Here is a 57,671-nt window from a genome sequence, read left to right as displayed (position 1 = left end):
CGAGCACGGTCCGCTGGGCCAGGGCCGGGCGATCGGGCTCGGGGTGTCGGACTGCCAGGGCGCGGTGCTGCGCCAGGACCTCGCCCCGGACACCCGCCGGCTGCTGCGGGCCTGCTCCCTGTCGAGCTTCGCCTTCGACAACCTGGAGGCGGAGCAGACACTGTTCGTACCGCACGCCGCCGAGGAGCACACCACCTACGTCATCGACGTGGAGAAGGGGTACGAGGCGTACGAGAACGAGCTGCGCGACCGGTCGCCGAAGTTCCTGAAGACCACCCTCGCCAAGGAGCGCAGGCTCGGCCGCCAGGTCGGTGACGTGCGCTTCGTGTTCGACGAGCGTGATCCGGCCGCGCTGCGCACGCTCATGGAGTGGAAGTCGGCGCAGTACCGCAGGACGGGGCGCCGCGACCGGTTCGCGCAGGAGTGGATCAGCCGGCTCGTGGCACGGCTGGCCGAGACCCGGGCGCCCGAGTGCACCGGCACCCTCTCCGTGCTCTACGCGGACGGCCGGCCGGTCGCCGCCCACTTCGGACTGCGCTCCGCGACGGTCCTGGCCTGCTGGTTCCCGGCGTACGACCCGGAGTTCGCCAAGTACTCGCCGGGGCTGGTGCTGCATCTGCGGATGGCCGAGGCCGCCGCCGCCGTCGGCATCGGGATGCTCGACATGGGGCGGGGCCCGGCGGAGTACAAGGACGCGCTGAAGACGGGCGAACTGCCCGTGTACGAGGGGGCGGCGACGCGTGTGGGCGCGGGCGCCGCGCTGCACTGGCTCGGCCGCGAACCGGCCCGCCGCGCACACGGTTTCGTGCGCGACCGGCCCCGGCTGGCGTCGCTGGCGGTACGGACGTTGAGGGGCGCGGCCCGGCTTCGCCGGTGATGACCGAGGGCAACCACGAGGGGGTGGGCGTATGGCCGGCGTGTGGCGTGCGCGGCAGGAGACACGGCGGGAGATAGAGGGGTTCCTGAGCATCGGCCCGGTGCAGGTCGCCGAGCTGGACCTCGCCGCCGAGGGGGCGCAGGAGACCGAGGGGCCGGAGCAGGCCGAGGGGGCACGGGAGGCCCGGCGGGCACGGAAGGCCGAGCTGACACGGAAGGCCGGAGATGCTCGCGAGGCCGGAGACGCTCGCGAGGCCGGAGACGCCCAGGAGGCCGGAGATACGCAGGACGCCGGAGGTCCGGGAAGGGCGCGGGGTGCGGAGCTGAGACCGGGGCCGGGCAGCGCGCCGGTGACGTCCGGGACGGTGTTCGTCCTGGTCAGGCGAGCGGGGCTGCCCATCGGCACCGTGCTCGGGCAGGTGCCCGAAGGCGCGGATCCCACCGAGGTGCTGGCCGGGCTCGCCCGGAAGCTGCCGGGTGGGGAGCCGCGCGAGCCCTTGCCCCGGCCGCCGTCCGCCAGTGTCGTGGTCGCCACCCGGGAACGGGCGGACCAGCTCGCCCGCGCGCTGGACTCGCTGCTCGCGCAGGACCACCCGGACTTCGAGATCGTCGTCGTCGACAACGCGCCCGTCACCGGCGAGACCCGGGAGCTGGTCGAGCGGAAGTACGGCGAGCGGGTGCGGTACGTGTGCGAACCGGTCCCCGGACTCGCGATCGCGCACAACCGGGGGCTCGCGGCCGTACGGGGCGAGGTGATCGCCTTCACCGACGACGACGTGGTCGCCGACCCGCGCTGGCTCACCGAGCTGACCGCGCCCTTCGCCGCCGATCCGCGCCTGGGCTGCGCCACGGGACTGATCCTGCCCGCGCGGCTGCGCACCCCGGCCCAGGTATTGCTGGAGAGCCACGGCGGCTTCGCGAAGGGCTTCACCCCGCGGACGTACGACCCGGCGGAACCGCCCGCCGACGAGCCGCTGTTCCCGTTCACCGCGGGCCGGTTCGGCTCGGGCGCCAACATGGCCTTCCGTACGTCGGTGCTGCGGGCGGCCGGCGGCTTCGACCCGGCGACGGGTGCGGGTACGCCCGCGCGGGGCGGCGACGACCTCTACGGGTTCGTCCGCGTCCTCGCCCAGGGACAGCGGCTGCGCTACACCCCGCACGCGCTGGTCTGGCACCACCACCGGGAGACCTGGCGGGACCTGGAGACCCAGGCGTACGGCTACGGCGCGGGCCTCACCGCCTACCTCACGGCGATCCTGGTGAACCGGCCGGCGCTGCTGCCGGCCTTCCTCGTCCGGCTGCCGGGCGGACTGGCGCACGCGCGCGGGCTGACCGCCGTACGCGCCACCGCCGTACGCGCCACCGCCGCAGACGGCGGTGCCACCGACGGCACGGGACCGGCGGTGGGCGTGCCGGGCGGGCACGACTCGCGCACCCATCCCTGGCCGCGGCGCCTGTCCCGGCTGCAACGCCGGGGCATGCTCTACGGCCCCGTCGGCTACCTGCGCGCCCGCCGCGCCCTGCGTACGGTCGGACTGGAGGCGCGATGAGCGAGGCCCACGCATCGGAGGCATCCGGGGACGGGACGGGGAGCGGGCCGGGGACCGGGAGCAGGACGGGGACCGGGAGCAGGACGGGGACCGGGAGCAGGACGGGGACCGGGAGCAGGACGGGGACCGGGAGCAGGACGGGGACCGCGAGCGGAAACGGGGCCGGGAACAGGGCCGGGGCCGGGACCGGGGCTTCGCGAGCGATCAACGCTCCAGGAGGGACCGGGGCTCGGGAGGGGGTCCCGGCGGCGGGCGGGCACATACCCGTCTTCCTCTACCACGCGGTGATGGACGATCCGCCCGCGTGGATCGCCGAGTTCACCGTCGCGCCGAGGGAGTTCGCCGCCCATCTCGACGCGATCGTCGACAGCGGGATGACACCGGTCACGATCAGCGTGCTCGCCGACCATCTCGCCGGCCGGGCGGCGCTGCCGCCCCGGCCCGTGCTGCTCACCTTCGACGACGGCTTCGCCGACCTGCCCGGCCCCACGGCCGAGGCGCTGGCCGTGCGCTCGCTGCCCGCCACCGCCTACCTCACCACCGGGGCCATCGCTCCGGGCGGGCGCAGTCTGCTGCCGCCCGCCCCGATGATGACCCTGGACGAGGCGGCGGAGCTGGAACGTTCCGGCATGGAGATCGGCAGCCACACCGTCACCCATGCCCAGCTCGACACCCTGTCCGCCAGGGGCCTGGCGTACGAACTGCGCACGTCCAAGGCCGTACTGGAGGACGCCCTCGGGCATCCGGTCCGCCACCTCGCCTACCCGCACGGCTACAACAGCGCGAAGGTGCGGTCGCTGTCGGCCCGCGCCGGGTACGAGACGGCGACCGCCGTGCGGCACGCGCTCAGCTCGGACCGCGACGAGCGGTACCGCATCGCCCGGCTCATCGTGCGGCGCGGCCACACGGTCGCCGACGTCGAGGCGTGGCTGGCGGGCGGGGGCGCCCGGATCGCCCCCTACCGCGACGGTCCGAAGACCGTGGCGTGGCGGTGGTACCGGCGGGGGCGGGCCATGGTCCGGGGGCCCGAGTTCGCCGGGTAGCCGGCCGGGCGGCCCCGGTCACTTCAGCGGCTGGTTGAGGTGGGGGTCGGCGGCCACCTCGCGCAGATTGGCCCACGCCCGCTCGCCCGCCACGGCCAGGTTGCAGTGCGGTCCCGGGTCGCGGTAGTTCCACTGGAGGGCGGCCTTGACGCCCTCCAGGTCCTTGAGCACCCCGGGCACCTGCGCGTACCAGTCCGCCTGCCGGTCGGGCCGCTTCGGGTCGGAGGCGCTGCCGAACTCCGACAGCATCAGGGGCTTGTCGTCGGAGAGGTTGGCGCGGATCCAGTCGTGGGTGGCGTGCTGGGTCTGGGCGAAGGTGAGCCAGTCCGTCTTGTGGCAGAGGTAGTAGTTGTACTGGTTGTAGCCGATCCAGTCGACGTACTCGTCCCCCGGATACATGCTCTCGAACAGGTCGGCGTGGTCCAGGTAGCCGGTGATGATCCACGTCCACACGACGTTGTCGACGCCCAGCTCGCGGAACCGGTCGTGGACGTGCCGGTAGGCCCGGACGTAGTCGGCCGGGGTGCCGTTGTCCGGCGTACGGGTGTCCATCTCCAGGTCGAAGGAGAGGAACACCTTCTTCCCGGTGCGCTGCCCGTACTCCTTGATGCGCTGTGCCTGGACGTCGATCACGGAGTCGTCCAGGTCACCGGCGGCTATCTGCTTCCAGGTGGGCTGCTGCTGCTTGGTCCCGCCCCACCACTTGCTCTCCCAGGAGAGCAGCAGCATGCGGTCCTCGCCGACGAGCTGTTCCTGCTCGGTGAGCAGCTGGCCCTCCAGGCGGGTCTCCGTGACCGCCGACATGTCGTGGTACGTGTACACGATGTCCAGCCTGCGCTCGACGTTCTTCTCGTACGCGCGCACCTTCTCGGCCAGGTCGGACTTGTCGTGCGGCACGAAGGCGCCGAACCACGCGCCGCAGGGCGGTTCGAGGAGCTCGGTCGGGCGGCACTTCTCGTCGTCGGCCGGGTCGGCCGGCCCGGAGGCGTCGCGCAGGGCGAGCACCGCGACCAGGACCGCGCAGGTGGCCGTGACGGAGGTGATCAGCAGACGGCGCCGGCCCGGGTGCCTGGTCCCCCTGGGCTCCTTGGGCCTTCGGTGCTGTCCGGTAGTCGTCGAGTCCCCGGTCGTGCGGCGTGCGGGACGGGCGAACTTCACAGAGTGGAACCCTTCCGTGTCCTCGGCGCCGCCCCCGGCGCCGTCCTGGCCTTCGGGGAGGCACGCAGGCGCGGGCAGAACGCGGCGAGCGTGGTCAGCAGGGTGAGCGTCAGCAGGACCCGGTCCCCGCTGAAGGCGTGCGTGGCTATCAGCACCGTGGCGACGAGCATCGCGGCGCTCACGCTCAGCAGGACGGCCAGCATCAGCCGTTCCAGCAGGTCGGAGTGGCGTTCGAAGTCCGCCTCGCGACGCCCGACGGGGGCCTGTGCACGGCGGGCCCGCAGCGCGGGGCCGCAGATTCTCACCAGGGCGGCGCCCGGGCCGACGGCCAGGAAGACGGCGACCGCCGCGCCACGCAACGGTGAGCCGCCGGGCAGGGCGAGCGCGGCGAGCGCCAGCCAGCCGCCGAACGGCGGCAGCATCCGGATCACGAGGTCCTGGGGTGTCATGGCGTCCAGCGGTGCGGTGACGCCCGGCGATGTACTGGCGTCCGGCGATGTCCGGGGGCCCGGTGATGTCCGGGGGTCCGGTGATGTCCGGGGGTCCGGTGATGTCCGGGGGTCCGGTGATGCCTTGGCGTCCTGCGGTTTCATGGTCCGACCCACTCCCCTTCTCAGCTCGCCGGTTTCAGGACGTAGAGCACGCCCGCGCTGTTCTGAGCCACGCGCTCGAACAGCGGTGAGGTCGTGACGGACTCCCGCACGCGTCTCAACTGGGCCGTGTCGAGCTGGCCGTTCATCTCCGAGTTGGCCACCTGCCCCTGGGTGAGCAGGAAGTAGGCACGGGCCGGAGCTTCCACGCCGGCCATGTCACGGGCGAGGACGGCTGCCGGGTCGCGGACGATCTCGTCGACGTGGCGCCGGTCGTCGTCGAGGAACCAGTAGTGGTCGACCCTCCAGTACTGCTCGTAGGCGAGCGGGTAGTTCCGGTTGGCCGCGACGACCAGTGAGTCGTCGGGTGCCTGGTCGAAGAGCTGCTGTACCAGGGCCACTTCCGAGGACGGAAAGTGGTTGACGCGGTCCTTGCCCGAGTAGCTCGGCACGAACGCGAGGGTCCCGGCGAGCAGCACGAGCGGCGGCACCCACGCCCCGTACCGCAGCGGGGGCAACGAGGGCAGGGGGAAGCGTCGGCGCCGGGCGGAGGCGGTGGTGGCCGGGGAATGTCCGTCCTTCTCCCACGCGGCGTCGGCGTCGGCGGCCAGCGTGCGGACCCTCGGCAGCAGCGCGGCGGCGGCGAAGAAGGCCGCACCCGGCAGCGTGAACATCAGGACCCGGAAGATCATCTCGCTGCCGTAGCTGCTCGCCACGAACATCGGCAGCGGCGCCGCCGCGACCAGCAGCAGCGGCAGTGCCCGGTGCCTCAGCACCCGCTGGCGCAGTACGCCGGCCAGCGCGAGCAGCAGTACGGAACCCGAGAGCAGCCGGGCCGCCCAGGAGGTCATCACCGCGCCGGTGCCGGTCGGGGTGGCCCCGTACCCGGTCTCGACGTTGGCGCCGACGTCACCGACGGAGCGGATCATGTCCGGCATGGCGACGGAGAGGAAGGGCAGCGCGGCCGTGAGGCACCAGGCCAGGAAGATCACGACCGTCGTGACCGCCGGGACCCAGTGACGGTAGCGGCGCGTGAAGGCCAGCGCGACGAGTGTGACGACGAGCATGCCCGGGGTCAGCTGGTGCGAGACGACTATGGCGGTGACCAGCACGCTGAGCAGTACGGTCCACACCGCCTGCCCCTGCCGTCCGCGCCGCCCGCCGGAACGGCCGTAGCGGCGCAGTACGACCGCGATGACGCCCAGATGCAGGGCGAAGGCGACGGACTGCGGGGAGAAGTAGTCCTGGCCCACCCAGTTGGCGACGTAGAACAGCCACACGGCGGTCCAGATCAGCCGCCGGTCCTCGGTGAAGGTCCGGTAGATCAGCAGCAGCGGGAGCAGCAGCATCAGACTGGAGGCCAACGGCCACCAGGCCATGTACATCGCGGCGTTGTCCACGCCCAGCAGCCGTACCAGCGCGGCCTGGGCGGCGAAGAAGCCGGGCCACTGGTCGTAGACGGCCATGTCGCCGAGCTGGTTGGCGGTCTGGAGCCCACCGGACGTCAGGAGGTGGTCGATGACCGCGTCGTGCTTCCACGCCCACGCGTAGAGCGGGGTCGCGTAGAGGACGGCCTGGGTGGCCCGCTCCATCACCAGCAGGCCCAGGACGTAAGCGAGTGACCAGGCGCTCCGGCGGCGCGGGTTGCGCACCGTGAACCAGAAGCCCGCGGTGAGCACGGCGAGGCCGGCCCAGAAGGTGGGATGCAGCGCGCTGACCAGGCCGAAGTCGTCCAGGTCGGTCACGTCGGTGTAGCGCATCGCGTAGGCCCACAGGGCGAGCGCGACGAGCAGGGGCACGGTCGGCCAGGCGGCGGCGGCGCGGGCCGGCCAGGCGGCTGGGGTGAGGTCGGACAGATCCGTCACGGGCGGCTCGGCGGCGGAGCCACGGGGCTCCGGGTCGGGGGGCTGGTGGGCGTGTGCGGTGGCCTCCCGGACCGGCCGGGCGGACGCTTCCTCCGAGGTCGTGGTGGCCGACTCCTGCGACGTGCGGGGGGCCGGCTCCTGCGAGGCCCGGGGGGCGCGATCTCCTCCTGCGTGTGGGCGCGCTCGTGGCCGGGTTCGTGGTCACGCTCGTAGTCAGGTTCGTGGCCGGGTTCATGGCCGCGCTCGTGGCCGGGTTCGTGGCCGCCGTCGGCGTCGTGACCGGGACCGGGCCCGGCTCCGGCATCGGGTCGGGCTCCGGCTTCGGGTCCGGCTCCAGCTCCGGGTCCGGCTCCAGCTCCGGCGTCGTGTTCGGGACCGCGCGCGAGGGTGTCCCCGGTGTCCGGCGCGTCCGAGGGCTTAGGTGCGTCCGGGTTCGAGGCGTCCGGGGTCTCCTGCCCGGGTGCGGGCTCTGGTGCGGATCTCTCCCGTGGAGTTACTGGCGGACGCACGACGGTTCCCCCCTGGCGATTCGGCTCCGTGCTTGATCAGTCCCTGGACATGCCGTTCGGTCTGGCGCGGTACGGGGGCTCCGTCAGGTCCGTCTTGAAAGCCGGGCGGCGCAGTGACAGGAGCAGGACTACGAGAACGAGCAGCAGGAGGAGAGGCGGCGCGACCGGCGCGAGCTCCTGACGCCAGACCCAGCCCCCCACCGCGGCGAGATACAGCACCCCCCACCGTCCCTGCCACGCCAGCCGGCCGCCCGCCTTCTCGAGCAGCAGCCACAGCGGCACGAGACACAGCAACTGCAGAACGAGCGGCGTCCAGCGCAGCAGTGGGCCGGGCCCGTCGAGCCCCACCGCTTCCGCGAGAAATCCGGCCGTCTCGGTATATAACGTCCCACCTACCGCCTCCGGTTCCCGGCCGAGGGCGACGGGTGCCGCGTGCAGGGCGAGGACGGCGGCACCCAGCGCGGTACCGGGCAGCCAGGGGTCGGGCGAGGCGCACAAGGTCACGGCCGCCACGAACACCACGAGCAGCAGGCCCCCCGCCACCAGTGCGGGCAGGGGCACCCCCCGCAGCAGCTCCTGACCGGTGAGGTCGGCCCCCACCTCGGACACGCCGCCCAGCCACGGCAGTTCACGCGTCGCCACCAGGAAGACCACGGTGGCGACGCCGAGCAACAGCCACAGGGCGGGCCTCAGACGCCGCTCGGGAACCGTCCCGATCGCGTAGTCGTCCTCGACGAACCTGCCGTCGGCCCGGGGACCGGCATCGTCGTCCCGGCCGCCGGCCCCGGGCCCCGGACCGGAGGCGGCACCTGAGTCGGAGTCACGGCCCGGGCTCACGTCGTAGACGTCGGTCACGTGGGATTTCGCGTCGGCGTTGACGTCGGATCCCGCGTCGCGATTCACGTCGGCTTCCACCTCGGCTTCCGCACCCCAATCCGCGTCGCGATTCGCGTCGGAACTCACGTCCGATCTCGCGTCCGGTCTCGCGTCCGGGCCGGATGCGGAACCGGGCCCGGCGTCGGGGTGCCGGGTCCGCCGGACGATCACCGCGAGGGTGTCCGCCTCCAGGGCTTCCCGCTCGTACCCCGGGCGCCCGATGAACAGGGCGACCGTGTCGTCCCGCGACGCCGCCTCGGACTGCCCGTTCTCGTACGCCGCCCGCCGCGCCCAGTTCGTGCCGTATCCCGCGGTGGCGTTCAACCGTGCCCAGTGGGTGCCGTAGGAGTTGCCGGGGCCGGATTTCCGACCGCCCAGCGGTCCGGTGCCACCGGACGGGCCCGAGGCCCCGGGCCCGCGCGAACCACCGGCTTCGTCGATGCCGCGCAGGGCGGCGCGCAGGCCGGGCGCGCAGCCGAGGGCGACCACCGTCATGCTTCCCAGCACGGCCCACCCGGCGCCCGCGATCCCGGCCGGGGTGAACAGCATCGCCGCGCTGCCCAGCACCAGGACGCACATGCTGCCCTGCACGGCGGCGAGCACGCCCGTACGCCCCTGGACGCGCAGCACGCCGATGTACAGCTCGACCACGATTCTCGGCAGCGCGCCGACGGCCAGCAGCCGCAGCACCGTGGAGCCGTGCTCGGCGTAGTCCGCGTCGAAGGGCGCGAGGATCTGCGGGGCGAAGACGACCAGGAAGAGCACCACCGGCACCAGCAGCAGCGTCATTCGGCGCAGCGCTCCGCGGACGCCGTCGGCGAGGCGGCGCGGGTCGTGCGAGGCGTGTGCGGTGAGGGAGGAGGCCATGTTGATGGCCATGAACTCCATCGTGCCGCCGACGGTGTAGGCCACGTAGAAGTAGCCGTTCTCCGCCGCGCTGAAGTTGACCGCGACCATCACCGGGAGCAGGTTGATCATCGCCAGGCTGAACACCGCGCCCAGCGAGTCCCCGGCGAGGAACCGGCCCATCTCCCGGACCTTGGGCGGCTCCACGTCACGGTCGGCGGCGGCCTGGCGCGGGATGAGTCTGCGGAAGATCAGCCAGCCGAGGGGCAGGGTGGAGAAGGCGATGGCCACGGCCCAGGAAACGAAGATGCCGAGCACCGGCATCGTGGTGGCGAAGAAGGCCAGCATGATCAGTTTCCCGACCGAGAACACCGCGTTCCCTGCGGGCACCCACTCCGCCTTGCGCAACCCGGTCAGCACGCCGTCCTGGAGGGTGAGCAGTGCCCAGGCCACGCACGCCGCGACGAACAGCGCCCCCGCCTCCGCGGTCCCCAGTGGAGCGTACGACGAGCCCCACAGGTCGAGGGTGAGCAGGAAGACGACGGCGGCGACGGCTACGACCACCGAACTGGCCGCGTACGCACGCCACACCAGCCACCCGGTCGCACGGCCGGCCCGCGGCACGAAACGGACCACGGCGCCGATCATCGTGGTCGCCGTGATGCTGGCGAGCAGCCGCATCGCGGCGATGGCGGCGGAGCCCTGCCCGACGGCCTCCTCCGAGTAGTAGCGGGCGGCGACGAGCCAGAAACCGAGGCCGAGCACGGCGGAGACTCCGGTGCTGAGCATCAGGAAGTAGGCGTTCTTGAAGAGCGAGTCGCCGCCGTGCCCGCTGTCGGGCGGCGTCGGGCCGCCGCCCGCCGGTGCCGCCGCGGTCTCGTGCACCTGAGTCTCAGCCACCGATCGGGCCCAGCCCTTCGGGTGCCTCGGCCGGCCGTACTCCGGACTCCTCCAGCGCGGCGACGGCCGCACGGGCGCGCAGCGGGTCCACGGGCAGCGCGTGCCGCGCGAACCAGCGCGCCCCCTCAGGAGAGGGTGACGGGTCGGTGAAGGCGGCACCCGCGTAGTCGTCCAGCGGCGGGTCGTAGAGATAGCCGACGACGATGCCGCGCCGGGCCAGGGCACGGGCCGCCGCGTCCCGGTCCGCCACGAGCAACGGCACACGGAACAACGGCTGCGCCGCGCCCGGTGACCGGTTCCTCGCGCCCTCCCACCCGGCCGGTTTCGCCCACCGCGTCGACAGCAGCAGCTCCGTCCCCGCACGGCAGTCGGCGAGTACGCCGTCCAGCCCGTCGAGTTTTCGCCCGATGCGCCCGAGCCGGAACCGGCCGGCCCGCAGCCGGTAGTCGTGCATGTCGACGCGGACCCAGGGGTCGTGGGCGTCGAGGGAGCCACGGGCATCCGGGGAGCCGTGGGCATCGAGGCCGGAGGCCGAGGCGGCCGCGCGGGCCAGCTCCCCGGGACGCAGCGGCATCCGGATGTCCTCCCGCTCCGTCAGCTTCAGCAGCCGCATCGTGGCCCAGGCGGCCCGCCGGAGCCTCAGCCCGCGTACGACGGCCTCCGCGTACGGCCTTACGGCATAGGCGAGTTCGGCCGTCGTACGGCGCGGCAGCAGCAGGTCGTCGCAGGTCTTCTCCAACGCGTCCCGCAGCCCCGGGTCGGCGAGCGCGAGGATGCCTCCCGCCTTGGCGCCCACATGCTTGGACAGGCTGAAAACGGAGGCGTCGCCCCAGGCGCCGACCGGCCGTCCGCCCACCTCGCTGCCGATGGCGTGCGCCGCGTCCTCGAACAGTGGGATGCCCAACGCGTCGCAGCGGGCCCGCAGTCCGGGTGCCGGGTCGGGGTTGCCGTACAAGTTCGTCGTCAGTACGGCGGACAGCGATCCCCACACCTCCTCGGGCACGGCATCGATGTCGATGGACGCGTCCGACGGGTTCAACGGCGCCTGCACCGGCCGCAGCCCGGCCGCCAGCACGACGAAGAAGATGACATCGTCGTTGACCGGCGACATCAGCACCCGGCCGCCCGGCGGGCACCAGTGACGCAGTGCCGCGTACAGCCCGAAACGGCATGACGGTACGTACACGCATTCCCGGCCGAGACGGCTGCGCATGGCCTCTTCCAGCCGCTTCCTCGGCTGCGAACCATCCCGCACCGAACCCGGACCGGCCTCCCCTGTGGCCATCCGCCCCCCTGGTGTGCCATCGAAGGCCCCCTCCCCGAGGCCTTCCAGCACCCGCCCAGAGTCACCCCGTTCGCACCGCTCCGTCAAGATTGCGTACCGGCCTGTGGACGACTTCCCGTACTCAAGCGGAAGCGGAGCGCCACATCCCCGGCCGTTCACGCGGGCGTACGCCGACGGTGCGGGGGCCGCCCCACCGGTCGCTCTCCCCGTCTCCCGCACCGGCGCCCGGACCACTCCACGCACGTCAGCCCGCCCGAGCGCCCCCTTCCCCGCCACGCGCCGTCACCTCCCGACGCACTGCCCAAGACCGGTATGTCACCCGTAACGTGTGGCCCGGCCACGAACCACGTGGCGCACACGGCGCGCACGGCGCATGGCGAGCACGAAAGCGAGGCAGCACCCGATGCCCCCCTTCGATGTCCCCGAGGGCGACCCCTTCGGCCCGCACAACCTTCCGTACGGCGTGTTCTCGGTCCCCGGCACGCAGGAACGGACGGTGGGCGTCCGGCTCGGCGACCACGTCCTGGACGCCGGCGCGGCGGCCCACGCGCTCGGTTCGCCGTACGCCTCCCTGCTCGCACGGCCCACCCTGAACCCGCTGCTGGCGGCCGGCCGCACCGCCTGGTCCGACGTCCGGCGCGCGCTCACGGCCTGGGTGACCGTCCCCTCCCACCGCGAGACCCTGGAACCCCTGTTCCATCCGCTGACGTCGGTGACCCTGCACCTGCCCTTCGAGGTCGCGGACTACGTCGACTTCTACGCCTCCGAGAACCACGCCCGGAACGTCGGTCAGATCTTCCGCCCCGACGCGGCCGACTCCCTCACCCCGAACTGGAAGCACCTCCCGATCGGCTACCACGGCCGCTCCGGCACGGTCGTCGTGTCGGGCACGGACGTCGTACGGCCGTCCGGGCAGCGCAAGGCCCCGGCCGACGCCGCTCCCGTCTTCGGCCCGTCGGTCCGCCTCGACATCGAGGCGGAGGTCGGCTTCGTGGTGGGCGTGCCGTCCGACATGGGCAGCCCGGTGGCGCTCGGCGACTTCCGCGAGCACGTCTTCGGACTCTGCCTGCTCAACGACTGGTCCGCCCGGGACGTCCAGGCCTGGGAGTACGTTCCCCTCGGCCCGTTCCTGGGCAAGTCCTTCGCCACGTCCGTGTCGGCCTGGATCACGCCGCTGGACGCCCTGGAGGAGGCGCGGGTCGCACCGCCGGAGCGCACGCACGAGCTGCTGCCCTACCTCGACGACACGGCCGGGGAGCGGGACGAACCCGGAGGCTACGACCTGCGGATCTCCGTCGCCGTCAACGGCCACGTCGTCTCCGAGCCGCCGTTCTCCACCATGTACTGGACGGCCGCCCAGCAGCTGGCCCACATGACCGTCAACGGCGCCTCGCTGCGCACCGGCGACCTCTACGGCTCGGGCACGGTGAGCGGACCGACCGAGCGGGAGCGCGGGTCCCTGCTGGAACTGACCTGGAACGGACGCGAGCCGCTGGAACTCCCCGACGGCAAGCGGACGTTCCTGGAGGACGGGGACGTGGTGACCCTGTCGGCCTGGGCGCCGGGTCCGGACGGCGTCCGGGTGGGGCTGGGCGAGGTGACCGGACGGGTCACCGGCCCGCGGACCGGGCAGTAGCGCCCCCGGGGCTCCCTGGCTCCCTGGCTCCCTGGCTCCCTGGCTCCCGCACGAACTCCCGGGGCTTTCAGGGCCCCCGCGCGCCGGATCCCGGATCCTTTCCCTTCGGGGCCTGACTCACACCGCCCGTCACCGTCATACTGACGGCGGGCGGTGTGCGCGGCACCACCCCACCGCCGCCCCAGCAGAACCGCACCCCAGCCAGAGCCGCCCTTCCGACCAGGATCCGGAGCCCGTGGCATGACCGTCTGCCTGCTCCTGCTGTTCGTCGTCGCCGTGACCGCCGCGGTGCCGGTACCGCGCGCGCTGACCCGGTCCGCGTGGCCGGAACGGGACCCGGTCGTCGCCCTGTGGGTGTGGCAGTGTCTGGTCGCCACCGTCCTGCTGTGCTGCCTGACGTCTCTGGTCCTCGGCGCCGCCGCCGTCTTCGGCACCGTCCGCGCCCAGCTCTTCGCGCCGGCACCGCCCGCGGTGACCGCGGCCTACAACCTCTCCGCAGGCCCGCCCTGGGCGGCCGCCCTCACCCTGCTGCTGGCCGGCGGCGCCGCCTGGACGACCGCCATGCTCGCCCGCGAGCTCGTCGAGGCCCGCCGGCGGCGCGCCCAGTCACGCGCCCACCTGCGCGAACGCGCCCCGGACCTGCCCGCCGGACTCCCCGCCGCCCGCGGCCCCCTGCTGGTCCTGGAGGACGAGTACCCGGACGCCTACTGGATGCCCGGCAACCCGCCCCAGCTGATCGTCACCACCGGCGCCCTCCAGCGCCTCACCGACCATCAGGTCGACGCCGTCCTCACCCACGAGCGCGGTCACGCCCGGGCCCGCCACGACTGGCTGCTGCACCTGTCCAGCGCCCTGGCCACCGGCTTCCCTCGGGTCCCTCTCTTCGCCCATTTCTGCGACCAGACCCACCGCCTGGTCGAACTCGCCGCCGACGACACCGCCTCCCGGCGCTGCGGCCACCTGACCACGGCGCTGGCCCTGATCGAGCTGAACCAGCACCGCGGCGTCCTGTCCTGCTCCTCCAGCCACCGCCTGCTCGGCGAACGGGTCGACCGCCTCCTGGAACCCCCGCCCCGTCTGCTCCCCCGGCACCGGGCCCTGACCACGGCGACAGCCGCCCTGGTCCCCCTCCTGCCCCTGCTGATCACCTTCGCGCCGGGCCTCACGGCGCTGGCGTAGGCAGCCGCGCCGCGCAGGACGCCCGCCCGACGCCCGCCACCGACTCCCCGGCAAGCCTCTACATCCAGTCGTCGGGCTCCGGCTCGGGCTCATGCTCCGGCCAGTCGTCCGCGGGGTCCTCGCCAGGGGCGGGGACGGAGCCAGGGCCGGAACCGGCCGGCGGACGGCCCGGTGCGGGCGCCGTGGCAGCGGCCGGCCCGTCCAGTCCCGCCAGCACCGCGAGCACGCCCTCGCCATAGGTCGCCAGCTTCTTCTCGCCGACCCCGCTGATGCCGCCGAGCTGCCCGACCGAGGTGGGCCAGGCGGTCGCGATCTCCCGGAGTGTGGCGTCGTGGAAGATGACGTACGCCGGGACGCCGTTCTCGCGGGCCTGCTCCGCGCGCCAGGCACGCAGCGCCTCGAAGGCGGGCAGCAGTTCCTCGGGCAGTTCGGCCGCGGCGGCCTTGGGCTTGCGGTCCGCGCGCCCGCCGCCCGCCGACCGTGCCGTGGCCGGTTTCTTGGGCTCCTTGCGCAGCGGCACGTCCCGCTCCCGCCGCAGCACCGCCCCACTGGTCTCGGTGAGCACCAGCGTGCCGTACTCGCCCTCGACCGCGAGCAGCCCCTGGGCCAGCATCTGCCGGGCGACGCCCCGCCACTCGCCCTCGGTCAGCTCCTCGCCGATGCCGAACACGGAGAGCTGGTCGTGGTCGAACTGGATCACCTTGGCGGTGCGCTTGCCCAGCAGGATGTCGATGATCTGCCCCGCGCCGAATTTCTGGCCGCGCTCCCGCTTCAGCCGCACCACCGTCGACAGCACCTTCTGGGCCGGGACCGTGCCGTCCCAGGTCTCCGGCGGGGTGACGCAGGTGTCGCAGTTGCCGCAACCGGCCGGGTCCGGGTCCTGCCCGAAGTAGGCGAGGAGCTGGCTACGGCGGCACTGCGCGGTCTCGCACAGCGCGAGCATCGCGTCCAGGTGGGACTGGGCCCTGCGACGGAACGCCTCGTCGCCCTCGCCGGACTGGATCAGCTTCCGCTGCTGTATGACGTCGTTGAGTCCGTACGCCATCCAGGCGGTCGACGGCAGCCCGTCCCGCCCGGCGCGGCCGGTCTCCTGGTAGTAGCCCTCGACCGACTTGGGCAGGTCGAGGTGGGCGACGAACCGCACGTCCGGCTTGTCGATGCCCATGCCGAAGGCGATGGTCGCCACCACGACCAGGCCGTCCTCCCGCAGGAACCGGGACTGGTGCGCCGCGCGGGTGCCCGCGTCCAGGCCGGCGTGGTACGGCACCGCCTCGACTCCGTTGCGCGACAGGAACTCGGCGGTCTTGTCGACGGAGTTGCGCGAGAGGCAGTACACGATGCCCGCGTCCCCGGGGTGCTCCTCGCGCAGGAAGCCCAGCAGCTGCTTCTTGGGGTCGGACTTCGGCACGATCCGGTACTGGATGTTGGGCCGGTCGAAGCTCGCCACGAAGTGCCGCGCCGTCGGCATGTTCAGCCGCTCGGTGATCTCGCGGTGCGTCGCGTGCGTGGCGGTCGCGGTGAGCGCGAGCCGGGGCACGTCCGGCCAGCGCTCGCCGAGCAGGGACAGGGCGAGGTAGTCGGGGCGGAAGTCGTGACCCCACTGGGAGACGCAGTGCGCCTCGTCGATCGCGAAGAGGGAGATCTTGCCCCGGGAGAGCAGGTCGAGGGTGCCCTCCAGGCGCAGCCGCTCGGGCGCCAGGTACAGCAGGTCCAGCTCACCGGCGAGGAACTCGGCCTCCACCACGCGCCGCTCGTCGAAGTCCTGCGTGGAGTTCATGAACCCGGCGCGCACACCGAGCGCCCGCAGCGCGTCCACCTGGTCCTGCATCAGCGCGATCAGCGGGGAGACCACGATGCCCGTGCCGGGCCGGACCAGGGACGGGATCTGGTAGCACAGCGACTTGCCGCCACCGGTCGGCATGAGCACGACGGCGTCGCCGCCCGCCACCACGTGGTCGACGACCGCCTCCTGCTCGCCGCGGAAGGCCTCGTACCCGAAGACCCGGTGCAGCGTGGCCAGCGCCTCGCTGTCCACGTCCCTCACCCGTGCCGCCTGTGCAGCCTCTGTCATCTCGCCGATCACGCCCGTCCCGCCCATCGTCCCGTCCCCCGTACGTCCTGCCTCGCCCGTCCGGGCCATGCCGTCCCGTCCGGTCTGTCTGACCCGTCTGGTCCGTCCTGTCCCGACCACTGCCTCAACGATAGGGGCCCGCGCCGACAGCGCCGGAGTTATCCACAGGCTCCCCCCTTGCGGGCCGTGATCAGACGGTAGCCAGAAGCGATATCGGAGCTCCTGCCACGGAGATCTGCAAGACTGGCATTCGAGAACGCTCCTTTCGACCGGCCGCCCCCTGACGAAGACCGGACCGCTGACGATCCGGCCCCCGGCCTGCCACCGCATACCCGGCTGGTCGACGCCGCGACTGCCTTCACCTGCCCGCAGCCGGTCTTTCACGAGCTTCTTCACGAGCGGACCATGAGCTTCCCAAGCTGAGAGCGCGCGTTCGATTCTCGTCACCCGCTCCATGAAAAGCCCCAGGTCTCCGGCCGGGGCATCTTTGTTGCCGAGCCGCTTGAGGCGTTCCGTGCGCCTTGACCGGCCTGGCCCTCAAGATCGCCCCTCAATCACCGCCCTTGCCGGCGCGGGTACAGCCGTCGCTTCTCTGACCGACAAGCGGCTCCAGGTCGTGCCCGTTGCGTGCCCGACCATGCGCAGTCCGACGGACGGAACGGGCGGCGAGACGGGCGAGGGCCGCAGGGGCGACCTGTGGCGGTCGCGCCTGCCGCGTCTCCCGCCAAGCCCACCGAGACCGCGCCTGGAGGCGCTCAGTTGCGAGGTGGCATAGCGTTTCCCCTGACGGGCCGGGGCCGGCAGCGGTGATACGGGACGGCGGATCAGCGGTGGAGCAGCACGAGGACAGGGCTTCACGTCAGGCGGATGACGGATGGTGGTCAGGCCGTCTGCATGAGCTCTGGCACGTCGCCGAAACGGCGCAGGACGTGACGGGGCTGGCCGAGTCCCTCTACGACATGCTGCTCCGCATTCCCGGCGTACTCGCCGTCGTGGGTACCCGCTGGAGCGGCGGGCTGCTGCACTATCTGCGTAGTGTCACCGTGGCGGAGCCGACAGCATCCCTCATGGAAATCGAACGGAATTACGGCGAATCCGGCGCCGCCGGGGCTCCGGACGGTGATCCGACTGTCACGGTTCGCCAAGTGTCGGAACTCGACGGCACCATGCCCCACGTCCAGGTACTGGTGGCGGCCGGCGCGCGGAGTCTGGCCGAGTGTGCCGTGCCGCTGGGGCAGGGCGGCTGGGCCTCGTTCATGGTCGGTACCGCGGACAGGGACGCCATCGATGTGACGCTGCGGACCCGGTTGCGGCAGGTGGCCGAGGTCGCCATGGTCTCGGACCGGCGCATCACGGCGCGGCGCGCCGACGAGGTGCGTCAGGTGAGTGACGCCTTTCTGGCGGAGGCGTCGTTGCAAATGGATTCGAGCCTTGACGTGAGAAGCACCGTGCAGCGGGTGGCTCGCACGGCCGTTCCCGCCATCGCCGAGGGGTGCGTTCTGCATTTGTGTCTTCCCGAAGGACTGAAATCCGTGTCCTTCGCGCACATGGACGCCGGTGAGCAGCAGTGGCTCGCCAAGGTTGCCGCCGAGGACGCCTGGCTGGCAGAGGCGTTGCAGCAGGTACTGGGCAGCGGGCAGGCACTGGCTCTGACGGGTGAGGAGCTGCGGGGAGGGCCCTTCGGGCCCGCGTCGTCCGGGCCGGGCCGGGCCGTGCGGGCGATCAGTGTGAACCCGCTCAAGGCCCGGGGCCGGGTCCTGGGCACGCTGACGTTTCTCTACCATCGCGCGGTCGTGGCCGAGGGGGCCTCACAGTTCCTTGCCGGTCTGGCCGACCGGGCGGCGTTGGCAATCGACAGCAGCACCCTGTACGAACAGCGGCGCCGCCACGTGGTCTCCCTCCAACGGCATCTGCTCCCGAGAGAGCTGCCGTTGATTCCCGGGATCACGCTGAGTTCCGCGTACGAAGTGGGTGACGTCTCGCTCGACGTGGGCGGTGACTTCTACGACGCCGTCCCGAGGGCGAAGGGTGGAGTGACCCTCCTCCTCGGTGACGTCTGCGGGCGAGGGGCTGAGGCCGCGGCGCTGACAGGTCTGGCCCGCCACACCCTGCGCACCCTTCTCGAGGACGGCAGTACGCCCGAGCACGCGCTGCAACGGCTGAACCAGGCCCTGGTCAGGGAGAGCACGTCCCGCTTCGTGACGGCGCTCGTAGCGCTACTGGTACCGGACGGAGAGGGGTTTCGTGCGCGCTACTGGAGTGCTGGGCATCCGGCGCCTCTGCTGCGGCGGGCGGACGGCACCGTGGAGGAACTCGTCGCCCACGGGGATCTGCTGGGCGTGCTGGAAAACATCGAGTACGGATCCGGGTCGGTGCGCCTGGCGCCGGGGGACGCGCTGGTGATGTTCACCGACGGAGTGACCGAGGCGAGAGCGGCCGACGGGATGTTCTTCGAATCACGTCTGCGCGACGAGGTCGCGCGGCAGGGTGCCGGTGGGGCCCAGGGGTTCGCCGAGCGGCTGGCAGAGGCTGTTGTGGAATTCCGGGCGACGGGTGCCGACGACATCGCCGTGCTCGTCGCACGGGCGGAGTCCACCGGATGACCGGGCCTGCCGAGGAGCACAGGATCGATCACGACCTCGTCTGGGTGGTCGAGGATTCGGCGGAGGACGCCGAGGCCATTGCGCGGGCGCTCCGTCGCACCCATCCGTGGCTGGCACTGGACTTCACCGACCGGGGTACGGGATTCGTCGAGCGGTTGCTGGAGGCCGCCCGTCGGCCGGGGCTCGTCCTTCTGGATCTGAACCTGCCCGGTCCCAGTGGAGCCGAGGTGCTGCGGTCGATCCGCTCCCGGCCCGAACTGGACGGCGTGGCCGTCGTCGCCTTCACCTCGTCCACCGGGCCGGACGAGGTGGACACGACCTATGCGGCAGGCGCGGACAGTTACATCTACAAGCCGGTCAACTTCGAGCTCTTCAGAGCGGTGCTGAAGGGGGCTGTCGACTACTGGCAGAGAAAGGCGAACGGCGGGGACGAGGGCCCTGCCGCTCAGCCGCCCTCTTGACCCAGGGTGAAGAAGAATGCGGTCCCGCGGCCTGGTGCGCTGTCGAGCCACAGCTCGCCACCGTGGCGCTCGACGATCCGCCTGACGATCGCGAGCCCCACGCCGGTGCCGCCCCCGCGCTCGCCCTGCCCGTGCAGTCTGCGGAAGAGCTCGAACACCTCGTGCTGCTGGTCGGGCGGAATGCCGATGCCGTTGTCCCGGACCACGACGGTCTGCTGTGGAGGACCGCCGACCGGGGGGCGGAGCGTGGCGACCAGGACTTCGACCGTGCGATCGTCCTGGTCGGAGGCGTACTTGGCCGCATTCACCAGGAGGTTGACCAGCACTTCGTAGAGCCGGTTCTCATCGGCGTACACCATGGGCAGGTCATGTCGGACGACCCGCACGCGGGCTTCGGCCAGGCGTTCGCCGGCCACGTCGAGCGCGGAATCCAGTACGCGGTCCAGTGGGACACGGGTGCGGTGCAGCCCGCCTCGGCCCAGTCGGGCGAAGTGCAGCAGCGAGTCGAGCAGGTCGTCCATCCGGCCGGCCAGCCGTCGTACGGTGTGCATCCGGCGGACGGTAGTCGCGTCGAGCGCCGCACCGGCGTCCTCGATGACGAAGGTCGCGGCGTTGGAGATGCCTCGTAGTGGTTCCTTCAGGTCGTGAGCTGTCACGTGAGCGAATGAGTCGAGGTCGGAGTTGCTGATGCGCAGCTGTTCGTTCAGCTCTGCCAGCTCCGCCTCGTGCCGCAGCACGAGTCCTGTCAGCGTGCGCCAGAGTTCCTGTGCGGTGGCACGGTCGGTGGGCGTCCAGGGCAGGCACTGTCCATGTACCACCGCGCGGAAGACCGCACCCGAGCCGCGAGGGGTGAGCCGTTCGCCTCGCGGTCCGACCTGCACGGGCCTGGAAGGGTCGGTGGCCCATTGGCGGGCGGTCGGACGGGCCCCACGGAACCAGGCGAGGTAGTCGCCCGAACGGCTCAGCGTCACCATCAGGACCCCTGCCGGGCCGTCTTCCGTCAAGTCGTCCGGAGCGTCCGGCTCCTCCGACAGGCGGTCCGTACTCCAGGCCGTGCCGGGTGCCAGCCCTGCCGCGCGGGCCCGAAGGGCCTCCAGCACGGCGGGAGGAACGCTCATCCCGCTGGTGGTGCTGCGGCCACCGCGGCAGAGCACCGCGCCGTCGGCGTGCAGCAGGTATCTGAGGGCGTCGTCACCTGCCAGGAGTGAGTCCTCCAAGTCCGACGTGACCCGGGAGATGATCCGGTCGAGGCGCTCGCGGGATGCGGTGAGCGCCTCGGCCTGCTCGCGTTCCTCGATGGCCGCGAGCTGGAGGGAGAAGGCCACGCCGAAGAACTCACACGCCGCCCGCATGTCCGGGGGGATGGTGACAGCAGCGTATCCGTGACAGGCGATGAGCCCCCAGAGCTCGCCTTCGCGGAGGACGCTCACCGACATCGACGACTTCACACCGATGTTCCGCAGGTACTCCAGATGGAAGCCGGACACCGTACGCAGCACGGAGTTCGACAGGTCCAGTGGCAGGCCCGAATCGGCTCGGAGCGGAGGGTGCAGACCCACGCTGGTGTCGTCCACGTCGGCGATCACCCGGATCCAGTTGTCGCGGTAGAGCCGCCTGGCCTGGGGCGGGATGTCACTGGCGGGGAACCAGAGCCCGAGCCAGGGCTCGCGACCCCCGGTGATGTCCTCGGCGACCACCTCTCCTGGCCCGTTCTCGCCGTCGAAGCGGTAGGCGACCACGCGGTCGAAGCCGGTCAGAGCCCGGATCTCACGGGTGGCCGCCTGGCAGCATTCGACTGCTGTCGTCGAGGACCGCAGACGCGTCAGAGCTCGCCGGACCGCCTGGTAGAAGTGCGGGAAGCGTGGCGCCGCGACGGCGCGCGACTCGTACTCCAGGACGACCAGAGGCCCCTGCCGGTGCGCGGTCACCTCGAACATCCGGTGGGTGCCCGCCACATCGACGGAGACGGGGAGAACCAGGCCGGCCGCATCGTGCTGAGCGCAGACCTGGAGCGCCTCGGCCCAGTGTTCGGGGGACAGCACCCGCGTGATGGGCCCTCCGACCAGCTCCTCGGCAGCAATCCCCAGCAGGCTGAGCGTGTTCAGTGCCGCGGTGTCCACGGTGCCGGTATCGGCCTCCACCGCGAGCAGGGTGCCGTGGGACTGGATCATGCCCAGCCGGTGAATGGGCTCCCGGACGCATTCGCCGAGGTCGAAGCCGATGGCCGCCGCCGCTTCGGCCTCGCGTTCCGGTTCCGGTAGGGACATCTCTTCTCCCCGCACAGAGTTCTCGGCCCGGCCTGACAGGCGTCCGTTTTGTCGCCATCCTTCCATGGTGCCCTGCGGCGGAGGAGCTGCTGCGCGTATGTGTCGTCGCTCCCGGAGCGCGCCCTTCCCGCTGGATCTGGACCTGACCGCCATCAAGGCCCGCCCCAACGGCGAGTAGCCCCCAGGCACAAACGGCGGCGGCCCGGCATCCCCGAGAGGATGCCGGGCCGCCGTCACAGAGGCGCGAGCGCCGCGTCAGCGCACGAACACCCCCGCCTGTCCCGCCAGGTCCAGGAAGTACTGCGGTGCCACGCCGAGCACCACCGTGACCGCCACGCCGACGCCGATCGCCGTCATCGTCAGCGGGGACGGCACCGCGACGGTCGGGCCCTCCGGCCGCGGCTCGCTGAAGAACATCAGGACGATCACGCGGATGTAGAAGAACGCCGCGATCGCCGACGAGATCACACCGATCACGACCAGCGGGGCCGCGCCGCCCTCCGCCGCCGCCTTGAAGACGGCGAACTTGCCCGAGAAGCCGGAGGTGAGCGGGATGCCCGCGAAGGCCAGCAGGAACACCGCGAACACGGCCGCCACCAGCGGTGACCTGCGGCCGAGCCCGGCCCACTTCGACAGGTGCGTCGCCTCACCGCCCGCGTCGCGCACCAGTGTCACGACCGCGAAGGCGCCGATCGTCACGAAGGAGTACGCGGCCAGGTAGAAGAGGACGGACGAGACGCCGTCCGGCGTGGTGGCGATGACACCGGCGAGGATGAAGCCCGCGTGCGCGATCGACGAGTACGCCAGCAGCCGCTTGATGTCGGTCTGCGTGATCGCGACGATCGCGCCGGCCAGCATGGTGACGATCGCCACGCCCCACATCACCGGCCGCCAGTCCCAGCGCAGGCCGGGCAGGACGACGTAGAGGATGCGGAGCAGCGCGCCGAAGGCCGCCACCTTGGTCGCCGCCGCCATGAACCCGGTCACCGGTGTCGGTGCGCCCTGGTACACGTCCGGCGTCCACATGTGGAACGGCACGGCGCCCACCTTGAAGAGCAGGCCCATGACGATCAGCGCGGAGCCGACGAGCAGCAGCGCGTCGTTGCCCATGGTGTCGGCGAGCGCAGGGGTGACGTTCTGCACGGTGCCGTCGACGACCTGCGCGATCGTGCCGTACGACATCGAGCCCGCGTAGCCGTAGAGCAGGGCGATGCCGAACAGGGTGAAGGCGGAGGCGAAGGCGCCGAGCAGGAAGTACTTGACGGCCGCCTCCTGCGACAGCAGCCGCTTGCGGCGGGCCAGCGCGCACAGCAGGTAGAGGGGAAGGGAGAAGACTTCCAGGGCCACGAAGAGCGTCAGCAGGTCGTTGGCCGCCGGGAAGACCAGCATGCCGGCGACGGCGAAGAGGAGGAGCGGGAAGACCTCGGTGGTGGTGAACCCGGCCTTCACCGCCTTCTGCTCGCTCTCGCTGCCCGGTACGGACGCGGCCTGCGCGGCGAAGGAGTCGACGCGGTTGCCGTGCGCCTCCGGGTCGAGTCGCCGTTCGGCGAACGTGAACAGGCCGACCAGGCTCGCCAGCAGGATGGTGCCCTGAAGGAAGAGGGCCGGTCCGTCGACGGCGATGGCGCCCATCGCCGCGATGCCCGCCTTGGTCGTGCCGTATCCGCCCGCCGCGAGCGCGACGACCGCGGCGAAGGCGGCGACGAGCGCGACGGCGGACACGAAGGTCTGCACGTAGTAGCGGGACCTGCGCGGCACGAAGGCCTCGATCAGGATTCCGATGATCGCCGCGCCGAGGACGATGAGGACGGGCGACAGCTGCCCGTACTCGATCTTCGGCGCGTCGATCTTCGAGATCGGATCGGCCGCCGCCGTTGTCCACAGGCTGTGGACGGCTGTTGCGCTCACTTGGCCGCCTCCACCTCAGGCTCGGGGTCCTTCTTCTGTACGTCGGACATGGTCTGCTCCACGGCGGGGTTGACGATGTCCGTGAGGGGCTTCGGGTAGACGCCCAGGAGGATCAGCAGCGCCACCAGCGGCGCCACGACCACCAGCTCACGCACCCGCAGGTCCGGCATCGCGGACACCTCCGGTTTCACCGGGCCCGTCATCGTCCGCTGGTAGAGGACGAGGGTGTAGAGCGCGGCGAGGACGATGCCGAAGGTGGCGATGATGCCGATCACCGGGTAGCGCGTGAAGGTGCCGACCAGGACCAGGAACTCACTGACGAAGGGCGCGAGGCCCGGCAGCGAGAGGGTCGCCAGGCCGCCGATCAGGAAGGTGCCGGCGAGCACGGGGGCGACTTTCTGCACTCCGCCGTAGTCGGCGATGAGCCGTGAGCCGCGCCGCGAGATCAGGAAACCGGCGATCAGCATCAGGACGGCGGTCGAGATCCCGTGGTTGACCATGTACAGCGTCGCGCCGGACTGGCCCTGGCTGGTCATCGCGAAGATGCCCATGACGATGAAGCCGAAGTGGGAGATCGACGCGTAGGCGATCAGCCGCTTGATGTCGCGCTGGCCGACCGCGAGCAGCGCCCCGTAGATGATGCTGATGACCGCCAGGACGAGGACGACCGGCGTCGCCCACTTGCTCGCCTCCGGGAACAGGCCGAGGCAGAAGCGGAGCATCGCGAAGGTGCCGACCTTGTCGACGACCGCCGTGATGAGCACGGCGGTCGGGGCGGTGGACTCCTGCATGGCGTTGGGCAGCCAGGTGTGCAGCGGCCACAGCGGCGCCTTCACCGCGAAGGCGATGAAGAAGCCGAGGAACAGCCAGCGTTCCGTGCTGGTCGCCATGTTCAGCTCGCCGCTCGCCCGGGCCTCGGCGATCTCGGTGAGCGAGAAGTTCCCGGCGACCACGTAGAGCCCGATCACCGCGGCCAGCATGATCAGGCCGCCGGCCAGGTTGTAGAGGAGGAACTTCACGGCGGCGTACGACCGCTGGGTGGCGGCCGTCTTCTCGCCGTGCTCGTGGGCCCGGTCCCCGAATCCGCCGATCAGGAAGTACAGCGGGATCAGCATGGCTTCGAAGAAGATGTAGAAGAGGAAGACGTCGGTGGCCTCGAAGGAGATGATCACCATCGCCTCGACGGCCAGGATCAGGGCGAAGAAGCCCTGCGTGGGCCGCCACCGGCTGCTGCCGGTCTCCAGCGGGTCGGCGTCGTGCCAGCCCGCGAGGATGATGAACGGGATCAGCAGGGCGGTCAGCGCGATCAGTGCCACCGCGATGCCGTCCACGCCCAGCTCGTACCGGACGCCGAACTCCGCGATCCAGGAGTGGGACTCGGTGAGCTGGTAGCGGTCGCCGTCGGGGTCGAAGCGGACCAGGACCGTGACCGCCAGCGCGAGCGTGGCCAGCGAGACCAGCAGCGCCAGCCATTTGGCCACGGTGCGTTTCGCGGCCGGCACGGCCGCCGTGGCGATCGCCCCGACGGCCGGCAGCGCCGCCGTGACTGTCAGCAGGGGAAAGGACATCGGTATCAGACCGCCCTCATCAGCAGGGTCGCGGCGACGAGGACCGCCGCACCGCCGAACATCGAGACCGCGTACGAGCGCGCGAAGCCGTTCTGCAGCTTGCGCATCCGCCCGGACAGGCCGCCGACCGAGGCCGCCGTGCCGTTGACGACCCCGTCGACCAGGGTGTGGTCGACGTAGACCAGGGAGCGCGTGAGGTGCTCGCCGCCGCGGACCAGGACGACGTGGTTGAAGTCGTCCTGGAGCAGGTCGCGCCGGGCGGCCCGGGTGAGCAGCGATCCGCGCGGGGCGACGGCCGGCACCGGACGGCGCCCGTACTGCGCCCAGGCGGCCGCGACACCGATCACCATGACGGCGACCGTGGAGAGGGTGACCGTCAGGGCGCTGATCGGCGCGTGGCCGTGGTCGTGCCCCGTGATGGGCTCCAGCCAGTGCAGGAAGCGGTCGCCTACGCCGAAGAAGGCGCCCGCGAACACCGAGCCGAAGGCGAGCACGATCATCGGGATCGTCATGAGCCCCGGCGACTCGTGCGGGTGCGGCGGGCCCGCCGCGGCAGCGGCACGTCCGGAATCGGTCTCGCCGCGTGTCGCGGCCGCGGGCTCCACGTCGGGTTTCGCGGGCGACGGCGTCGGGGCGTGGCGCCAGCGTTCCTCGCCGAAGAACGTCATCAGCATCACGCGCGTCATGTAGTACGCCGTGAGGGCCGCGCCCAGCAGGGCGCAGGCGCCGAGGATCCAGCCCTCGGTGCCGCCCTTGGCGAACGCCGCCTCGATGATCTTGTCCTTGGAGAAGAAGCCGGACAGCCCCGGGAAGCCGATGATCGCGAGGTAGCCGAGGCCGAAGGTGACGAACGTGACCGGCATGTACTTGCGCAGTCCGCCGTAGCGGCGCATGTCGACCTCGTCGTTCATGCCGTGCATGACCGAACCGGCGCCGAGGAACAGCCCGGCCTTGAAGAAGCCGTGCGTCACCAGGTGCATGATCGCGAAGACGTAGCCGATGGGGCCGAGTCCGGCGGCCAGCACCATGTAGCCGATCTGCGACATGGTCGAGCCGGCCAGTGCCTTCTTGATGTCGTCCTTGGCACAACCGACGATCGCACCGAACAGCAGCGTGACCGCGCCGACGATGGTGACCACCAGCTGCGCGTCGGGCGCGCCGTTGAAGATGGCGCCGGAGCGGACGATCAGGTACACGCCCGCCGTCACCATGGTCGCGGCGTGGATGAGGGCGGAGACCGGGGTCGGGCCCTCCATCGCGTCCCCGAGCCAGGACTGCAGCGGTACCTGGGCGGACTTGCCGCAGGCGGCGAGCAGCAGCATCAGCGCGATCGCGGTGAGCTTGCCCTCGTCGGCTCCGCCTGCGAGTCCGGCCTCTCCGTGGTCGCCGAGCACCGGCCCGAAGGCGAAGGTGCCGAACCACAGGAACATCAGCATGATCGCGATGGACAGGCCCATGTCGCCGACGCGGTTGACCAGGAAGGCCTTCTTCGCGGCGGTGGCGGCGCTGGGCTTGTGCTGCCAGAAGCCGATCAGCAGGTAGGAGGCGAGACCGACGCCCTCCCAGCCGACGTACAGCAGCAGGTAGTTGTCGGCGAGGACGAGCAGCAGCATCGCCGCAAGGAACAGGTTCAGATAGCCGAAGAAGCGGCGGCGGCGCTCGTCGTGCTCCATGTACGCGATCGAGTACAGGTGGATGAGCGAGCCGACGCCGGTGATCAGCAGGACGAACGTCATCGACAGCTGGTCGAGCCGGAAGGCGACGTCGGCCTGGAATCCCTCCACCGGGATCCAGCTGAACAGGTGCTGCGTCAGGCTGCGGTCCTCGGCGCCGCTGCCGAGCATGTCGGTGAAGAGGACGACACCGATCACGAAGGACGCGGCGGCCAGCAGCGTGCCGATCCAGTGGCCGACGGCGTCCAGCCGTCGTCCGCCGCACAGCAGGACCGCCGCTCCGAGCAGGGGCGCCGCCACCAGCAGCGCAATGAGATTCTCCACGATTCAGCGACCCCTCACAGCTTCATCAGGCTGGCGTCGTCGACCGAGGCCGAGTGGCGGGAACGGAACAGGGACACGATGATCGCGAGCCCGACCACGACCTCCGCGGCGGCGACGACCATCGTGAAGAAGGCGATGATCTGGCCGTCCAGGTTGCCGTGCATCCGGGAGAAGGCGACGAACGCGAGGTTGCAGGCGTTGAGCATGAGCTCGACGCACATGAAGACCACGATCGCGTTACGCCTGATCAGCACACCGGTGGCGCCGATCGTGAACAACAGGGCCGCGAGGTAGAGGTAGTTGACGGGGTTCACTTCGACGCCTCCTCGGACCGCTCGGAATCGGCCGGATCGACCGCCTTGCGCTCCAGACGCTCCTCGGCCCGCTGCTCCAGCGCCTTCAGATCGCCCAGCGCCTCCATCGAGACGTCACGGATCTGGCCCCGCTCGCGCAGCGTCCGGCTGACGGTGAGCTCGGACGGGGTGCCGTCGGGCAGCAGGCCCGCGATGTCGACCGCGTTGTGCCGGGCGTACACGCCGGGGGCGGGCAGCGGCGGCAGGTGCTTGCCCTCGCGGACGCGCCGCTCGGCCAGCTCGCGCTGGGTCGCCGCCCGTTCGGTGCGCTCGCGGTGGGTGAGCACCATGGCGCCGACGGCGGCCGTGATGAGCAGGGCGCCGGTGATCTCGAAGGCGAAGACGTACTTGGTGAAGATGAGGGAGGCGAGGCCCTCCACGTTGCCGTTCGCGTTCGCCTGGGCCAGGCCGGTGAACTCCGTGACGGAGGCGTTGCCGATGCCGGCGACCAGCAGGATGCCGAAGCCGAGCCCGGACAGCAGGGCCAGCCAGCGCTGGCCCTTGATGGTCTCCTTCAGGGAGTCCGCCGCGGTGACACCGACGAGCATCACCACGAACAGGAACAGCATCATGATCGCGCCGGTGTAGACGATGATCTGCACCACGCCGAGGAAGTACGCGCCGTTGGCGAGGTAGAACACCGCCAGGATGATCATGGTTCCGGCGAGGCAGAGCGCGCTGTGCACGGCCCTGCGCATGAAGACGGTGCACAGGGCGCCGATCACCGCGACCGTGCCGAGGATCCAGAACTGGACGGCCTCTCCGGTGGAGGTGCCTGCGGAGAGAGTCGCTGCGGCGGCGAGCTGCCCGGTCATCGGCGGATCACCTCCTCGGACGCCGGTTCGGTCCCGCCGAACGTCGAGTCGCCCTCCTGGACGACCTCGCCCTCGGAGTGGGCCACCTGCTGGACCGTGCCGGGCGCGGCCTCGGTGACCAGGCCCCGGTAGTAGTCCTGCTCGTCCGTCCCGGGATAGATGGAGTGGGGCGAGTCGACCATGCCCTCCTCCAGGCCGGCGAGCAGCTGCTCCTTGGTGAAGATGAGGTTGGCGCGGCTGGAGTCGGCCAGCTCGAACTCGTTGGTCATCGTCAGCGCGCGCGTGGGACACGCCTCGATGCACAGGCCGCACAGGATGCAGCGGGCGTAGTTGATCTGGTAGACGCGGCCGTACCGCTCGCCCGGCGAGTAGCGCTCCTCGTCGGTGTTCTCCGCGCCCTCCACGTAGATGGCGTCGGCCGGGCACGCCCAGGCACAGAGCTCGCAGCCGACGCACTTCTCCAGGCCGTCCGGATGGCGGTTGAGCTGGTGCCGTCCGTGGAAGCGCGGTGCGGTGGTCTTCTGCTGCTCCGGATACTGCTCGGTCAGCCGCTTCTTGAACATGGCCTTGAAGGTCACGCCGAAGCCGGCCACGGGGTTCATGAAACCGGGGTCGGTCTCCTTGGGTTCCTCAGCCATCGGACGCCTCCTTTCCATCCGTAGATCCGCCCAGAGGTTCGTCACTCCGAGTATCGGGTCCACCACTGACAATGAGCTCCCGCTCCCGGCGCGGACGGCGCCTGGGCACCGGCGGCAACTCCTGTCCGGGCATCGGCGGTACGGGGAACCCGCCGGCCATCGGGTCGAAGGCGGCCGGTTCCTCGGCGGGCGGTTCGGCCTGCTTGCCCTTCTCGCGGTACATGTCCACGACGAAGGACAGCACCAGCAGGGCCAGGACGCCGCCGGCGATGTAGAGGGCGATGTCGGTGAAGTCGTAGCCCTCGTTCCTGAGGGCCCGCACGGTCGCGACCATCATCAGCCAGACCAGGGAGACCGGGATGAGGACCTTCCAGCCGAGCTTCATCAGCTGGTCGTAGCGGACCCGGGGAAGGGTGCCGCGCAGCCAGATGAAGAAGAACAGCAGCAACTGGACCTTGACCACGAACCAGAGCAGCGGCCACCAGCCGTGGTTGGCGCCCTCCCAGAAGGTGCTGATGGGCCAGGGGGCCCGCCAGCCGCCGAGGAACAGCGTGGTGGCGACGGCCGAGACGGTCACCATGTTCACGTACTCGGCGAGCATGAACATCGCGAACTTGATCGACGAGTACTCGGTGTTGAAGCCGCCCACCAGGTCGCCCTCGGACTCGGGCATGTCGAAGGGGGCACGGTTGGTCTCGCCGACCATCGTGACGATGTAGATGATGAAGGAGACCGGCAGCAGCACGATGTACCAGCGGTCGTTCTGCTGGGCGACGATCTCCGAGGTCGACATCGACCCCGAGTAGAGGAAGATCGAGGCGAACGCGGCGCCCATCGCGATCTCGTAGGAGATCATCTGCGCGCAGGACCGCAGTCCGCCGAGCAGCGGGTACGTGGAGCCTGAGCTCCAGCCCGCGAGCACCATGCCGTAGATGCCGATCGAGGCGACCGCGAGGATGTACAGCAGCGCGATCGGCAGGTCGGTGAGCTGCATCGTGGTGCGGTGCCCGAAGATCGAGATCTCGTTGCCGGCCGGCCCGAAGGGGATCACCGCGATCGCCATGAAGGCCGGGACGGCCGCGACGATCGGCGCGAGGACGTACACCACTCTGTCGGCGCGCTTGACGACGAGGTCTTCCTTGAGCATCAGCTTGATGCCGTCGGCGAGCGACTGGAGCAGGCCCCAGGGGCCGTGCCGGTTCGGGCCGACGCGCAGCTGCATCCAGGCGACGACCTTGCGCTCCCACACGATGGCGAAGAGCACGGTCACCATCAGGAAGGCGAAGCAGAACACCGCCTTGACGACGACCAGCCACCAGGGGTCGGTGCCGAACATCGAGAGGTCTTCAGCGGCGAGGTACGGGCTCATGCCTCCACCTCCTTGGGGGCCACGCCCGCGAGCGTCGCCGGACCGATGCGGACGAGGGTTCCGGGCAGCACCCCGGCGTCGGAGGCGACGCCGGTGCCGGCGGAGTTCAGCGGGAGCCAGACCACCCGGTCGGGCATGTCGGTGATCTCCAGCGGGAGTTCGACGGTTCCGGCGGGGCCGGTGACGGCCAGGAGGTCCCCGTCCTTGACGCCCGCCTCGGCGGCCGTGGCGGCCGACACGCGCGCGCGTGCGGCGTGCCGGGTGCCGGCGAGTGCCTCGTCGCCCTGCTGGAGCAGGCCCTGGTCGAGCAGCAGCCGGTGCCCGGCCAGTACGGCCTCTTGGGCGGCCGGCCTCGGCAGGGCGCTCGCGGTCCCCAGCGGTTCGCCGGCCCGCGGCCCGTCCCAGGTGCCGAGCCGGTCGATCTCCGCGCGCGTGGTGCGCAGATCCGGCAGGCCGAGATGTACGTCCATGGCGTCGGCCAGCATCTGGAGCACACGGGCGTCGGCGGGCGCGAGGCGGCGGGTCATCTGGTCCGGCTTGAGCGCGGCCTCGAAGGACCGCACCCGGCCCTCCCAGTTCAGGAAGGTTCCCGCCTTCTCGGCGACCGCGGCGACGGGCAGCACGACGTCGGCGAGTCCGCTGACCTCGCTGGGCCGCAGCTCCAGCGACACCACGAAGCCGGCCTCGGCGAGTGCCGCACGCGCGCGTGCCGGGTCGGGCAGGTCGGCGACCTCGACGCCCGCCACCAGCAGTGCCTGGAGCTCTCCGCGGGCCGCGGCCTCGACGATCTCGCCGGTGTCGCGGCCGTAGCGGTGCGGCAGGTCGGCCAGGCCCCAGACGGCGGCGACCTCCTCCCGCGCGCGCGGGTCGGTCGCCGGGCGTCCGCCCGGCAGCAGCGACGGCAGCGCGCCCGCCTCGATCGCGCCGCGCTCCCCGGCCCGGCGCGGGATCCACACCAGCCGGGCGCCGGTCGCGGCAGCGGTCCGTACGGCGGAGGTGAGGCCGCCGGCCACGGCCGCCAGCCGCTCGCCGACGACGATCACGGCTCCCTCGGCGCGCAGTGCCTCCGCGGCCCGGGCGCCACCGGTCTCCAGGCCGACACCGCTCGCGAGGGCGTCCAGCCACTCGGTCTCGGTGCCCGGAGCTGCGGGCAGCAGGGTGCCGCCGGCCTTCTCCAGGCCCCGTGTGGCGTGCGTGGCCAGCGAGAAGACCTTCTGTCCGTGCTTGCGCCAGGCCTTGCGCAGCCGCAGGAAGACGCCGGGCGCCTCCTCCTCGGCCTCGAACCCGACCAGCAGGACGGCGGGCGCCTTCTCCAGCGCGGTGTACGTGACTCCCGTGGCTTCCCCGGACTCGGTGCGGGAGGCGCCCCCGAGGTCGTGGCCGCGTCCGGCGACCCGGGAGGCCAGGAAGTCGGCCTCCTCGACGCTGTGCACGCGCGCGCGGAAGTCGATGTCGTTGGTGTCGAGCGCCACGCGCGCGAACTTGCTGTACGCGTAGGCGTCCTCGACGGTGAGCCGCCCGCCGGTCAGGACACCGGTGCGGCCCCGCGAGGCGAGCAGTCCCTGCGCGGCGATCTGGAGTGCCTCCGGCCAGGAGGCCGGCTCCAGGTCGCCCTCGGCGTTGCGCACCAGGGGCGTCGTCAGCCGGTCCCGCTGCTGCGCGTACCGGAAACCGAAGCGGCCCTTGTCGCAGATCCACTCCTCGTTGACCTGCGGATCGTTGGCCGCCAGGCGCCGCATGACCTTGCCGCGCCGGTGGTCGGTGCGGGTCGCGCAGCCGCCGGCGCAGTGCTCGCAGACGGACGGCGAGGAGATCAGGTCGAAGGGGCGGGAGCGGAACCGGTACGCCGCCGAGGTGAGCGCGCCGACCGGGCAGATCTGGATGGTGTTGCCGGAGAAGTACGACTCGAAGGGGTCGCCCTCGCCGGTGCCGACCTGCTGGAGCGCGCCCCGCTCGATCAGCTCGATCATCGGGTCGCCCGCGACCTGGTTGGAGAACCGGGTGCAGCGGGCGCACAGCACGCACCGCTCGCGGTCGAGCAGCACCTGCGTGGAGATCGGCACGGGCTTCTCGTAGGTCCGCTTCTTTCCCTCGAAGCGGGAGTCGGCCTGGCCGTGCGACATGGCCTGGTTCTGCAGCGGGCACTCGCCGCCCTTGTCGCAGACCGGGCAGTCCAGCGGGTGGTTGATGAGGAGCAGCTCCATCACACCGTGCTGGGCCTTCTCCGCGACGGGCGAGGTGAGGTGGGTCTTCACCACCATGCCGTCGGTGCAGGTGATGGTGCAGGACGCCATGGGCTTGCGCTGGCCCTCGACCTCGACGATGCACTGGCGGCAGGCGCCGGCCGGGTCGAGGAGGGGGTGGTCGCAGAACCGGGGGATCTCGATGCCGAGCTGCTCGGCGGCCCGGATGACCAGGGTGCCCTTGGGCACGCTGATCTCGGCGCCGTCGATCGTCAGCGATACGAGGTCCTCCGGCGGGACCGCCGCCTCTCCCCCTCCCGAAGGGGCATTGGTGGTCACGGTCATGCCTTCACCTCCGTGCGGTCGGCCCAGGCCGTCGACTTGGCCGGGTCGAAGGGGCAGCCGCGGCCCGTGATGTGCTGCTCGTACTCCTCGCGGAAGTACTTGAGCGAGGAGAAGATCGGCGAGGCGGCACCGTCGCCGAGGGCACAGAAGGACTTGCCGTTGATGTTGTCGGCGATGTCGTTGAGCTTGTCGAGGTCGGACATCCGGCCCTTGCCGGCCTCGATGTCGCGCAGCAACTGGACGAGCCAGTACGTGCCCTCGCGGCACGGTGTGCACTTGCCGCAGGACTCGTGCGCGTAGAACTCGGTCCAGCGCGTGACGGCGCGTACGACGCAGGTCGTCTCGTCGAAGCACTGGAGCGCCTTCGTGCCGAGCATGGAACCGGCGGCGCCCACCCCTTCGTAGTCGAGGGGGACGTCGAGGTGTTCCTCGGTGAACATCGGCGTCGAGGAGCCGCCCGGTGTCCAGAACTTCAGCCGGTGACCGGGGCGCATGCCGCCGCTCATGTCGAGGAGCTGGCGCAGCGTGATGCCGAGCGGGGCCTCGTACTGGCCGGGGCCCGCGACGTGGCCGCTGAGCGAGTAGAGCGTGAAGCCCGGGGACTTCTCGCTGCCCATCGACCTGAACCAGTCCTTGCCCTTGTTCAGGATCGCGGGAACCGATGCGATCGACTCGACGTTGTTCACCACAGTCGGGCACGCGTAGAGGCCCGCGACGGCGGGGAAGGGGGGACGGAGCCGCGGTTGACCCCGGCGGCCTTCGAGCGAGTCGAGCAGTGCGGTCTCCTCACCGCAGATGTACGCGCCCGCGCCCGCGTGCACGGTGAGTGTGAGGTCGAGTCCGCTGCCCAGGATGTTCTCGCCGAGGAAGCCGGCCGCACAGGCCTCGCGCACGGCCTCGTGCAACCGCCGCAGCACCGGTACGACTTCACCACGCAGGTAGATGAAGGCATGCGAGGACCTGATGGCGTAGCACGCGATGACGATGCCCTCGATGAGGCTGTGCGGGTTCGCGAAGAGGAGCGGGATGTCCTTGCAGGTCCCCGGCTCCGACTCGTCGGCGTTGACAACAAGATAGTGAGGCTTGCCGTCCCCCTGGGGAATGAACTGCCACTTCATCCCCGTCGGGAACCCGGCGCCGCCGCGGCCGCGCAGACCGGAGTCCTTGACGTACGCGATCAGGTCGTCCGGCGACATCGCCAGCGCCTTGCGGAGCCCCTCGTACCCCTCGTGCCTCCGGTAGACGTCCAGAGTCCAGGACTCGTCCTCGTCCCAGAAGGCCGACAGCACGGGTGCGAGCAGCTTCTCCGGGCTGGTGCCCTTGATCTCGGCTGCCACGGTCATCACTCCCCCTCCTCGGCGGTGGGCCCTGCCGGGTTGGCGGGGTCGGAGGCCGCTGTGTCCTGCGGCGCGTCGTGCGAGCTGAGGTGTTCCGTCGGGGACGGGTCGTGCACGGCCCGGTCCTGCGGCGCGTCGTGCGGTCCGCCGTCCCGCGGGTGCACCACGCGCGCGGCGGGTACCTCGCCCTTGGCCAGCTTCAGCCCGGCCAGGGAGGCGTGACCCGCGCTGCCGCCGGCCGCGACGGCGCCGTCCCGCTCGTCGGGGAAGCCCGCCAGGATCCGGGCGGTCTCCTTGAAGGTGCAGATCGGCGCCCCGCGCGTGGGCGTCACCGGCCGTCCCGCGCGCAGGTCGTCGACGAGGTGTTTGACGCTCGCCGGGGTCTGGTTGTCGAAGAACTCCCAGTTGACCATCACGACCGGCGCGAAGTCGCAGGCCGCGTTGCACTCGATGTGCTCCAGGGTGACCTTGCCGTCCTCGGTGGTCTCGCCGTTGCCGACGCCCAGGTGCTCCTGGAGGGACTCGAAGATCGCGTCGCCGCCCATGACCGCGCACAGTGTGTTGGTGCAGACGCCGACCTGGTAGTCGCCGCTCGGCCTGCGCCGGTACATGGTGTAGAAGGTGGCGACCGCGGTGACCTCGGCCGTGGTCAGGCCCAGCATGTCCGCGCAGAACCGCATCCCGGTGCGCGTGACGTGCCCCTCCTCGGACTGCACCAGGTGCAGCAGGGGCAGGAGGGCGGACCGGGAGTCCGGGTAGCGGGCGATGACCTCGCGCGCGTCGGTCTCCAGCCGGGCCCGGACGTCGTCCGGGTAGGCGGGCGCGGGCAGTTCCGGCATGCCCAGGCTGACGCCCCGCTCCGAAGAAGAGGTGGTCACCGGTCGACGCCTCCCATCACGGGGTCGATGGACGCCACCGCGACGATGACGTCGGCGACCTGGCCGCCCTCGCACATCGCCGCCATGGCCTGAAGGTTGGTGAAGGACGGGTCGCGGAAGTGGACCCGGAAGGGGCGGGTGCCGCCGTCGGAGACGACGTGCACGCCGAGTTCGCCCTTGGGTGACTCGACCGCCGTGTAGGTCTGGCCCGGTGGTACCCGGAAGCCCTCGGTGACCAGCTTGAAGTGGTGGATCAGGGCCTCCATGGAGGTGCCCATGATCTTCTTGATGTGGTCGAGGGAGTTGCCCAGTCCGTCCGGGCCCAGGGCGAGCTGGGCGGGCCAGGCGATCTTCTTGTCGGCGACCATGACCGGGCCGGGCTGGAGCCGGTCCAGGCACTGCTCGACGATCCGGAGCGACTGGCGCATCTCCTCCAGCCGGATCAGGAAGCGGCCGTAGGAGTCGCAGGTGTCGGCGGTCGGGACGTCGAAGTCGTACGTCTCGTAGCCGCAGTACGGCTGGCTCTTGCGCAGGTCGTGGGGCAGGCCGGTGGACCTGAGGATCGGGCCGGTGGCGCCGAGGGCCATGCAGCCGGCCAGGTCGAGATGGCCGACGTCCTGCATACGGGCCTTGAAGATGGGGTTCCCGGTGAAGAGCTTGTCGTACTCCGGGAGGTTCTTCCTCAGCTTCTTGATGAGCTCGCGGATCTGGTCCACCGCGCCGGGCGGCAGGTCCTGGGCGAGTCCGCCCGGGCGGATGTACGCGTGGTTCATCCGCAGGCCGGTGATGAGTTCGTAGATGTCGAGAATCAGTTCACGATCGCGGAAGCCGTAGATCATGACCGTGGTGGCGCCGAGCTCCATGCCGCCGGTGGCGACGCACACCAGGTGGGACGAGAGCCGGTTCAGCTCCATCAGGAGGACTCGGACGACCGTGGCCCGGTCGGGGATCTCGTCCTCGACACCGAGGAGCCTCTCGACGCCCAGGCAGTACGCCGTCTCGTTGAAGAACGACGTCAGGTAGTCCATGCGCGTCACGAACGTGGTGCCCTGCGTCCAGGTCCGGTACTCGAGGTTCTTCTCGATGCCGGTGTGCAGGTAGCCGATGCCGCAGCGGGCCTCGGTGACCGTCTCGCCGTCGATCTCCAGGATGAGACGGAGCACGCCGTGGGTGGAGGGGTGCTGCGGGCCCATGTTGACGACGATGCGCTCGTCGTCGGTGCGGGCGGCGGACTGGACGACCTCGTCCCAGTCGCCGCCGGTGACCGTGTAGACGGTCCCCTCGGTGGTCTCGCGCGCCGAAGCCGCGGACGTTGACTGTGTGCTGCTCACGAGTACGACCTCCGCTGGTCCGGAGCCGGGATCTGGGCACCCTTGTACTCGACGGGGATGCCGCCGAGGGCGTAGTCCTTGCGCTGCGGGTGGCCCTGCCAGTCGTCCGGCATCATGATCCGCGTCAGGGCCGGGTGACCGTCGAAGACGATGCCGAAGAAGTCGTACGTCTCGCGCTCGTGCCAGTCGTTCGTCGGGTAGACGGAGACCAGCGACGGGATGTGCGCGTCGTCGTCGGGCGCGCTGACTTCGAGGCGGATCAGCCGGTTGTGGGTGATCGAGCGCAGGTGGTAGACGGCGTGCAGCTCGCGGCCCTTGTCGTGCGGGTAGTGGACGCCGCTGACGCCGGTGCAGAGCTCGAAGCGCAGGGCCGGGTCGTCGCGCATGGTGCGGGCGACGCGCACCAGGTGCTCGCGCTCGATGTGGAAGGTCAGCTCGTCGCGGTCGACGACCGTCTTCTCGATGGCGTTCTCGGGCAGGAGGCCCTGTTCCTCCAGCGCGCCCTCGAACTCGTCGGCGACCTCGTCGAACCATCCGCCGTAGGGCCTGCTCGCCGGCCCGGGCAGGCGCACGGAGCGGACCAGGCCGCCGTAGCCGGAGGTGTCGCCGCCGTTGTTGGCGCCGAACATGCCGCGCTGGACGCGGATCTCCTCGCCGCCCTGGCCGCGTTGGCCGGGGAGGTTCTCCGCGGAGAGGTCCTTCTCCGGGTTCACCCCGTCCGCGTCACCTGCCGTGCCGTTCGCGTCACTCACCGCAGCAGCCCCTTCATCTCGATGGTGGGCAGGGCCTTGAGCGCCGCTTCCTCCGCCTCGCGGGCCGCTTCCTCCGCGTTCACCCCGAGCTTGGAGCCCTGGATCTTCTGGTGGAGCTTGAGGATGGCGTCCATCAGCATCTCGGGCCGCGGCGGGCAGCCGGGGAGATAGATGTCGACCGGCACGATGTGGTCGACGCCCTGGACGATCGCGTAGTTGTTGAACATGCCGCCCGAGGAGGCGCAGACCCCCATGGAGATCACCCACTTCGGGTTCGGCATCTGGTCGTAGACCTGCCGCAGCACGGGCGCCATCTTCTGGCTGACCCGGCCCGCGACGATCATCAGGTCCGCCTGCCTCGGCGAGCCCCGGAAGACCTCCATGCCGAAGCGCGCCAGGTCGTAGCGGCCGGCGCCGGTGGTCATCATCTCGATGGCACAGCAGGCGAGGCCGAACGTGGCGGGGAAGACGGACGACTTGCGCACCCAGCCCGCGGCCTGCTCGACGGTGGTCAGCAGGAAGCCGCTCGGCAGTTTTTCTTCGAGTCCCATGTCAAAGGCCCCTCAGTCCCATTCCAGGCCGCCGCGCCGCCATACGTACGCGTACGCGACGAAGACGGTGAGCACGAAGAGCAGCATCTCCACGAGCCCGAAAATCCCCAGGGCGTCGAAGGTGACGGCCCAGGGGTAGAGGAAGACGATCTCGATATCGAAGATGATGAAGAGCATCGCCGTCAGGTAGTACTTGATGGGGAAGCGCCCGCCGCCGGCCGGCGTGGGGGTCGGCTCGATGCCGCACTCGTAGGCCTCGAGCTTCGCCCGGTTGTACCGCTTCGGACCGATCAGCGTGGCCATGACCACGGAGAAGATCGCAAAGCCTGCCCCGAGGGCTCCCAGTACGAGGATGGGCGCATACGCGTTCACCGCTCCTCGCTCCTCTCAGTCGGCACTGACTGCTGGCGTTTGCAGCAGACTCACAGCCGCCCCAACAGCCCCACGAGCCCCGCTCGTCCCGGCGAAGATCGCGAACATGTGAAGCAGGTCACAAGCCCAACTGCCTCGCATCCTATGCCCGCCACTCTGTGATCTGCGACACGGGGTATTGCACAAGCTTTGTGATCTCCACCACCTGACGAACGATCATGAAGTCGGATGAGCGGTGATCTTCACACAGGAAGCGTTCAGGTGATCACCAGAGGTGACATTTTCGCTCGTCACCGCTGGCCAGAGGGTGGGGGCAGCGGGCGTCTCAATATCAAGATGCTTCTCTTGCATGCAAATTGGTGCTGGACCCGTCGGCTTGATAGAGGACGCGTTCACACCTCGGAGGGAGGGTCGGGAGCGATGTGGACACGTGCACGCGTTCACGAGCGCCGCGGGACCCGGTCGCGCGTCACGGACGCGGCCGACGGGGCAAGCGTTCCGTGACCTGCGCCACATTCATGAGAGGTGTCCGAGAACCGGGCTTGGCCAACTGTCCCAACAAGTGGTAAGCGCAGGGCAATTCGGGCGTAACGATCAAAGTCCGTGATCACGGCCTGGTCACGGGCCGCCCACAATGTCCGTTAGGGCGTCAATAAGAGACGACACGCCCGGGATTCGGGGCTCGATTGAACAACTGTGGCGGAGCACACGTTTCTTGAAGGTATGGAGGAGCTCCTGATACCGGTTGTCCCTATGTCCCACACCGCTCACATACGCAGCCACCGGAAGCCCCGCCGCAGCGCGTCGACCATCGCGATGCGGGCCGGAGTTGCCGGTGGCGTCCTCAGCACCCTGGCAGTGGCCGGGGCGTCGGGTGCGGCCCACGCGGCCGAACCGGTGACGCAGACCCTTGAACTGCCCACACTGACGGCCGACCTGGCCGCTCAGGTCGCCCAGTCCGCGGACGTCACGCAGCAGGCGGCCGCGAGCTACGAGCTGCGGGCCGAGCGTGACGCGGCCACCGCGCAGGCCGCCAAGCAGGCCAAGACGGACCTCGCCGAGGCCAAGAAGAAGGCCGAGGCAGAGAAGAAGAAGAAGAAGGCCGAGGAGGCCGAGCGCAAGGCGGCCGCCGAGCGCGCCTCCCGCGACGCCGAGCGCGCCACCCTGAGCGCCTCGGTGGACAACGGGTCCTCCGGCGGCTCCGACAACTCGGGCAGCAGCGTCGGCAGCAGCTCGTCCGCGGCCACCGGTTCGGCCGCCGCGGTCGTCTCCTTCGTGCAGTCCCAGGTCGGCGACGCCTACGTCTCCGGCGGCACCGGCCCCAACTCCTGGGACTGCTCCGGCCTGGTGCAGGCCGCCTTCAAGTCGGTCGGCGTCGACCTGCCGCGTGTCTCCCAGGCCCAGTCCACCGCCGGCACCCAGGTGGGGCTGGGCAACCTCCAGCCGGGCGACATCCTGTACTGGGGCGGCGCGGGCAGCGCGTACCACGTGGGTGTGTACGTCGGCGACGGCATGTTCGTCGGCGCGCAGAACTCCTCCACCGGCGTCGTCAAGGCGTCGCTGGACTACGACCCGCCGAGCGGCGCGGTGCGCGTGCTGTAGTCACGCACGCACGCACACACCCGCACCGCGCGGACATATCCACACGAAGGGCCGCAGCCACTCAGGGGCAGCGGCCCTTCGGCCTCTCCTGGCATGCTCGGCGCGGGCCGGTTCCCCACCGGCCCGTCCACGAGCCGAAGGAGAGAACGTCATGCCGAGTGTCTTCGTACAGGGGCGGCCCGCCGCCGCCTCCTACCCCCCGTTCGCGCCCGAGGCCCGGCGCGGGTCGGTACGGCGGGTCACCGAGGCCGGCGAAGAGGTGCTGCACAAGCCGTGCCGGGACGTCACCGAGTTCGGGCCCGACCTCGCCGCGCTCATCGACGACATGTTCCGCACGATGTACGTGGCCGAGGGGGCCGGGCTGGCGGCTCATCAGGTGGGCGTGAGGCTGCGCCTGTTCGTCCTCGACTGCCTGCACGACGAGGGTGTCCGACATGTCGGGCACGTCGTCAATCCGGTACCGGAGGCCCTCGAACCGTCCGCCAGGCGGCTGCTCGACGAGGGCGAGGGCTGTCTGTCCGTGCCCGGCGCCGTCGTGGCCGTACCCCGGCCCGACCGGGCCGTCGTGCGGGGCCTCGACAGGGACGGCGAGCCGCTTCTCGTCGAGGGCACCGGCTACTTCGCCCGATGTCTCGCCCACGAGACCGACCACGTGAACGGCCACGTCTACCTGGACCGGCTCTCCGCCCGGGAACGGAGGGCTGCGCTGCGGCAGTCGGCGGCCCGGCGCGACGAGGTCCTCGCGCGCCGGGCCGCCAACGCCCTGGCCCTCGCCGGGCAGTCCGGCGGCCCCACCGGGCCCCGGGGCTGACCGGAGCCGCCAGGTCTGTCAGACCCGCCGGACCCGTCAGACCCGCCCGGCCCGTCAGACCCGCCCGGCCCGCCCGGCCCGTCAGGCCCGTCAGGCCTTCGGCGCGACCTTGCTCAGTCCGTTGATGATGCGGTCCATCGCGTCGCCTCCCGTCGGGTCCGTCAGGTTGGCCAGCATCTTGAGGGTGAACTTCATCAGGATGGGATGGGTGAGGCCGCGCTGGGTCGCGATCTGCATGACCTTCGGGTTGCCGATGAGCTTCACGAAGGCGCGGCCCAGCGAGTAGTAGCCGCCGTAGGTGTCCTTCAGGACGCGCGGGTAGCGCTGGAGGGCGATCTCACGCTGGGCCGGCGTGGCCCGCGCGTGCGCCTGGACGATGACGTCGGCGGCGATCTGGCCGGACTCCATGGCGTAGGCGATGCCCTCGCCGTTGAAGGGGTTCACCAGTCCGCCGGCGTCGCCGACGAGCAGCAGGCCCTTGGTGTAGTGGGGCTGGCGGTTGAAGGCCATGGGCAGGGCGGCGCCGCGGATCGGGCCGGTCATGTTGTCGGGGGTGTAGCCCCAGTCCTCCGGCATGGACGCACACCAGGCCTTCAGGACCTCGCGCCAGTCCAGCTCCTTGAAGGAGTCCGAGGTGTTGAGCACGCCGAGACCGACGTTCGAGGTGCCGTCGCCCATGCCGAAGATCCAGCCGTAGCCCGGCAGGAGGCGGTCCTGGGCACCACGGCGGTCCCACAGCTCCAGCCAGGACTCCAGGTAGTCGTCGTCGTGGCGGGGTGAGGTGAAGTACGTACGGACCGCGACGCCCATCGGGCGGTCCTCGCGGCGGTGCAGGCCCATCGCCAGGGACAGGCGCGTGGAGTTGCCGTCGGCGGCCACGACCAGCGGGGCGTGGAAGGTGACCTCCCGCTTCTCCTCCCCCAGCTTGGCGTGCACGCCGATGATGCGGCCGGTGCGGTCGTCGAGGACGGGGGCGCCGACGTTGCACCGCTCGTACAGGCGCGCGCCGGCCTTCTGGGCCTGCCGGGCGAGCTGCTCGTCGAAGTCGTCGCGCTTGCGGACGAGTCCGTAGTCCGGGAAGGAGGCCAGTTCCGGCCAGTCCAGCTGGAGGCGGGAGCCGCCGCCGATGATGCGCAGGCCCTTGTTGCGCAGCCAGCCGGCCTCCTCGGAGATGTCGATGCCCATCGCCACGAGCTGCTTGGTGGCGCGCGGGGTGAGCCCGTCGCCACAGACCTTCTCCCGCGGGAACGCGGTCTTCTCCAGCAGGAGGACGTCGAGTCCGGCCTTGGCCAGGTGGTACGCGGTCGTGGAGCCGGCTGGCCCCGCGCCCACGACGATCACATCGGCGGTGTTGTCGGAGAGGGGCTCGGTCACGGCGGGATCTCCCCAGAGTTCGGAAATATGCGTGCCGACGGGCACTGGACATGGGCAGTCTATTCAGCGTTACCGATCACCCGGCTGAAGGGCTGCCCCGTGAACCGAGCCACCCCCGCTGTACGGTTGCGCGTCCCCACCGACGAGGACGCCGTCGCCTGGCACCGGATCTTCGACGACCCGGACGTCATGGAGTTCCACGGCGGGAGGTCCGCGGAGCTGTCCGTCTACGAGGAACTCACCGCCCGCCAGCGCCGGCACGACGCCGAGCACGGCTTCTGCCTGTGGACCATGGTGGACGAGGACGACCGGGTCATCGGCTTCACCGGCGCCCAGCCGTGGCCGCAGGACTGGGGTCCCAAGGGCGACATCGAGATCGGCTGGCGCCTCGGGCGGGCGTACTGGGGCAGGGGCTACGTCACGGCGGCGGCCCGGCAGACGCTGGAGCGGGTGCGGGCGGCGGGTGTGGCGGAGGTGGTCGCGATGGTCAACGCCCGCAACGCACGGTCCATCGCGGTCACGGAGCGGCTGGGCATGACGCTCGCCGAGGTCTTCACCACCCCCGCCTCCCAGCAGCAGGGGCACTGCTACCGGCTCCCGCTGCGACACGGCGCATGACGGAGTGTGACCGACTGTCACGGTGAGCCACTTGGCGCTTCCGGCCGGTGCGCGGCGGAGCCACTCTGCCGGGTACCCGCTGGGGGGTGACGTCCGTGCGCCGGGTACCCGAGAGATCGGACGTGCGTGTACCGCGCCTGGTCGGCCTGATGGCCGTGGACGCGCGGGAGGCGGCCCGGGCGCGGGGACCGACCCCGCACGCGACGGACCGGCCGGACCCGTACCTCGCCGTCGTCGACCACGTCGTACGCCAGTATCCGCGGCCCGGCACGCAGGTGCCGCCGGAGTCGACGGTGTACGTGTGGTTCGACTTCGGGGAGGGCGAGGTCGACGGGGGCGTCCGCGAGCCGCGGGGGCCGGGCCCGCCCCGGGGCGGGCCGCGCGGCGGGAGCTGGCCGAGCCGGGCGGACCGTCGGACAAGCCGGGCGGGCCGGACGAGCCGAGCGAGGCGGGGCCGCCCTACTGCGCGATCCTCGGCTCGCCTTGAGGCTCCTCGAATCCCGTGCGGCCCGTTTCGGCCCGCCCCGGAGGTCCTCTTCGCCCGCCTCGAACCCCCTCAGCTCTCCTTGAACCCCCGGTGCAGCGCCACCACGCCACCCGTCAGGTTCCGGTACGCCACCCTGGACCAGCCGGCCTTGCCCAGCCGTTCCGCGAGCGCCGGCTGGTCGGGCCAGGCGCGGATGGACTCGGCGAGGTAGACGTACGCGTCCGGGTTGGACGACACGGCGCGGGCCACCGGCGGCAGGGCGCGCATCAGGTACTCGGTGTAGACGGTCCGGAAGGGCGTCCAGGTCGGGTGCGAGAACTCGCAGATGACGACCCGCCCGCCGGGCCGCGTCACCCGGTACATCTCGCGCAGCGCCGCGTCCGTGTCCTGCACGTTGCGCAGCCCGAAGGAGATGGTGACCGCGTCGAAGACGTCGTCCTGGAACGGCAGCCGCATACCGTCGCCCGCCGTGAACGGCAGCCACGGGTGCCGCTGCTTGCCGACCTGGAGCATGCCGAGGGAGAAGTCGCAGGGGACGACGTAAGCGCCGGTGCGGGCGAAGGGCAGGGAGGACGTCGCGGTACCGGCCGCGAGGTCCAGGATCTTCTGCGCGGGGCGGGCGTCGACGGCTCTGGCGACCTCCTTGCGCCATGCCCGGTCCTGGCCGAGCGACAGCACGGCGTTCGTCAGGTCGTACCGTTCCGCGACGTGGTCGAACATCGAGGCGACTTCGTGCGGCTGCTTGTTCAGGGAAGCGCGGGTCACGGGCCCATTGTTGCAGCCGCTCGGGCGGGACCTACAGCTCGCCCCTCGCCGCCGCACCGACGAACCATGCGAATGCCTCCGGCGCGACGGAGAAGTGGCCGCCGGTGGGGTTCTTGCTGTCGCGCATCGCCACGTGGGCCGTGAGGTCGGCGTACTCGACGCAGTTCCCGCCGGTGTCACTGCTGTACGACGACTTACGCCAAAGCGAGTCCGCCGGGGTCGGCCTGGTGCCCATAACGCTCCTCCATCACTCTGGCGATCAGCTCGGCCGACTCCTCCACGGAGAGAGCGGCCGCCTGCATGAGATCGTAACGGAGTGAACCCTCCTTGACTGCTTGAGGATTGGCCGTCATGTGGCCCTGGACGAAGTCCTCGGTGTAGACGATGTCCGGGTCACCGTCGAAGCGCAGCATCGTGTATGAGCCCGGCAGCCCCGCGTGGGCACCGGCTTCGAACGGCAGGATCTGCACGCGCAGCCACTCGCGGTCCCGCAGCTCCAGCAGATGAGCCAGTTGCCCGCGCATGACGTCGCGGCCACCGACCTGCTGACGGAGTGCCGCCTCCGACAGCACCACCCACATCAGGGGCGGATTCTCCTTGTCCAGGATGCGCTGGCGCTCCAGCCGGGCCGCGATCAGACCGTCGAGGTCCTTGTCCTCCCGCACCGCCAGCACCGCGCGCGCGTACTCGGGCGTCTGCAGCAGCCCGTACACCACCTGCGCTTCGAATGCGAAGATGTAACTCGCCTTCGCCTCCATCTCCGCATACGGCTGGAACCAGGACGGCAACTGGCTGCGCAGGACCAGGCCGACCAGCCGCGAGAACACTCCGTCCGTGTTCAGCGCGGCGTCCACGCGGGCCGAGAAGTCGCGGGTCGGGACCTTGAGCGTCGTCTCGATCTGACCGACCAGGGAGCCGGTGCAGAAGACGATGCGCCCCAGGTCGGCCAGGCGGAGGCCGGCCGCCTCCCGCTGGCGGCGCAGCTCGGCGCCGTAGTAGTCCAACGGCGACGCGCTGGGGTCGAGTTGCCTGATGTGAGCCATGGAAGGGCGCCTCTCTCTCCGTAGCCGAGAGTAAGCGCACCGCGTTTGCCCCGTACCGCCAACCGTGGAAGTCGTATTTATGCCCGGCGGTGCACCAGTCGCCCGCCCACCACCGTCGCCAGACAGCTCCCGTCGGCGGCCAGGACGGCGAAGTCCGCGCGGGCACCCGGGGAAAGGGCCGGGGCGGCGGTGTCGACCAGGACGCCGGACCGCCGCACGGCGGTCAGCACCGGGGGCCGGGTGAAGGGGCCGGCGACCGCCGTGACGCCCCGGGCCAGCATCCGCTGAAGGCCGCGCCGGGCGCTGGCGCCCCACCGGGCGTCCGGCATCCCGGCAGGGCTCACGGGCAGGGGTTCGGTGCCCAGCTCGTCGGCCTCGCGCGGGTCGGGCCAGTACAGGGTTTCCAGCCACCGGACGGCGTCGGGCTCGTGCCGTCCGGCGGCGAGAGTCCCGCCCGCCCACTCTCGGACGCGGGCGTGGTCTCCGTGGGCGGCGCGCAGTTCGGCGTACGGGCCCAGGCCCGCGACGCGGGCGCCCTCGACGGCGACGCACCGGGAGTCGTCAGCCAGGGGCCGGTGGATCGTCAGCATGGGCCGGTCAGTTGGGAGCCAGCAGTTTCAGCTCGGGGTGGGCCGTGCCGCCCTCGATGGCCGTGGACGAGATGTGGGACACGACGCGCTCGTCGACGGGGTCGTTCGCCGGGTCGTCGTGCACGACGAGGTGCTCGTACGTCGTGGCGCGCTGCGCCGGTACGCGGCCCGCCCTGCGGATCAGGTCGATGATCTCCAGCCGGTTGGACCGGTGCTTGGCACCGGCCGACGACACCACGTTCTCCTCCAGCATGATCGAGCCGAGGTCGTCGGCGCCGTAGTGCAGGGAGAGCTGGCCGACCTCCTTGCCCGTCGTCAGCCAGGAGCCCTGGATGTGGGCGACGTTGTCCATGAACAGCCGGGCGATGGCGATCATCCGCAGGTACTCGAAGAGCGTGGCCTGCGTACGGCCCTTCAGGTGGTTGTTCTCGGGCTGGTAGGTGTAGGGGATGAAGGCGCGGAAGCCGCCGGTGCGGTCCTGCACGTCCCGGATCATGCGCAGGTGCTCGATGCGCTCGGCGTTGGTCTCGCCGGTGCCCATGAGCATGGTGGAGGTCGACTCGACACCCAGCCGGTGCGCGATCTCCATGATCTCCAGCCAGCGCTCGCCGGACTCCTTCAGCGGCGCGATGGCCTTGCGCGGACGCTCGGGGAGGAGTTCCGCGCCGGCGCCGGCGAAGGAGTCGAGCCCGGCCTGGTGGATCCGGGTGATGGCCTCCTCGACCGACACCTTCGAGATCCGCGCCATGTGCTCGATTTCGCTCGCCCCCAGGCTGTGGATGACGAGCTGGGGGAACTCCTTCTTGATGGCGGCGAAGTGCTTCTCGTAGTACTCGACGCCGTAGTCCGGGTGGTGGCCGCCCTGGAACATGATCTGCGTGCCGCCCAGCTCGACGGTCTCCGCGCAGCGGCGCAGGATGTCGTCGAGGTCACGGGACCAGCCCTTCCTGGTGTCCTTGGGCGCGGCGTAGAAGGCGCAGAACTTGCACGCCGTGACGCACACGTTCGTGTAGTTGATGTTGCGCTCGATGATGTACGTGGCGATGTGCTCGGTACCGGCGTACCTGCGCCTGCGTACGGCGTCGGCGGCGGCGCCCAGCGCGTGCAGCGGGGCGTCGCGGTAGAGGTCGAGCGCCTCTTGGGGGGTGATCCGCCCACCGGCGGCGGCGCGGTCGAGGATGGGCTGAAGGTCGGCCTTCTCGGTCACCGGCGTCCCTTTCGCAGAGTTCGTAAGGGTTGTGGACGGACCGGACCAGCGTACGCCAGCCCTTCCGGCCGGTGATCCGCAGGCGTCCTCAGGCCGCGTAGGCCCCCGCGAGGAGACCGAGGAAGGCGCCCGCGATCAGGAACGGCCCGAACGGGATGGCCGTCCTGCGCCCCGCCCGCCGGGCGACGACGAGGGCACCGCCGTAGAGCGCGCCGAGCAGGAACCCGGCGAAGGTACCCAGCATCACCGTCGCCCAGCCGTACCAGCCGAGCACCGCACCGGCGCCCAGCGCGAGCTTGACGTCGCCGAAGCCCATGCCGGCCGGGTTGATGAGGAACAGCACGAGGTAGCCGGCGCCGAGGGCGAGGGCGCCCAGCAGGGCGGTGGTCCACTCCCCGGCGTGCTCGGGCACGAGCGCGGTGAGCCCGAGCAGGACGAGTGCGGCACCGGCGAGCGGCAGCGTGAGGAGGTCGGGCAGGCGCCGTACCCGCAGGTCGACGACGGCCAGCAGCACGCCGGCCGGCGCGAGCAGCAGCCAGACGGCCACCTCGGGCCGGGTCCCGGTGGCGGCGGCGAGGGCGGCGCAGACGAGGGCGGTGACGACGGCGAGGGCGGCGGGACCGGAGCCGTACGACGCCTCGCCGGCCGGGCACCGCCCGCACCGCGCCCGCCCGAGCCAGCCCCGGACGGGATGCGCGCCACCGGGGCACCGGTCCCGCCACGCCTGGCCCGACGGGACGGAGAAGCGGTAGGCGGCGCGGGGCAGCAGCGTTCCGGTCACCGCGCCCCAGAGGGCGGCGACGACGATGACGACGGCGAGGAGATCGAGGTTCATCCGGCCGCCCGGCTCAGCCCGCTGCCCGGACGCTGACGCGCCAGGTCGGCGGCGGCTCGTCGAGCAGCGCCTCGGTACGCGGCGGCGGGCCGCGCCGGCCGGGCGGAGCAGTTCACGCCGGACTCCCCTTGCGGTGAGGGACTGGGTGAGGGACCACTGGAGCGAACCAACGCTATCCAAAGGGCTGGTGCGGACACCAGACGGGCATCCGCCACGGCTGCTCCGCGAGGGCATCGCACCCGGCCGGCAGGGCCGGCACACCCGCTTTCGGCCCGGCGTACGAGGAACCGGCGAAGACCAGCCGCTCGGCGCAGCAGCGAATCGATTCGCCGGGTGAACGCTGCCACCGAGGACCGGAACGGCCGCTCCGAGCTGCCACTCTCGGGCGTCGACACCGGATCGGCCGGCACAGGGTCGCCGGTCCGGACTCCCGTCCCTCTCCTCCTGTCTGGAGCTCCCCTTGCGTCTTCGTCGCATCGCGACCGGTGCCCTTGGTTCCGTCGCTCTCCTTCTCGCTTCCGCCGGCGCGGTCACCATGAGCGCCGGCCCGGCCGCCGCGAACCCCTGCGGCTTCTACGAGACCCACTCCGACGCCTATTACAACCACTGCACCTCGGACGGCTCACGCATCGTCATCGAGATCGACGACTGGGGCCCGAACAGCGAGCGTTGTGTGGGACCGGGCGTGACCTGGATCGGTCCCGCCTCCGGTGTCGACGGCGCTTGGTACACCGGCCGTACGTGCTGATCCGGGTGGTTTGAAAGCACTCGGCGGATCCGTTCGGGGAACGGTCACCACGACCGTTCCCCGAACTGCCGGAGGCGCGCCCCGGTGGGTGGGTGCCGTCGCCTACTCGACCTTCGACAGCCGCGCCTTCGGCCGCCCCGAGCCCTTGCTGTCGGACTGGTACTGGAGGTCGTCGCCGACCGGGGTGAGGCGGACGGCGTGGAGGGTCTGGACACAGACCCCGCGGTTGCCCTCGGCGCCCACGGCACTCGTGACGACCTCCTTCTCCGTCACCTTCTTCAGGGTCAGTACGTCGTCGCAGACGCCGCCCAGGATGTCGGTGTGACGCAGGGTGCCCAGCTCCTCGCCCACCTCGGCGTCGCGGACGGTCAGGCGGAAGGTGCCGAGCGGCAGGTTGCCGTCGACCGCGATGGCCTGGCCCTCCCAGGTGCCGACGTAGCTCTGGGGGACGGCGCGGGGGGAGGACGGCGCGTGGGTGGCGCTGTCACCCGTTCCCGGGGTGTCCTTCCCGCCCTGGCCCGGCAGCAGGTCCAGGACGAGGACCGATCCGACCGTCACCGCCGCCAGCGCTCCCGCCACCGCGAGCGCCACGGTGCAGCTGAACCGGCGGCCGCGTCCCAAGACGCCTCGTGTGGAGGTCGCCGCGACGGAGAGGGCGAGTCCGCCCGGCGCGGGGTCGCCGTCCCTCGGCCCGGGGACGGGCGCGCCCGGCGGGGGCATCACCGGCGGTGGCCCGAAGGCACCGGTGGTGGACTCCGCCGGTCCCGCCGCTCCCGCCGCTCCCTCCGCTCCCTCCGCACCCGTCGTGACCGACGGGCGGCTGAACCCCAGCGGGCCCGAGACCGGTCCCGCCGCCCACTCCGAGGCCGGTCCGGGGCCCGAGGCCGGTGCCGGTCCCGCCGCCCGCTCGGGTGACCGCTGCGCCGCCTCCAGGTTCAGCAGTCGCACGGCGCTCCGGCTGACCTGCTCCACCAGCGCCCCCGGCAGCCAGCCGCCGGACACGAGCCGGGCCGCGCCCTCGGGAGCGAGGCGCCGGGCCAGGTCACCGGGGGCCGGGCGGGCGGCCGGGTCCTTGGCCAGGCACGCCGCCACCAGCTCCCGTATCCCTGTCCCGCCGTTCGCCTCCCCGTCCAGGGCGTCGAGCTGCGGCTCCTCGTGGACGACCTTGTAGAGGAGCGCGGCCGACGAGTCCCCCGGGAAGGGCGGCGCGCCCATCGCCGCGAAGGCGAGGACGGCGCCCAGCGAGAACACGTCCGCCGCGCCCGTGACGCCCTTGCCGAGGATCTGCTCGGGCGACATGTAGCCGGGCGAACCGATCGAGACGCCCGTCGAGGTCAGGGAGGCGGTCCCTCCCCCAGACTCCGTCCGGGAGGTGCCCCCAGTGGCCCGCGCGATCCCGAAGTCGATCAGCAGGGGGCCGTCGAGGGTCAGCAGTACGTTGGACGGCTTCACGTCCCGGTGGACGAGGCCCAGCTCGTGCACCGCCGCCAGCGCCTCGCCCAGACCGGCGCCGAGCGCCCGTACCGCGTGGGCCGGCAGCGGGCCGTGCGCCGCCACGGCCGCCGTCAGGGACGGACCGGCCGCGTACGCCGTGGCGACCCACGGCACGCGCGCCTCGGGGTCCGCGTCCAGTACGGGCGCGGTCCAGGCGGCGCCCACCCGGCGCGCCGCCTCCACCTCGCGCCGGAACCGGGCCCGGAACTCCTCGTCCAGCGCGAAGTGCGGATGCACGATCTTCACGGCGACCGTGCGGCCGCCGGCGCTGCGGCCCAGGTAGACCCGGCCCATGCCGCCGGAGCCCAGCCGGCCGAGCAGCCGGTAGGGCCCCACGGCGGTGGGTTCGTCGACTTCGAGCGGCTGCATGGCGTCCACCTCTCCCCCGTACGCCGGCCAGTACCTGCCGGTACCTGTGTGCAGGGTAGTGGGCAGCCCTCCCGGAACCCCGTGCGCGTTCCGTACGCGTCAGGGCTGGAGCAGGTCCACCTTCACGTCCGCCGGGAAGCCGGTGCTGGGGCCGACCCGGCGGGCGAACTCGGCGACCGCGTCCAGCTGCGGGGCGCCGAGGCGGAAGTCGAGCGTGGTGAAGTACTTGGCGAGGGTCTCCTCGTCGAAGGCCTCCCAGCGGGCCGCCTGCTCGGCGACCTTGCCGACCTCCTCCAGGGAGAGGTTGCGGGAGGCGAGGAAGGCCTCGTGCACCTTGCGGGTGATGACCGGCTCGCGCTCGGCGTAGTCGCGCCGCGCCGCCCAGACCGCGAAGACGAACGGCAGTCCCGTCCACTCCTTCCACAGCGCGCCCAGGTCGTGCACTTCGAGGCCGTAGCGCGGGCCGTCGATCATGTTCGCGCGCAGGGCCGCGTCACCGATGAGGACGGCCGCGTCGGCCTCCTGCATCATCAGGCTCAGGTCCGGCGGGCAGGTGTAGTAGTCGGGCTGGACGCCGAACCGCTCGGCCAGCAGCAGCTGGGCGAGGCGGACGGAGGTGCGCGAGGTCGACCCGAGGGCGACCCGGGCACCGTCCAGCCGGTCCAGCGGAACCTGCGAGACGATCACGCACGACATCACCGGGCCGTCGCAGCCGACGGCGATGTCGGGGAAGGCGACCAGATCGTCGGCGTTCTTGAGGAATTCGACCAGGGTGACGGGACCGATGTCGAGATCGCCCTGCACCAGCTGCTCGCTGAGCTTCTCCGGGGTGTCCTTCGTCAGCTCGAAGTCGAGGAGCGTGCCTGTTCTCGCGAGCCCCCAGTACAGAGGCAGGCAGTTCAGGAACTGGATGTGGCCGACGCGCGGCCGGGTGCGAGAATTGTCCACATCGCGAGGCTAGCCCTCCCCCGGTAACCGCCCGCCGCCGACCCCCGGCGTCAGCCGAACGGCCCAGGTGTTCAAACATTCGGGTGAAGTGATCTTGGCCTCTGTTGCGCTCGGGGCCCTGCGTGCTAGGCTCACCAGCAAGTTGCAGTTTGGTTTCCCTTGCAGTACAGAGCCTGCGGAGCATGTGACCGCGGGCTCTCGTCGTTCTCAGACATAAGCAGTTGTGCAGAATTCCAGTCTTCACACTTGCTGGTTCTGGAGCAGGGCAACCCTTTGGGCCCAAGGAGGGCTTATGGCTACCGGAACCGTGAAGTGGTTCAACGCCGAAAAGGGCTTTGGATTCATCGCCCAGGAAGGCGGCGGCCCCGACGTCTTCGTCCACTACTCCGCGATCAATGCGACCGGCTTCCGGTCCCTCGAGGAGAACCAGCAGGTGAACTTCGACGTCACGCAGGGCCCGAAGGGTCCGCAGGCGGAGAATGTCACTCCTGTCTGATTGACAGCAGTACCCAAGGAGCCCCGCGCCGACTTCGGCGACGGGGCTCCTGCCCTTTGGATGAATTCCCGGTGACCCATCCGGTTGTCAGTGGCCGCCACTAGGGTCCCGCCATGACCGACGACACCGCACGCGGCGCTGCCCCCCGCACCGGCTCCCCGGGCACGGGCCCTGTGGACAACGGCTTCCTTGACACCACCCGGGCCTTCTACGACACCATCGCCGAGGACTACGCCGACCGCTTCCGTTCCGCGGGCGCCGGCGGCCCGCTGGACCGGGCGCTGATGAGTGCCTTCGCCGAGCTGGTGGGAGGGGAGGGGCGAGTGGCCGACCTCGGCTGCGGTCCCGGCCGGGTCACCGCCCACCTCGCCTCGCTCGGCCTGCGGGTCTTCGGCCTCGACCTCTCCGCCTCGATGCTCGCGATCGCCCGCCGCGAGAACCCGGGCCTGCGGTTCGAGCAGGGCTCCATGCTGGAGCTGGACCTGCCCGACGGCGCCCTCGCGGGAGCCGTCTCCTGGTACTCGTCGATCCACACGCCGCGGGAACGGCTGCCGGACCTCTTCGCGGAGGTGCGGCGGGTGCTGGCCCCGGGCGGCCACCTGCTCCTCGCCTTCCAGGCCGGCGACGAGCCCCTCCGCCTCGACCGCCCCTTCGGCCACCCGGTCGCCCTGGACTTCGAACGGCGGCGGCCCGGGCCGATGGCGGAGCTGTTGGAGAAGGCCGGGTTCACCATCCTGTCCCGGACGGTGCGTGTACAGGAGGAGGACACCTTCTCGAAGGTCCCGCAGGCCTGCCTGATCGCCCGCCGCTGACCGCCCGGCGGCGGCCCGGTGGCCTACGTCTCGTACAGCGCCTCGACCGCCCCCGCGAAGTCCCGCATGATCTCCTCGCGCCGCAGCTTCATCGAGGGGGTCAGGTGCCCCTCCCACTCCGTGAAGTCCCTCGGCAGGACGGCGAAGCGGCGGATGGACTCCGGGCGGGAGACCAGCTTGTTGGCCTCGTCGACCGCGCGCTGGAGCACCGCCAGGACCTCCTCGTCCTCGGTCAGCAGCTCCGGCGGCACCGGGTGCTTGCCGTTCATGCGCCGCCAGTGGGTGAGGCCGTCGGGGTCGAGGGTGAACAGCGCGGTGACGTAGGGGCGGCGGTCGCCCAGCACGATGCACTGGGATATCAGGGGGTGGGAGCGCAGCCAGTTCTCCAGCGGGGCGGGGGCCACGCTCTTGCCGCCCGCGGTGATCAGCAGCTCCTTCTTGCGGCCGGTGATCGTCAGGTAGCCCTCGTCGTCCAGGCTGCCGATGTCGCCGGTGGCGAACCAGCCGTCGGGGGCGGCCGGGACGACGCCGCCCGCCTGGGTGTCCCAGTAGCCGTGCAGGACCTGGTCGCCGGCGATGAGGATCTCGCCGTCGGCGGCGATGCGGACGCGGGTGCCGGGCAGCGGCCAGCCGACCGTGCCGAGGCGCGGCTTCAGCGGGGGTGTCACCGTCGCCGCGGCCGTCGTCTCGGTGAGGCCGTAGCCCTCGAAGATGACGATGCCGGCCCCGGCGTAGAAGGCGGCCAGGCGGCGGCCGAGCGGGGAGCCGCCGCAGATGACGTAGCGGACCCGGCCGCCCATGGCGTTGCGGATCTTGCGGAACACCAGCGGGTCGTAGAAGGAGCGGGCGGTCTTCAGGCCGCGGCCCGGGCCGCCGCTCGCGCCCGTCTGACGGTCCTCCACGGCCTCGCCGTAGCGCACCGCCACCGAGACGGCGCGGTCGAAGGCCGAGGCCCGGCCGCCCGACTCGGCCTTGGCACGGGCGCTGTTGAAGATCTTCTCCAGCATGTAGGGGATGGTCAGGAGGCAGGTCGGGCGGAAGGCCGCCAGGTCCGGGAGCAGGTCCTGCGGTTTCAGGCTCGGCGCGTGGCCGAGGCGGACCCGGGCACGGACGCAGGCCACGGCGACCATGCGGCCGAAGACGTGGGACATCGGGAGGAAGAGCAGGATCGAGGGCTCCTCGCCCGTCTTCGCCTTGAAGACGGGGTAGAGCAGCTCGATCGCGTTGTCCACCTCGGCGAAGAAGTTGCCGTGGGTCAGCGCGCAGCCCTTCGGGCGGCCGGTGGTGCCCGAGGTGTAGATCAGGGTGGCGAGCGTGCTCGGGCTCAGCATGCCGCGGCGGACCTCCACCTCCGCGTCCGGCACCCGCGCGCCCAGCTCCGCCAGCCGCTCCACGTGCCCCTTCTCCATGACCCACAGGTGCTTGAGGTCGGGCATGCGGTCCAGCTCGGGGCCGAGGGCCGCGGCCTGCGCGGTGGTCTCGGTGACCAGGGTGACCGCGCCGGAGTCCTGGAGCATCCAGCGGGTCTGGAAGAGGGAGGAGGTCGGGTAGACGGGGACGGTGACCAGGCCGGCCGCCCACGCGGCGAAGTCCAGCAGCGTCCACTCGTACGTCGTCCGGGCCATGATCGCGATGCGGTCGCCCGGCGCCATGCCCTCGGCGATCATGCCCTTGGCCACCGCCAGCACCTGCTCGGCGAACCCGGCCGCCGTCACGTCGGACCAGTCCCCGTCCGGCGACCTGCGGCTGAGGACCACCTGGCCCGGAACCGCGGCCGCGTTGTCGAAGGGCAGGTCGGCGAGGGAGCCGCGGCGCACCGGCGGGGCGAACGGTGGTACGTACGCCTCCCGTACGGCCCCGTCCAGCCGCCGCGTCTCGGGCGCCACCAGGGTGGGGCCGGGCGAGTCGGCGTAACCGGCGGATGCTGCGAAGGAGGGAAGCGGGGTGGACACGGGCGGCTCCTGGGACGTGCGGCGGCGACAACCGCATCAGCTGCCACCGCTGTCACTGTTGACACTGCTCTGCTGCGTGGACGTACGTGCTTCATGACGTACGTGCCTCAAGACGTACGTGCCTCATGACATATGGGCCTCATGACGTATGGGCCTCGCGCACCGACGTGCTCGTCGCCGGGCGCCGAGGGCTCATCGTGCATCGCCGGGTTCCTCGGACACGGGTCACCGGCGGTCGGTCCCGGGATCGTACGGCCCCCTCGTGGGGAGTTGGTGCGGGTTCCGGGACGGTCCCGCGCTGGGGGTGTGCAGTCTCGGGGGTTACCTGCCAGTAAGACATGTTCGTTCCGTTAAGTCCGCGCCACCCCGGCCTTCCACCGCGGAGGACCTCACTTCGACCCGCCCTTCGCCCGTGACTTAGACTTACCCACGGTAACCTTACTTCGGGGTAAGGAATGTCCGGAGCATGTCACGGAGCTGGGAGTCACCCATGGCCGACCGCTATCTGAGCCTCACCGGCACGGCGCCCGGCCGTTTCCTCACCCGGCGCCTCGGCCTGCCGCAGCCCGCCCCACTCGAACGCCGCTCACTCGGCGGCGGCCTGCTGCACCTCACGGCCGGCCGGACGGACCTCGGCCTCGCGCCCGTACTGACCCGCACGGGACTCGGTCCGGACGACGCCGGCCACCCCGCCGCCGTCGTCCTCGACGCCACCGGTGTCCGGGACGTCGACTCGCTCGCCGAGGTACACGCCGCGCTGCACCCCGTCGTACGGTCCGTCGCGGCGAGCGGCCGGGTGGTCGTGCTCGGCGCCCCGCTCGACCCGGCCGACCACCACCAGGCCGCCGCCCAGCAGGCGTTGGAGGGCTTCACGCGCTCGCTCGGCAAGGAGATCGGCCGGGGCAGGACGGTCAACCTCGTCCGGCTCACCGACGCGCACGCCGCCGAATCCACCCTCCGCTTCCTCCTCTCCCCCGCATCCGCCTACGTCAGCGGCCAGGTGATCGAGGTCTCGGCCGCGAACGGGACCGCCGCCGTGCCCGACGACTGGGAGCTGCCCCTCGCCGGGCGCACCGCCCTGGTCACCGGCTCGGCACGCGGCATCGGCGCGGCGGTCGCCGAGACGCTGGCCGGGCAGGGCGCACATGTCGTCGTCCTCGACGTGCCGCGGGCCGAGGACGAGGCGCGCAAGGCCGCCGAGCGCCTCGGCGGCACGGCTCTCACCCTCGACATCACGGCCGCCGACGCGGGCGAGCGCATCGCCGCCGCCGTGCCCGGCGGACTCGACGTCCTGGTCCACAACGCGGGGATCACCCGGGACCGGCGCCTGGTCAACATGCCCGCCGAGCGGTGGGCTTCCGTCCTGGACGTCAACCTCGCGAGCGTCCTGCGCACCACGGACGCGCTGCTCGCGGCGGGCGCGGTGAACCGGGGCGGCCGGATCGTGGCGACGGCGTCGATCGCGGGCCTCGCGGGCAACGCGGGCCAGACCAACTACGGTGCGAGCAAGGCGGGGATCGTCGGCCTGGTCCGTTCCCTCGCGCCGCGCGCGCTCGCCGGGCACGGGGTGACGGTGAACGCGGTCGCACCGGGCTTCATCGAGACGAAGATGACGGCGGCGGTCCCGCTGTTCATCCGCGAGGCCGGCCGCCGTATGAACTCCCTCGCGCAGGGCGGGCTGCCGGTGGACGTCGCCGAGACCACCGCCTGGCTCGCGCACCCGGCCTCGGGCGCGGTCAACGGCCAGGTCGTACGGGTCTGCGGCCAGAGCCTGCTGGGGGCGTGATGACACCCGCGGCTCCCAAGCCACCCTCCTCCCCCACCCCACCCGCGGAGCACACGACGCGCACGCTGACCGGCGTTCCCGCCCTCGCGCCGCTCCTCGCACGCGGTGCCCTGCTGTCACCCCTCAGGCGCCCCCGCCCGGACGCGGACCTCCCCCGCACCCGGCTGGTCCTGCCCGGCCTGCGCGTGGATCCCGCGCGGCTGGCCGCGTACGAGCGGGTGTGCGGGTTCCCGACCGGGGCGGACGCGCTTCCGGTGACGTATCCGCACGTGCTGGGCTTCCCGATGGCCATGCGTCTGATGAGCGGCCGGGGCTTCCCGCTGCCGGTGCTGGGGCTGGTCCACACGTCGATCGGCATCACCCGGCGGGCCGCCATGCCCGCGACCGGGGAGTACGGACTCACCACGTACGTCGAGGGCCTGGTGCCGCACCGTCGCGGGACCGAGGCGTCGGTGGTGACGGAGGTGCGGGCCGGCGGGGACCTGGTGTGGGAGTCGCGCAGTACGTACCTGGCCCGGCACCGCACAGCCGGACACGCTCCCGAGGAATCGTCCGCCGCGCCCCCCGAGCCCCTCCCCACGCGCGCCGAGTGGCGCCTCGCCGGTGATGTCGGGCGGCGCTACGGTGCCGCCTCCGGTGACCGCAACCCGATCCACCTGTATCCGCTCACCGCCCGCCTGTTCGGCTTCCCCCGGGCCATCGCGCACGGCATGTGGACCGTGGCCCGGTGCCTCGCCGAGCACGGTACGCCGGACGCGGCCACGGTGCGGGCGTCGTTCCGGGCGCCGGTACTGCTGCCGGGGACGGTGACGTACGGGGCGGAGGGCGGGCGGTTCGAGCTGCGCGGCGGGGAGGGCCGACGGCCGCATCTGTCGGGCGAGGCCGGGCCCTGGCCGGTGGCCTGACCCCGCCGGTCGGGCGAGGTGGGGTCTATCCGGCGACCTGGGCCACCGGGTCCGGCTCGGGCTCGGGCTCGGGCTCGGACTCGGACCGATCCGGGTCGGGTTCCTCCGGCGGGGACCAGGGCCGGCCCGTCATCAGGTCGCCCAGGCCCGCCCAGGCGAAGTTCATCAGGGTCGCCGCCGCCTGCTTCGCGGTGACGCCCTCCGTGGCGCCCGCCCAGTCGGCGAGTGACTCGGCCGCGCCGACCAGCGCCTCGGCCAGTCCGGCGACCTCGCCCGCGGGCAGGTGCGGGTCCCGGTGCGCGTCCCGCGCCGCCGCTGCGATCAGCTGCGTCACGAAGGCGACGATCTCCTCGCGCATCGCCGCGACCTCGGCCGCGAACCGCTCTCCGTGGGTACGGGCATGGAGGTGCAGCACCCGCCAGGCGTCGGGGTTCCGCGCGGTGTGGGTGAAGAAGGCACGCAGCCCCGACCAGAGTTGCCCGTCGGGCGGCAGCCCCGGACGCACCCCGGCCCGGACCGCCTCGGTGAGGGCCCGGGCCTCGCGGCGGACGCAGGCGGAGAAGAGGTCGTCCTTCGAGTTCAGGTAGAGATACACCAGCGGCTTGGAGACGCCCGCCAGTTCGGCGATCTCGTCCATCGACGCCGCCATGTAGCCGCGTCGGCCGAAGACGCTCACGGCGGCGTCCAGCATCTGCTGCTCACGGACCGCACGCGGCA

Annotated in this window: 47 protein-coding genes and 1 pseudogene (2 of these 48 cut by a window edge); 16 read left to right on the top strand and 32 right to left on the bottom strand. The window is 71.5% G+C overall.

The genetic code is table 11. The features are described from left to right. The 3 genes from ACH4NX_RS14200 to ACH4NX_RS14190 form a co-directional block, all read left to right on the top strand. Positions 1-877, top strand: the 3' portion of a protein-coding gene (locus ACH4NX_RS14200) for a GNAT family N-acetyltransferase (RefSeq protein ID WP_351390112.1). 185 nt of this gene lie to the left of the window's left edge; only the last 877 of its 1,062 coding nucleotides appear in the window; the start codon falls outside the window, past its left edge; the stop codon is at positions 875-877. Positions 878-908: 31 nt separating this feature from the next. After that, on the top strand, positions 909-2,426 hold the full coding sequence (locus ACH4NX_RS14195; RefSeq protein ID WP_398127045.1) for a glycosyltransferase: 1,518 nt from the start codon (positions 909-911) through the stop codon (positions 2,424-2,426). A gap of 287 nt (positions 2,427-2,713) precedes the next feature. Continuing rightward, positions 2,714-3,469 carry a polysaccharide deacetylase family protein gene (locus tag ACH4NX_RS14190; RefSeq protein ID WP_351389746.1) on the top strand — a complete coding sequence of 252 codons (756 nt, stop codon included), beginning with the start codon at positions 2,714-2,716 and terminating at the stop codon, positions 3,467-3,469. 18 nt (positions 3,470-3,487) lie between these two features. On the opposite strand, the gene ACH4NX_RS14185 is transcribed toward ACH4NX_RS14190, so the two are convergent. The 5 genes from ACH4NX_RS14185 to ACH4NX_RS14165 all read right to left on the bottom strand — a co-directional run bounded on the left by ACH4NX_RS14185 (position 3,488) and on the right by ACH4NX_RS14165 (position 11,498). After that, complete coding sequence (locus ACH4NX_RS14185) at positions 3,488-4,627, bottom strand: glycosyl hydrolase (protein ID WP_351389749.1); 1,140 nt, start codon at positions 4,625-4,627, stop codon at positions 3,488-3,490. Further along, positions 4,624-5,076, bottom strand: a complete 453-nt coding sequence (locus ACH4NX_RS14180; RefSeq protein ID WP_351389751.1) for a hypothetical protein — start codon at positions 5,074-5,076, stop codon at positions 4,624-4,626. Before ACH4NX_RS14180 ends, ACH4NX_RS14185 begins: the two co-directional genes overlap by 4 nt. Positions 5,077-5,240: 164 nt before the next feature. Then, positions 5,241-7,082 carry a glycosyltransferase gene (locus ACH4NX_RS14175; RefSeq protein WP_398127044.1) on the bottom strand — a complete coding sequence of 614 codons (1,842 nt, stop codon included), beginning with the start codon at positions 7,080-7,082 and terminating at the stop codon, positions 5,241-5,243. 545 nt (positions 7,083-7,627) lie between these two features. Next, on the bottom strand, positions 7,628-10,213 hold the full coding sequence (locus ACH4NX_RS14170) for a lipopolysaccharide biosynthesis protein (protein WP_398127043.1): 2,586 nt from the start codon (positions 10,211-10,213) through the stop codon (positions 7,628-7,630). Continuing rightward, positions 10,206-11,498: a DegT/DnrJ/EryC1/StrS family aminotransferase gene (locus tag ACH4NX_RS14165; RefSeq protein WP_398127042.1), complete on the bottom strand. Its 1,293-nt coding sequence runs from the start codon at positions 11,496-11,498 to the stop codon at positions 10,206-10,208. Before ACH4NX_RS14165 ends, ACH4NX_RS14170 begins: the two co-directional genes overlap by 8 nt. A gap of 403 nt (positions 11,499-11,901) precedes the next feature. On the opposite strand from ACH4NX_RS14165, the gene fahA reads away from it, so the two are divergent. Both fahA and ACH4NX_RS14155 read left to right on the top strand, forming a co-directional pair. Then, a complete protein-coding gene (fahA, locus tag ACH4NX_RS14160) occupies positions 11,902-13,134 on the top strand; it encodes a fumarylacetoacetase (RefSeq protein ID WP_351389761.1) in 1,233 nt (410 codons plus the stop codon). A gap of 240 nt (positions 13,135-13,374) precedes the next feature. Beyond that, entirely contained in the window at positions 13,375-14,313 is a 939-nt protein-coding gene (locus tag ACH4NX_RS14155) for a M56 family metallopeptidase (protein WP_398127041.1), read from the top strand. 58 nt (positions 14,314-14,371) lie between these two features. On the opposite strand, the gene recQ is transcribed toward ACH4NX_RS14155, so the two are convergent. Beyond that, positions 14,372-16,411 carry a DNA helicase RecQ gene (gene recQ / locus ACH4NX_RS14150; protein ID WP_398127171.1) on the bottom strand — a complete coding sequence of 680 codons (2,040 nt, stop codon included), beginning with the start codon at positions 16,409-16,411 and terminating at the stop codon, positions 14,372-14,374. A gap of 803 nt (positions 16,412-17,214) precedes the next feature. On the opposite strand from recQ, the gene ACH4NX_RS14145 reads away from it, so the two are divergent. Further along, positions 17,215-18,987, top strand: a complete 1,773-nt coding sequence (locus tag ACH4NX_RS14145; RefSeq protein WP_398127040.1) for a PP2C family protein-serine/threonine phosphatase — start codon at positions 17,215-17,217, stop codon at positions 18,985-18,987. Further along, a complete protein-coding gene (locus tag ACH4NX_RS14140) occupies positions 18,984-19,448 on the top strand; it encodes a response regulator (protein WP_398127039.1) in 465 nt (154 codons plus the stop codon). The genes ACH4NX_RS14145 and ACH4NX_RS14140 overlap by 4 nt, the downstream gene beginning before the upstream one ends. Here the strand turns inward: ACH4NX_RS14140 and ACH4NX_RS14135 are convergent. The 15 genes from ACH4NX_RS14135 to ACH4NX_RS14065 form a co-directional block, all read right to left on the bottom strand. After that, positions 19,433-21,715, bottom strand: a complete 2,283-nt coding sequence (locus tag ACH4NX_RS14135; protein WP_398127038.1) for an ATP-binding protein — start codon at positions 21,713-21,715, stop codon at positions 19,433-19,435. The genes ACH4NX_RS14140 and ACH4NX_RS14135 overlap by 16 nt on opposite strands. 255 nt (positions 21,716-21,970) lie before the next feature. Further along, a complete protein-coding gene (gene nuoN, locus ACH4NX_RS14130; protein WP_351389777.1) occupies positions 21,971-23,623 on the bottom strand; it encodes an NADH-quinone oxidoreductase subunit NuoN in 1,653 nt (550 codons plus the stop codon). Then, complete coding sequence (locus ACH4NX_RS14125; protein ID WP_398127037.1) at positions 23,620-25,191, bottom strand: NADH-quinone oxidoreductase subunit M; 1,572 nt, start codon at positions 25,189-25,191, stop codon at positions 23,620-23,622. The genes nuoN and ACH4NX_RS14125 overlap by 4 nt, the downstream gene beginning before the upstream one ends. Before the next feature lie 5 nt (positions 25,192-25,196). Further along, positions 25,197-27,188 (bottom strand): NADH-quinone oxidoreductase subunit L, encoded by a 1,992-nt coding sequence (nuoL, locus tag ACH4NX_RS14120; RefSeq protein ID WP_398127036.1) that lies wholly within the window; start codon positions 27,186-27,188, stop codon positions 25,197-25,199. 14 nt (positions 27,189-27,202) lie between these two features. After that, a complete protein-coding gene (gene nuoK / locus ACH4NX_RS14115; protein ID WP_004927567.1) occupies positions 27,203-27,502 on the bottom strand; it encodes an NADH-quinone oxidoreductase subunit NuoK in 300 nt (99 codons plus the stop codon). Further along, a complete protein-coding gene (locus ACH4NX_RS14110; RefSeq protein ID WP_351389786.1) occupies positions 27,499-28,356 on the bottom strand; it encodes an NADH-quinone oxidoreductase subunit J in 858 nt (285 codons plus the stop codon). The genes nuoK and ACH4NX_RS14110 overlap by 4 nt, the downstream gene beginning before the upstream one ends. Then, the gene (gene nuoI, locus ACH4NX_RS14105) at positions 28,353-28,994 is read right to left on the bottom strand and encodes an NADH-quinone oxidoreductase subunit NuoI (protein ID WP_351389789.1); all 642 of its coding nucleotides are present in this window, start codon (positions 28,992-28,994) and stop codon (positions 28,353-28,355) included. Before nuoI ends, ACH4NX_RS14110 begins: the two co-directional genes overlap by 4 nt. Continuing rightward, a complete protein-coding gene (nuoH, locus tag ACH4NX_RS14100; RefSeq protein WP_351389791.1) occupies positions 28,987-30,363 on the bottom strand; it encodes an NADH-quinone oxidoreductase subunit NuoH in 1,377 nt (458 codons plus the stop codon). The genes nuoI and nuoH overlap by 8 nt, the downstream gene beginning before the upstream one ends. Further along, complete coding sequence (locus tag ACH4NX_RS14095) at positions 30,360-32,891, bottom strand: NADH-quinone oxidoreductase subunit G (RefSeq protein WP_398127035.1); 2,532 nt, start codon at positions 32,889-32,891, stop codon at positions 30,360-30,362. Before ACH4NX_RS14095 ends, nuoH begins: the two co-directional genes overlap by 4 nt. Then, on the bottom strand, positions 32,888-34,237 hold the full coding sequence (nuoF, locus tag ACH4NX_RS14090) for an NADH-quinone oxidoreductase subunit NuoF (RefSeq protein WP_351389797.1): 1,350 nt from the start codon (positions 34,235-34,237) through the stop codon (positions 32,888-32,890). The genes ACH4NX_RS14095 and nuoF overlap by 4 nt, the downstream gene beginning before the upstream one ends. After that, positions 34,234-35,106, bottom strand: a complete 873-nt coding sequence (gene nuoE, locus ACH4NX_RS14085; RefSeq protein ID WP_351389799.1) for an NADH-quinone oxidoreductase subunit NuoE — start codon at positions 35,104-35,106, stop codon at positions 34,234-34,236. The genes nuoF and nuoE overlap by 4 nt, the downstream gene beginning before the upstream one ends. After that, positions 35,103-36,437, bottom strand: a complete 1,335-nt coding sequence (locus ACH4NX_RS14080; protein WP_398127034.1) for an NADH-quinone oxidoreductase subunit D — start codon at positions 36,435-36,437, stop codon at positions 35,103-35,105. Before ACH4NX_RS14080 ends, nuoE begins: the two co-directional genes overlap by 4 nt. Continuing rightward, positions 36,434-37,189 (bottom strand): NADH-quinone oxidoreductase subunit C, encoded by a 756-nt coding sequence (locus tag ACH4NX_RS14075; protein ID WP_351389805.1) that lies wholly within the window; start codon positions 37,187-37,189, stop codon positions 36,434-36,436. Before ACH4NX_RS14075 ends, ACH4NX_RS14080 begins: the two co-directional genes overlap by 4 nt. After that, entirely contained in the window at positions 37,186-37,740 is a 555-nt protein-coding gene (locus tag ACH4NX_RS14070) for an NADH-quinone oxidoreductase subunit B family protein (RefSeq protein WP_005313804.1), read from the bottom strand. The genes ACH4NX_RS14075 and ACH4NX_RS14070 overlap by 4 nt, the downstream gene beginning before the upstream one ends. A 12-nt stretch (positions 37,741-37,752) precedes the next feature. Next, positions 37,753-38,112: an NADH-quinone oxidoreductase subunit A gene (locus tag ACH4NX_RS14065; RefSeq protein WP_003974383.1), complete on the bottom strand. Its 360-nt coding sequence runs from the start codon at positions 38,110-38,112 to the stop codon at positions 37,753-37,755. Between the two features lie 753 nt (positions 38,113-38,865). Here ACH4NX_RS14065 and ACH4NX_RS14060 point away from each other — a divergent pair. Both ACH4NX_RS14060 and def read left to right on the top strand, forming a co-directional pair. Continuing rightward, positions 38,866-39,714, top strand: coding sequence for a C40 family peptidase (locus tag ACH4NX_RS14060; protein WP_398127033.1), 849 nt, complete (start codon positions 38,866-38,868; stop codon positions 39,712-39,714). A 151-nt stretch (positions 39,715-39,865) separates the two neighbouring features. Further along, positions 39,866-40,525, top strand: a complete 660-nt coding sequence (gene def / locus ACH4NX_RS14055; RefSeq protein ID WP_398153359.1) for a peptide deformylase — start codon at positions 39,866-39,868, stop codon at positions 40,523-40,525. 90 nt (positions 40,526-40,615) lie between these two features. Here the strand turns inward: def and ACH4NX_RS14050 are convergent, their stop codons facing one another. Next, the gene (locus tag ACH4NX_RS14050) at positions 40,616-41,899 is read right to left on the bottom strand and encodes a geranylgeranyl reductase family protein (RefSeq protein WP_398129634.1); all 1,284 of its coding nucleotides are present in this window, start codon (positions 41,897-41,899) and stop codon (positions 40,616-40,618) included. Between the two features lie 99 nt (positions 41,900-41,998). Between ACH4NX_RS14050 and ACH4NX_RS14045 the strand changes: the two genes are divergently transcribed. Together ACH4NX_RS14045 and ACH4NX_RS14040 are read left to right on the top strand one after the other, a co-directional pair. Then, a complete protein-coding gene (locus tag ACH4NX_RS14045; RefSeq protein ID WP_351389818.1) occupies positions 41,999-42,517 on the top strand; it encodes a GNAT family N-acetyltransferase in 519 nt (172 codons plus the stop codon). 95 nt (positions 42,518-42,612) lie between these two features. Continuing rightward, a pseudogene (locus ACH4NX_RS14040) lies at positions 42,613-43,004 on the top strand (PASTA domain-containing protein). A gap of 69 nt (positions 43,005-43,073) precedes the next feature. Here ACH4NX_RS14040 and ACH4NX_RS14035 read toward each other — a convergent pair. The 6 genes from ACH4NX_RS14035 to ACH4NX_RS14010 all read right to left on the bottom strand — a co-directional run bounded on the left by ACH4NX_RS14035 (position 43,074) and on the right by ACH4NX_RS14010 (position 47,444). Beyond that, positions 43,074-43,769, bottom strand: coding sequence for a demethylmenaquinone methyltransferase (locus ACH4NX_RS14035; RefSeq protein ID WP_351389820.1), 696 nt, complete (start codon positions 43,767-43,769; stop codon positions 43,074-43,076). Positions 43,770-43,800: 31 nt separating this feature from the next. Beyond that, a complete protein-coding gene (locus ACH4NX_RS14030) occupies positions 43,801-44,004 on the bottom strand; it encodes a DUF397 domain-containing protein (RefSeq protein ID WP_398129635.1) in 204 nt (67 codons plus the stop codon). Continuing rightward, positions 43,964-44,812, bottom strand: a complete 849-nt coding sequence (locus ACH4NX_RS14025) for a helix-turn-helix domain-containing protein (protein WP_398129636.1) — start codon at positions 44,810-44,812, stop codon at positions 43,964-43,966. The genes ACH4NX_RS14030 and ACH4NX_RS14025 overlap by 41 nt, the downstream gene beginning before the upstream one ends. Before the next feature lie 77 nt (positions 44,813-44,889). Then, positions 44,890-45,402, bottom strand: coding sequence for an imidazolonepropionase-like domain-containing protein (locus ACH4NX_RS14020; RefSeq protein ID WP_398129637.1), 513 nt, complete (start codon positions 45,400-45,402; stop codon positions 44,890-44,892). Between the two features lie 7 nt (positions 45,403-45,409). Continuing rightward, complete coding sequence (mqnC, locus tag ACH4NX_RS14015) at positions 45,410-46,609, bottom strand: cyclic dehypoxanthinyl futalosine synthase (RefSeq protein WP_351389826.1); 1,200 nt, start codon at positions 46,607-46,609, stop codon at positions 45,410-45,412. A gap of 88 nt (positions 46,610-46,697) precedes the next feature. Next, on the bottom strand, positions 46,698-47,444 hold the full coding sequence (locus tag ACH4NX_RS14010) for a prepilin peptidase (protein WP_398129638.1): 747 nt from the start codon (positions 47,442-47,444) through the stop codon (positions 46,698-46,700). A 460-nt stretch (positions 47,445-47,904) separates the two neighbouring features. Here ACH4NX_RS14010 and ACH4NX_RS14005 point away from each other — a divergent pair, with 460 nt between their 5' ends. Beyond that, positions 47,905-48,192, top strand: coding sequence for a DUF6355 family natural product biosynthesis protein (locus ACH4NX_RS14005; protein WP_351389831.1), 288 nt, complete (start codon positions 47,905-47,907; stop codon positions 48,190-48,192). Positions 48,193-48,294: 102 nt separating this feature from the next. On the opposite strand, the gene ACH4NX_RS14000 is transcribed toward ACH4NX_RS14005, so the two are convergent. Beyond that, the gene (locus tag ACH4NX_RS14000; protein ID WP_398129639.1) at positions 48,295-50,055 is read right to left on the bottom strand and encodes a serine/threonine-protein kinase; all 1,761 of its coding nucleotides are present in this window, start codon (positions 50,053-50,055) and stop codon (positions 48,295-48,297) included. Between the two features lie 99 nt (positions 50,056-50,154). Further along, the gene (locus ACH4NX_RS13995; RefSeq protein ID WP_351389835.1) at positions 50,155-51,003 is read right to left on the bottom strand and encodes a menaquinone biosynthesis protein; all 849 of its coding nucleotides are present in this window, start codon (positions 51,001-51,003) and stop codon (positions 50,155-50,157) included. A gap of 292 nt (positions 51,004-51,295) precedes the next feature. On the opposite strand from ACH4NX_RS13995, the gene ACH4NX_RS13990 reads away from it, so the two are divergent. Together ACH4NX_RS13990 and ACH4NX_RS13985 are read left to right on the top strand one after the other, a co-directional pair. After that, the gene (locus ACH4NX_RS13990; protein WP_030813734.1) at positions 51,296-51,499 is read left to right on the top strand and encodes a cold-shock protein; all 204 of its coding nucleotides are present in this window, start codon (positions 51,296-51,298) and stop codon (positions 51,497-51,499) included. Positions 51,500-51,612: 113 nt separating this feature from the next. Then, positions 51,613-52,311 (top strand): class I SAM-dependent DNA methyltransferase, encoded by a 699-nt coding sequence (locus tag ACH4NX_RS13985; protein WP_398129640.1) that lies wholly within the window; start codon positions 51,613-51,615, stop codon positions 52,309-52,311. 23 nt (positions 52,312-52,334) lie between these two features. On the opposite strand, the gene ACH4NX_RS13980 is transcribed toward ACH4NX_RS13985, so the two are convergent. Continuing rightward, entirely contained in the window at positions 52,335-54,263 is a 1,929-nt protein-coding gene (locus tag ACH4NX_RS13980) for an AMP-dependent synthetase/ligase (protein WP_398129641.1), read from the bottom strand. Positions 54,264-54,753: 490 nt separating this feature from the next. On the opposite strand from ACH4NX_RS13980, the gene ACH4NX_RS13975 reads away from it, so the two are divergent. Together ACH4NX_RS13975 and ACH4NX_RS13970 are read left to right on the top strand one after the other, a co-directional pair. Beyond that, on the top strand, positions 54,754-56,049 hold the full coding sequence (locus ACH4NX_RS13975; protein WP_398129694.1) for a 3-oxoacyl-ACP reductase: 1,296 nt from the start codon (positions 54,754-54,756) through the stop codon (positions 56,047-56,049). After that, entirely contained in the window at positions 56,049-56,954 is a 906-nt protein-coding gene (locus ACH4NX_RS13970) for a MaoC family dehydratase (RefSeq protein ID WP_398129695.1), read from the top strand. Before ACH4NX_RS13975 ends, ACH4NX_RS13970 begins: the two co-directional genes overlap by 1 nt. Positions 56,955-56,979: 25 nt before the next feature. On the opposite strand, the gene ACH4NX_RS13965 is transcribed toward ACH4NX_RS13970, so the two are convergent. Next, positions 56,980-57,671: the 3' portion of a TetR/AcrR family transcriptional regulator gene (locus ACH4NX_RS13965; RefSeq protein WP_398129642.1), read on the bottom strand. 25 nt of this gene lie beyond the right edge of the window; only the last 692 of its 717 coding nucleotides appear in the window; its start codon lies beyond the right edge, outside the window; the stop codon is at positions 56,980-56,982.

This window comes from Streptomyces sp. NPDC017225 (assembly GCF_044331465.1).
GTDB lineage: Bacteria > Actinomycetota > Actinomycetes > Streptomycetales > Streptomycetaceae > Streptomyces.
The sequence above is the reverse complement of the archived record's forward strand: the minus strand, read 5'-3'. Positions and strand labels throughout refer to the sequence as shown.

What these genes read in the sequence shown, in the direction of transcription:
- ACH4NX_RS14135 (WP_398127038.1), bottom strand. Translation starts at nt 21,715, where the DNA reads ATGTCCCTACCGGAACCGGAACGCGAGGCCGAAGCGGCGGCGGCCATC.
- ACH4NX_RS14020 (WP_398129637.1), bottom strand. Translation starts at nt 45,402, where the DNA reads ATGCTGACGATCCACCGGCCCCTGGCTGACGACTCCCGGTGCGTCGCC.
- recQ (WP_398127171.1), bottom strand. Translation starts at nt 16,411, where the DNA reads ATGGGCGGGACGGGCGTGATCGGCGAGATGACAGAGGCTGCACAGGCG.
- ACH4NX_RS14110 (WP_351389786.1), bottom strand. Translation starts at nt 28,356, where the DNA reads ATGACCGGGCAGCTCGCCGCCGCAGCGACTCTCTCCGCAGGCACCTCC.
- ACH4NX_RS14000 (WP_398129639.1), bottom strand. Translation starts at nt 50,055, where the DNA reads ATGCAGCCGCTCGAAGTCGACGAACCCACCGCCGTGGGGCCCTACCGG.
- nuoH (WP_351389791.1), bottom strand. Translation starts at nt 30,363, where the DNA reads ATGAGCCCGTACCTCGCCGCTGAAGACCTCTCGATGTTCGGCACCGAC.
- ACH4NX_RS14155 (WP_398127041.1), top strand. Translation starts at nt 13,375, where the DNA reads ATGACCGTCTGCCTGCTCCTGCTGTTCGTCGTCGCCGTGACCGCCGCG.
- ACH4NX_RS14030 (WP_398129635.1), bottom strand. Translation starts at nt 44,004, where the DNA reads ATGGGCACCAGGCCGACCCCGGCGGACTCGCTTTGGCGTAAGTCGTCG.
- ACH4NX_RS14190 (WP_351389746.1), top strand. Translation starts at nt 2,714, where the DNA reads ATGGACGATCCGCCCGCGTGGATCGCCGAGTTCACCGTCGCGCCGAGG.
- ACH4NX_RS13990 (WP_030813734.1), top strand. Translation starts at nt 51,296, where the DNA reads ATGGCTACCGGAACCGTGAAGTGGTTCAACGCCGAAAAGGGCTTTGGA.
- ACH4NX_RS14140 (WP_398127039.1), top strand. Translation starts at nt 18,984, where the DNA reads ATGACCGGGCCTGCCGAGGAGCACAGGATCGATCACGACCTCGTCTGG.
- ACH4NX_RS13975 (WP_398129694.1), top strand. Translation starts at nt 54,754, where the DNA reads ATGGCCGACCGCTATCTGAGCCTCACCGGCACGGCGCCCGGCCGTTTC.
- ACH4NX_RS14180 (WP_351389751.1), bottom strand. Translation starts at nt 5,076, where the DNA reads ATGACACCCCAGGACCTCGTGATCCGGATGCTGCCGCCGTTCGGCGGC.
- ACH4NX_RS13970 (WP_398129695.1), top strand. Translation starts at nt 56,049, where the DNA reads ATGACACCCGCGGCTCCCAAGCCACCCTCCTCCCCCACCCCACCCGCG.
- ACH4NX_RS14025 (WP_398129636.1), bottom strand. Translation starts at nt 44,812, where the DNA reads ATGGCTCACATCAGGCAACTCGACCCCAGCGCGTCGCCGTTGGACTAC.
- ACH4NX_RS14125 (WP_398127037.1), bottom strand. Translation starts at nt 25,191, where the DNA reads ATGTCCTTTCCCCTGCTGACAGTCACGGCGGCGCTGCCGGCCGTCGGG.
- def (WP_398153359.1), top strand. Translation starts at nt 39,866, where the DNA reads ATGCCGAGTGTCTTCGTACAGGGGCGGCCCGCCGCCGCCTCCTACCCC.
- ACH4NX_RS14010 (WP_398129638.1), bottom strand. Translation starts at nt 47,444, where the DNA reads ATGAACCTCGATCTCCTCGCCGTCGTCATCGTCGTCGCCGCCCTCTGG.
- ACH4NX_RS14060 (WP_398127033.1), top strand. Translation starts at nt 38,866, where the DNA reads ATGTCCCACACCGCTCACATACGCAGCCACCGGAAGCCCCGCCGCAGC.
- nuoI (WP_351389789.1), bottom strand. Translation starts at nt 28,994, where the DNA reads ATGGCTGAGGAACCCAAGGAGACCGACCCCGGTTTCATGAACCCCGTG.
- ACH4NX_RS14195 (WP_398127045.1), top strand. Translation starts at nt 909, where the DNA reads ATGGCCGGCGTGTGGCGTGCGCGGCAGGAGACACGGCGGGAGATAGAG.
- ACH4NX_RS14165 (WP_398127042.1), bottom strand. Translation starts at nt 11,498, where the DNA reads ATGGCCACAGGGGAGGCCGGTCCGGGTTCGGTGCGGGATGGTTCGCAG.
- ACH4NX_RS14070 (WP_005313804.1), bottom strand. Translation starts at nt 37,740, where the DNA reads ATGGGACTCGAAGAAAAACTGCCGAGCGGCTTCCTGCTGACCACCGTC.
- fahA (WP_351389761.1), top strand. Translation starts at nt 11,902, where the DNA reads ATGCCCCCCTTCGATGTCCCCGAGGGCGACCCCTTCGGCCCGCACAAC.
- ACH4NX_RS14095 (WP_398127035.1), bottom strand. Translation starts at nt 32,891, where the DNA reads ATGACCGTGACCACCAATGCCCCTTCGGGAGGGGGAGAGGCGGCGGTC.
- ACH4NX_RS13985 (WP_398129640.1), top strand. Translation starts at nt 51,613, where the DNA reads ATGACCGACGACACCGCACGCGGCGCTGCCCCCCGCACCGGCTCCCCG.